At 68.6% G+C, this 46,201-nt stretch carries 47 protein-coding genes (1 of these 47 only partly in view); 25 read left to right on the top strand and 22 right to left on the bottom strand.

From position 1 onward, the window contains the following. Window positions 1-391 precede the first annotated feature (391 nt). Both ACE3T2_RS14940 and ACE3T2_RS14935 read left to right on the top strand, forming a co-directional pair. Entirely contained in the window at window positions 392-862 is a 471-nt protein-coding gene (locus ACE3T2_RS14940) for a hypothetical protein (RefSeq protein WP_374658731.1), read from the top strand. A 40-nt stretch (window positions 863-902) separates the two neighbouring features. Beyond that, window positions 903-1,709 carry an acyl-CoA thioesterase gene (locus ACE3T2_RS14935; RefSeq protein WP_374658729.1) on the top strand — a complete coding sequence of 269 codons (807 nt, stop codon included), beginning with the start codon at window positions 903-905 and terminating at the stop codon, window positions 1,707-1,709. Here the strand turns inward: ACE3T2_RS14935 and ACE3T2_RS14930 are convergent. Next, the gene (locus ACE3T2_RS14930; protein WP_374658727.1) at window positions 1,706-2,176 is read right to left on the bottom strand and encodes a hypothetical protein; all 471 of its coding nucleotides are present in this window, start codon (window positions 2,174-2,176) and stop codon (window positions 1,706-1,708) included. The genes ACE3T2_RS14935 and ACE3T2_RS14930 overlap by 4 nt on opposite strands. Window positions 2,177-2,269: 93 nt before the next feature. Here ACE3T2_RS14930 and ACE3T2_RS14925 point away from each other — a divergent pair, with 93 nt between their 5' ends. Then, entirely contained in the window at window positions 2,270-4,327 is a 2,058-nt protein-coding gene (locus ACE3T2_RS14925; protein WP_374658725.1) for a carbon starvation CstA family protein, read from the top strand. 4 nt (window positions 4,328-4,331) lie between these two features. Next, window positions 4,332-4,541, top strand: a complete 210-nt coding sequence (locus ACE3T2_RS14920) for a YbdD/YjiX family protein (protein ID WP_374658723.1) — start codon at window positions 4,332-4,334, stop codon at window positions 4,539-4,541. A gap of 52 nt (window positions 4,542-4,593) precedes the next feature. Here the strand turns inward: ACE3T2_RS14920 and ACE3T2_RS14915 are convergent, their stop codons facing one another. Continuing rightward, window positions 4,594-4,869, bottom strand: a complete 276-nt coding sequence (locus tag ACE3T2_RS14915; protein WP_374658721.1) for a hypothetical protein — start codon at window positions 4,867-4,869, stop codon at window positions 4,594-4,596. Window positions 4,870-5,185: 316 nt separating this feature from the next. Here ACE3T2_RS14915 and ACE3T2_RS14910 point away from each other — a divergent pair, with 316 nt between their 5' ends. Both ACE3T2_RS14910 and ACE3T2_RS14905 read left to right on the top strand, forming a co-directional pair. Next, entirely contained in the window at window positions 5,186-5,449 is a 264-nt protein-coding gene (locus ACE3T2_RS14910) for a hypothetical protein (protein WP_374658719.1), read from the top strand. A gap of 67 nt (window positions 5,450-5,516) precedes the next feature. After that, the gene (locus tag ACE3T2_RS14905; protein ID WP_374658717.1) at window positions 5,517-6,497 is read left to right on the top strand and encodes an aldo/keto reductase; all 981 of its coding nucleotides are present in this window, start codon (window positions 5,517-5,519) and stop codon (window positions 6,495-6,497) included. Window positions 6,498-6,501: 4 nt separating this feature from the next. On the opposite strand, the gene ACE3T2_RS14900 is transcribed toward ACE3T2_RS14905, so the two are convergent. The 4 genes from ACE3T2_RS14900 to ACE3T2_RS14885 form a co-directional block, all read right to left on the bottom strand. Next, the gene (locus tag ACE3T2_RS14900) at window positions 6,502-6,711 is read right to left on the bottom strand and encodes a hypothetical protein (protein WP_374658715.1); all 210 of its coding nucleotides are present in this window, start codon (window positions 6,709-6,711) and stop codon (window positions 6,502-6,504) included. A 102-nt stretch (window positions 6,712-6,813) separates the two neighbouring features. Beyond that, window positions 6,814-7,632: an arylamine N-acetyltransferase gene (locus tag ACE3T2_RS14895; RefSeq protein WP_374658713.1), complete on the bottom strand. Its 819-nt coding sequence runs from the start codon at window positions 7,630-7,632 to the stop codon at window positions 6,814-6,816. 4 nt (window positions 7,633-7,636) lie between these two features. Further along, window positions 7,637-8,854 (bottom strand): LLM class flavin-dependent oxidoreductase, encoded by a 1,218-nt coding sequence (locus ACE3T2_RS14890; protein WP_374658711.1) that lies wholly within the window; start codon window positions 8,852-8,854, stop codon window positions 7,637-7,639. A gap of 81 nt (window positions 8,855-8,935) precedes the next feature. Then, window positions 8,936-9,955: a DNA topoisomerase IB gene (locus ACE3T2_RS14885; RefSeq protein WP_374658709.1), complete on the bottom strand. Its 1,020-nt coding sequence runs from the start codon at window positions 9,953-9,955 to the stop codon at window positions 8,936-8,938. A gap of 91 nt (window positions 9,956-10,046) precedes the next feature. On the opposite strand from ACE3T2_RS14885, the gene rlmJ reads away from it, so the two are divergent. From rlmJ to ACE3T2_RS14865, 4 genes are all read left to right on the top strand, one after another. Beyond that, entirely contained in the window at window positions 10,047-10,871 is an 825-nt protein-coding gene (gene rlmJ, locus ACE3T2_RS14880; protein ID WP_374658707.1) for a 23S rRNA (adenine(2030)-N(6))-methyltransferase RlmJ, read from the top strand. 76 nt (window positions 10,872-10,947) lie between these two features. Beyond that, window positions 10,948-11,370, top strand: coding sequence for a hypothetical protein (locus ACE3T2_RS14875; protein ID WP_374658705.1), 423 nt, complete (start codon window positions 10,948-10,950; stop codon window positions 11,368-11,370). 62 nt (window positions 11,371-11,432) lie between these two features. Next, window positions 11,433-11,996, top strand: coding sequence for a sugar transferase (locus tag ACE3T2_RS14870; RefSeq protein ID WP_374658704.1), 564 nt, complete (start codon window positions 11,433-11,435; stop codon window positions 11,994-11,996). Window positions 11,997-12,044: 48 nt separating this feature from the next. Next, window positions 12,045-14,051, top strand: a complete 2,007-nt coding sequence (locus tag ACE3T2_RS14865) for an AsmA family protein (RefSeq protein ID WP_374658703.1) — start codon at window positions 12,045-12,047, stop codon at window positions 14,049-14,051. A gap of 6 nt (window positions 14,052-14,057) precedes the next feature. Here the strand turns inward: ACE3T2_RS14865 and ACE3T2_RS14860 are convergent, their stop codons facing one another. From ACE3T2_RS14860 to ACE3T2_RS14850, 3 genes are read right to left on the bottom strand one after another with little or no spacing between them, the layout of a single operon-like run. After that, entirely contained in the window at window positions 14,058-14,390 is a 333-nt protein-coding gene (locus ACE3T2_RS14860; protein ID WP_374658702.1) for a hypothetical protein, read from the bottom strand. A gap of 52 nt (window positions 14,391-14,442) precedes the next feature. Further along, window positions 14,443-15,867 carry an amidase gene (locus ACE3T2_RS14855; RefSeq protein ID WP_374658700.1) on the bottom strand — a complete coding sequence of 475 codons (1,425 nt, stop codon included), beginning with the start codon at window positions 15,865-15,867 and terminating at the stop codon, window positions 14,443-14,445. A gap of 22 nt (window positions 15,868-15,889) precedes the next feature. Then, complete coding sequence (locus ACE3T2_RS14850) at window positions 15,890-17,167, bottom strand: aminotransferase class III-fold pyridoxal phosphate-dependent enzyme (protein ID WP_374658698.1); 1,278 nt, start codon at window positions 17,165-17,167, stop codon at window positions 15,890-15,892. Between the two features lie 75 nt (window positions 17,168-17,242). Between ACE3T2_RS14850 and ACE3T2_RS14845 the strand changes: the two genes are divergently transcribed. Beyond that, window positions 17,243-18,244, top strand: a complete 1,002-nt coding sequence (locus ACE3T2_RS14845; protein ID WP_374658696.1) for a DUF1176 domain-containing protein — start codon at window positions 17,243-17,245, stop codon at window positions 18,242-18,244. Between the two features lie 3 nt (window positions 18,245-18,247). Here ACE3T2_RS14845 and ACE3T2_RS14840 read toward each other — a convergent pair whose 3' ends face one another. After that, entirely contained in the window at window positions 18,248-18,871 is a 624-nt protein-coding gene (locus ACE3T2_RS14840) for an exopolysaccharide biosynthesis protein (RefSeq protein WP_374658694.1), read from the bottom strand. A 111-nt stretch (window positions 18,872-18,982) separates the two neighbouring features. Here ACE3T2_RS14840 and ACE3T2_RS14835 point away from each other — a divergent pair, with 111 nt between their 5' ends. The 4 genes from ACE3T2_RS14835 (at window position 18,983) to ACE3T2_RS14820 (ending at window position 22,447) form a co-directional block, all read left to right on the top strand. Further along, window positions 18,983-20,143 (top strand): MFS transporter, encoded by a 1,161-nt coding sequence (locus ACE3T2_RS14835; RefSeq protein WP_374658692.1) that lies wholly within the window; start codon window positions 18,983-18,985, stop codon window positions 20,141-20,143. Window positions 20,144-20,228: 85 nt separating this feature from the next. Beyond that, window positions 20,229-21,248: an NAD(P)-dependent alcohol dehydrogenase gene (locus tag ACE3T2_RS14830; protein WP_374658690.1), complete on the top strand. Its 1,020-nt coding sequence runs from the start codon at window positions 20,229-20,231 to the stop codon at window positions 21,246-21,248. 17 nt (window positions 21,249-21,265) lie between these two features. Next, on the top strand, window positions 21,266-21,796 hold the full coding sequence (locus tag ACE3T2_RS14825) for a VOC family protein (protein WP_374658688.1): 531 nt from the start codon (window positions 21,266-21,268) through the stop codon (window positions 21,794-21,796). 6 nt (window positions 21,797-21,802) lie between these two features. Next, window positions 21,803-22,447, top strand: coding sequence for a carboxymuconolactone decarboxylase family protein (locus ACE3T2_RS14820; RefSeq protein ID WP_374658686.1), 645 nt, complete (start codon window positions 21,803-21,805; stop codon window positions 22,445-22,447). On the opposite strand, the gene ACE3T2_RS14815 is transcribed toward ACE3T2_RS14820, so the two are convergent. The 4 genes from ACE3T2_RS14815 to cysD all read right to left on the bottom strand — a co-directional run bounded on the left by ACE3T2_RS14815 (window position 22,444) and on the right by cysD (window position 27,320). Beyond that, entirely contained in the window at window positions 22,444-22,869 is a 426-nt protein-coding gene (locus ACE3T2_RS14815) for a CBS domain-containing protein (RefSeq protein ID WP_374658684.1), read from the bottom strand. The genes ACE3T2_RS14820 and ACE3T2_RS14815 overlap by 4 nt on opposite strands. Before the next feature lie 69 nt (window positions 22,870-22,938). Beyond that, window positions 22,939-24,444 (bottom strand): DUF389 domain-containing protein, encoded by a 1,506-nt coding sequence (locus ACE3T2_RS14810; protein WP_374658682.1) that lies wholly within the window; start codon window positions 24,442-24,444, stop codon window positions 22,939-22,941. 42 nt (window positions 24,445-24,486) lie between these two features. After that, window positions 24,487-26,391, bottom strand: a complete 1,905-nt coding sequence (cysN, locus tag ACE3T2_RS14805; RefSeq protein WP_374658680.1) for a sulfate adenylyltransferase subunit CysN — start codon at window positions 26,389-26,391, stop codon at window positions 24,487-24,489. Beyond that, on the bottom strand, window positions 26,391-27,320 hold the full coding sequence (gene cysD / locus ACE3T2_RS14800) for a sulfate adenylyltransferase subunit CysD (RefSeq protein WP_374658735.1): 930 nt from the start codon (window positions 27,318-27,320) through the stop codon (window positions 26,391-26,393). The genes cysN and cysD overlap by 1 nt, the downstream gene beginning before the upstream one ends. Window positions 27,321-27,484: 164 nt before the next feature. Between cysD and ACE3T2_RS14795 the strand changes: the two genes are divergently transcribed. The 6 genes from ACE3T2_RS14795 (at window position 27,485) to ACE3T2_RS14770 (ending at window position 34,123) form a co-directional block, all read left to right on the top strand. Next, window positions 27,485-29,068 carry an AlkA N-terminal domain-containing protein gene (locus ACE3T2_RS14795; RefSeq protein ID WP_374658678.1) on the top strand — a complete coding sequence of 528 codons (1,584 nt, stop codon included), beginning with the start codon at window positions 27,485-27,487 and terminating at the stop codon, window positions 29,066-29,068. Continuing rightward, complete coding sequence (locus ACE3T2_RS14790; RefSeq protein WP_374658676.1) at window positions 29,052-29,582, top strand: methylated-DNA--[protein]-cysteine S-methyltransferase; 531 nt, start codon at window positions 29,052-29,054, stop codon at window positions 29,580-29,582. Before ACE3T2_RS14795 ends, ACE3T2_RS14790 begins: the two co-directional genes overlap by 17 nt. Before the next feature lie 129 nt (window positions 29,583-29,711). Next, complete coding sequence (locus ACE3T2_RS14785; protein WP_374658674.1) at window positions 29,712-29,969, top strand: hypothetical protein; 258 nt, start codon at window positions 29,712-29,714, stop codon at window positions 29,967-29,969. Window positions 29,970-30,123: 154 nt separating this feature from the next. Beyond that, window positions 30,124-32,685: a polar localization protein TipN gene (locus ACE3T2_RS14780; RefSeq protein ID WP_374658672.1), complete on the top strand. Its 2,562-nt coding sequence runs from the start codon at window positions 30,124-30,126 to the stop codon at window positions 32,683-32,685. Further along, window positions 32,682-33,665: an N-acetyl-D-Glu racemase DgcA gene (gene dgcA / locus ACE3T2_RS14775; protein WP_374658670.1), complete on the top strand. Its 984-nt coding sequence runs from the start codon at window positions 32,682-32,684 to the stop codon at window positions 33,663-33,665. The genes ACE3T2_RS14780 and dgcA overlap by 4 nt, the downstream gene beginning before the upstream one ends. A 38-nt stretch (window positions 33,666-33,703) precedes the next feature. Then, on the top strand, window positions 33,704-34,123 hold the full coding sequence (locus ACE3T2_RS14770) for a DUF4112 domain-containing protein (protein ID WP_374658668.1): 420 nt from the start codon (window positions 33,704-33,706) through the stop codon (window positions 34,121-34,123). Here ACE3T2_RS14770 and ACE3T2_RS14765 read toward each other — a convergent pair. From ACE3T2_RS14765 to ACE3T2_RS14755, 3 genes are read right to left on the bottom strand one after another with little or no spacing between them, the layout of a single operon-like run. Next, window positions 34,120-34,770, bottom strand: coding sequence for a glutathione S-transferase family protein (locus tag ACE3T2_RS14765; RefSeq protein WP_374658666.1), 651 nt, complete (start codon window positions 34,768-34,770; stop codon window positions 34,120-34,122). The two genes, ACE3T2_RS14770 and ACE3T2_RS14765, sit on opposite strands and share 4 nt — an antisense overlap. 31 nt (window positions 34,771-34,801) lie before the next feature. Next, the gene (locus ACE3T2_RS14760; RefSeq protein ID WP_374658664.1) at window positions 34,802-35,275 is read right to left on the bottom strand and encodes an SRPBCC family protein; all 474 of its coding nucleotides are present in this window, start codon (window positions 35,273-35,275) and stop codon (window positions 34,802-34,804) included. Next, window positions 35,272-35,601, bottom strand: a complete 330-nt coding sequence (locus tag ACE3T2_RS14755; RefSeq protein ID WP_374658662.1) for an ArsR/SmtB family transcription factor — start codon at window positions 35,599-35,601, stop codon at window positions 35,272-35,274. The genes ACE3T2_RS14760 and ACE3T2_RS14755 overlap by 4 nt, the downstream gene beginning before the upstream one ends. A gap of 91 nt (window positions 35,602-35,692) precedes the next feature. On the opposite strand from ACE3T2_RS14755, the gene ACE3T2_RS14750 reads away from it, so the two are divergent. After that, complete coding sequence (locus ACE3T2_RS14750) at window positions 35,693-36,061, top strand: VOC family protein (RefSeq protein ID WP_374658660.1); 369 nt, start codon at window positions 35,693-35,695, stop codon at window positions 36,059-36,061. Here the strand turns inward: ACE3T2_RS14750 and scpA are convergent. Both scpA and ACE3T2_RS14740 read right to left on the bottom strand, forming a co-directional pair. After that, entirely contained in the window at window positions 36,058-38,208 is a 2,151-nt protein-coding gene (gene scpA / locus ACE3T2_RS14745) for a methylmalonyl-CoA mutase (protein WP_374658658.1), read from the bottom strand. The genes ACE3T2_RS14750 and scpA overlap by 4 nt on opposite strands. Then, window positions 38,205-39,632 (bottom strand): methylmalonyl-CoA mutase family protein, encoded by a 1,428-nt coding sequence (locus ACE3T2_RS14740; protein WP_374658656.1) that lies wholly within the window; start codon window positions 39,630-39,632, stop codon window positions 38,205-38,207. The genes scpA and ACE3T2_RS14740 overlap by 4 nt, the downstream gene beginning before the upstream one ends. Before the next feature lie 126 nt (window positions 39,633-39,758). Here ACE3T2_RS14740 and ACE3T2_RS14735 point away from each other — a divergent pair, with 126 nt between their 5' ends. Next, window positions 39,759-40,766 carry an NAD(P)H-dependent flavin oxidoreductase gene (locus ACE3T2_RS14735; RefSeq protein ID WP_374658654.1) on the top strand — a complete coding sequence of 336 codons (1,008 nt, stop codon included), beginning with the start codon at window positions 39,759-39,761 and terminating at the stop codon, window positions 40,764-40,766. Window positions 40,767-40,834: 68 nt separating this feature from the next. Here the strand turns inward: ACE3T2_RS14735 and ACE3T2_RS14730 are convergent, their stop codons facing one another. Further along, entirely contained in the window at window positions 40,835-41,668 is an 834-nt protein-coding gene (locus ACE3T2_RS14730; protein ID WP_374658652.1) for a flagellin, read from the bottom strand. A 364-nt stretch (window positions 41,669-42,032) separates the two neighbouring features. Here ACE3T2_RS14730 and ACE3T2_RS14725 point away from each other — a divergent pair, with 364 nt between their 5' ends. Continuing rightward, the gene (locus ACE3T2_RS14725; protein WP_374658650.1) at window positions 42,033-43,388 is read left to right on the top strand and encodes a dicarboxylate/amino acid:cation symporter; all 1,356 of its coding nucleotides are present in this window, start codon (window positions 42,033-42,035) and stop codon (window positions 43,386-43,388) included. Window positions 43,389-43,457: 69 nt separating this feature from the next. Next, window positions 43,458-44,837: a sensor histidine kinase gene (locus ACE3T2_RS14720; protein ID WP_374658648.1), complete on the top strand. Its 1,380-nt coding sequence runs from the start codon at window positions 43,458-43,460 to the stop codon at window positions 44,835-44,837. Here ACE3T2_RS14720 and ACE3T2_RS14715 read toward each other — a convergent pair. Both ACE3T2_RS14715 and ACE3T2_RS14710 read right to left on the bottom strand, forming a co-directional pair. After that, a complete protein-coding gene (locus ACE3T2_RS14715) occupies window positions 44,834-45,259 on the bottom strand; it encodes an OsmC family protein (RefSeq protein WP_374658646.1) in 426 nt (141 codons plus the stop codon). The genes ACE3T2_RS14720 and ACE3T2_RS14715 overlap by 4 nt on opposite strands. A gap of 65 nt (window positions 45,260-45,324) precedes the next feature. Next, a protein-coding gene (locus ACE3T2_RS14710) for an MFS transporter (protein WP_374658644.1) crosses the window boundary here: on the bottom strand, window positions 45,325-46,201 show its 3' portion. The gene runs 554 nt beyond the window's last position; 877 of the gene's 1,431 nt are visible here — the last part of the coding sequence; its start codon lies beyond the right edge, outside the window; its stop codon occupies window positions 45,325-45,327.

The raw sequence follows: 46,201 nt of genomic DNA, 5'->3' as shown, positions 1-46,201 counted from the left end.
AGCTCGTCAGGCTCATAACCTGAAGGTCACAGGTTCAAATCCTGTCCCCGCACCCAAGTTTCCTACCCTCCAGCCAACAGGCCGGAGGGTTTTTTCATGACCAAAACACCGACCCAACCAGCCTAGATAGTCAGCGTCACGTAAGCGAATCCGCCAGACATCAGGTCTGGCCTCCGGCCGCAATCAGTTCGCCCTGGGTGAAGTCTCGCCGCAGACGCCGCTCTCCTCAAGGCGGCCGGCCTACGCGCTATCCTGACCGGGCTCGACGCCGCTCGGCGAAGACGCACGGCTTTTTCGCGGCGCGAGCCACTTTCCCGGCTCATTCCGGGTCCACCGGCTTAGACTTGGCGGCGCGGACGGATTCGCGGCGCCGGAAACTTCGGAGGGCTTCATGATCATCGCCGGGTGGATCCTCGCCATTCTGGGCCTGGCCCAGGTCGTCTTCGCCGGAACGATCGAGGTTTCGCAACTGACGGAAGGCAATCGCCTGATCGGACTGGCGCCCACCGTCGTCGCCAATGCGGACCTGGTGGGCCAGCGGGCGATGATCCATACCGGCGGTTGCGCGACCTTTCTGGCCGGCGTCGTCTTCATCGGCGCGGCCTATCTGAAGCCGGCCCCTCCTGGCCAGCAGTCGAAAACCTGGACCGGCATTGCGGCGATCGCGGCCCTGGTGCTGACCGTCGGCGCCGTCGCGGGCTTCGGAGCCTTCCTGTACGCGCTGCACGTCCAGAACTCGGACCAGCGGCTGGTCGACGAGATCCGCGCCCGCGAGGCGCGCAACCAGTCCACAGAAGCGCTGATGAAGGAAGCCGACCGCCGCCTGCGCAATGAGGCCGAAGCGGCCGCCGCGTCGCGCTGAAGTCCTTGCATCGCGAGCGGCGGGGCGTCATGGGAGCAGCATGACCGCGCCGCTGTTCTTCGACCTAAAGGCCACCCACAATCCGCACCGCTGGTACCTGCCGCTGACACCGGCCGTCTGCGTGGGGCCGCGGGACAATCTTTTCATGTTCGGCGGCGTCGGGATGGCCTCGGCCATCGTTGCGCTCGAGAGGACCTGCGGCCGGCCGGTGATCTGGGCGACGGCGCAGTACCTGTCCTATGCGCGGCCGCCCAGCGTGGTGGACCTGGACGTCTGGACTCCCGCCGCCGGCAAGTACAACACCCAGGCGCGGGTGATCAGCCATGTGGGCGACAAGGAGATCCTGACCGTCAACGCCGCGCTCGGCGCGCGCCCGAGCGACATCTCCCGCCAATGGCTGACCATGCCCCCGGTGGACGCGCCGGAGGCCTGCGAGCCGGCCGATCACTGGCGTGGGGGCGGCGATGACCTCCACAGCCGCATCGAGGTGCGCGTCGCCAAGGGCCGTTACGGCGGAACCGACGCTGGCGGCGGCGAGGAGGATGGGCGCCTGCTGCTCTGGATCCGGCCGCGCGACGGGATGGCGATCGACGCCGGCATGCTGGCCATCATGGCCGACTTCATTCCCGGCGCGGTCGGCAACGCCCTTGGCCTCAACGCCGGCGGCAACAGCCTGGACAACACCATCCGTTATCGGCGCATCGTGTCCACCGACTGGGTGCTGTGCGACATCCGCATCACCGGTGTGCACGGCGGCTTCGGCCATGGGGCCATGTATCTCTTCGCGCAGGACGGCGAGTTGATGGCGACGGCCAGCCAGTCGCTGATCGTGCGGGTGCGCGACTAGCCAAGCGCCTCCAGGAGCGCCACACGCGTCAGGTCCTTCGGCCGCCCGAAACGGCGGCAGATGGCGGCCTGCTCGGCGGCGTGAGGCGTATGGAGCCAGCCATCCTTCCAAGCAATCGCTTGGCGGGTAGCGGGAACCACTGGCGCCCAGCTCCCGGCCGAGAATGCCTCGAACCCTGCCATGATCTCGATCGGCAGGGCGGCGACCTGCGCCTTGGCGAACACCTTCGAGCGGAAGAGAGGGGACGGTGCGGCAGCGACCGGCGCGGCTTTCCAGGCTGCGACCAGTGTCGCCGCATCCCGCTCGGAGACGATCAGGTCCACATCGGGCGGCGCGAGGCCAGGGACGCCGACCAACGCCATGCCGGCGCTGCCGAACACCCACCACGGATCAGCGAGAGCGGAGCAGTCGCGGGCGACCAGATCGAGGACGCTCTCAAGCACGGGGTTGATCTGAGGTTCGGCCATGCGTGCCGCTCTAGAGAGGTTCACGGAAAGGCTCAATCGGTTGTAGGGCTAGGTCGGCGCCGAAGTTCGCGGCGCGCAGTGGAGGGGACGCCGATGGAATGGGTTCGCAAACACGGGCCCTGGGCCCTGCTGGCCGGGCTCGGCGCAGCCTCGCTGGGCGTCTTGGCCAGCGCGCGGGGCGAAAGCGTCAATGCCTTGTGGATCCTCACCGCGGCGGTCTGCGTCTATCTGGTCGCCTATCGCTACTACAGCCTCTACATCGCCGGCCGTGTCATGCGCCTGGACGCCGCGCGGCCGACGCCCGCGGTCACGCGCAACGATGGCCTCGATTACGTGCCGACCAATCGCTACGTGCTGTTCGGCCACCATTTTGCGGCCATCGCCGGGGCGGGTCCCCTGGTCGGGCCGGTGCTGGCCGCCCAGATGGGCTATCTGCCGGGCGTGCTCTGGATCCTGGCCGGCGTGGTGCTGGCGGGCGCCGTGCAGGACTTCCTGGTCCTGATCATCTCGATGCGGCGCGACGGTCGTTCGCTTGGCGAGCTGATCCGCGAGGAACTTGGGCCGATCCCGGGCGTCATCGCCCTATTCGGCGCCTTCATGATCATGGTGATCATCCTGGCCGTGCTGGCCCTGATCGTGGTCAAGGCGCTGACCGCCAGCCCATGGGGCACGTTTACGGTCGCGGCCACCGTCCCGATCGCGATCGTCATGGGACTCTATATGCGCTTCGTGCGGCCGGGGCGCATCGCCGAGGTTTCGATCTTCGGCTTCGTGATGTTGATCCTCGCCATCGTGGGCGGACAGAAGGTCGCGGCTTCGCCGGAGCTCGCGGGGATGTTCACCCTGACAGGGTTGCAGCTCTCTTGGATTCTCATCGGCTATGGCGCGGTCGCCGCGGTTTTGCCGGTGTGGCTGCTGCTGGCTCCGCGCGACTACCTGTCGACCTTCCTGAAGATCGGGGCGATCCTGGCTCTGGCCATCGGCATCGTCATCATGCGGCCGCAGCTGCAGATGCCGGCGATCACACAGTTCGCGGCCGGCGGCGGCCCAGTCTGGTCCGGCACGCTCTTCCCGTTCTTGTTCATCACCATCGCCTGCGGTGCGGTCTCGGGCTTCCACGCCCTGATTTCGTCAGGCACCACGCCTAAGCTGATCGCCAGCGAGGCCGACGCGCGCTTTATCGGCTATGGCGGCATGCTGATGGAAAGCTTCGTGGCGATCATGGCGATCATCGCCGCCTCGATCCTCGACCCCGGCGTCTACTTCACGATGAACAGCCCCGCGGCCGTTGTGGGAACCACCGCGGAAAGCGCGTCGGCCGCCGTCGGGGCCATGGGCCATCCGATCAGCGCCGAGCTGATCGAGCAGACGGCCCGAGATGTGGGCGAGACCACCATCATTTCCCGCGCCGGCGGCGCACCGACCCTTGCCGTCGGCATGGCGCACATCTTCTCCCACGTGCTGGGCGGCAAGGCGATGATGGCTTTCTGGTACCACTTCGCCATCCTGTTCGAGGCGCTGTTCATCCTCACCGCCGTCGACGCCGGCACGCGGGCCGGGCGCTTCATGCTGCAGGACCTGCTCGGGACCTTTATTCCGAAATTCAGGGAGACCTCGTCCTGGGGGGCGAACCTGACGGCGACGGGGCTCTGCGTCGCCGCTTGGGGCTACTTCCTGCACCAGGGCGTCACCGATCCGCTGGGCGGGGTGAACACGCTGTGGCCGCTGTTCGGCATCTCCAACCAGATGCTGGCGGCCATCGCCCTGATCCTGGCCACCGTCGTGATCTTCAAGATGAAGCGCCAGCGCTTCGCTTTCGTCACCATTCTTCCGGCTGCATGGCTGTGCGTCTGCACCCTGACCGCGGGCTTCCAGAAACTCGCCTCGGCCGATCCGGCCATCGGCTTCCTGGCCCATGCGCGCAAGTACGGCGAGGCGCTGGCCGACGGCCAGGTTCTGGCGCCTGCCAAAAGCATGGCCGACATGAGCAAGATCGTCTGGAACGACCGCATCGACGCGGCGCTCTGCGCGGTCTTCATCGCCGTGGTGCTTAGCATGATCGTCTTCGGGATCATGGCGTGCCTGAAGGCCCTGCGCGCTCCCGGCTGGACGGCGCGGGAGTTCAATCCCGACGCGGTAGCGGCGGAGTAGGGCCGTGGTGCGTACGTCGAACCCCTTCGCCGACTTCGCCCGCTGCCTCTGCGACGGGGCGCGGCTGATGGTCGGGGTGCCGAACTACGAGACCTATGTCGCGCACATGGCCGCAACCCATCCGGATCGCCCACCGATGACCCGAGCCGAGTTCTTCCGCGACCGGCAGGACGCCCGCTATGGCGGCGGCAAGGGCGGGTTCCGCTGCTGCTGACACGCGAAAGGCCGGCGTCGCCGCCGGCCTTTGCTAGTCCTGGAAGTGCGGTTTAGCGCGCGGCCAGGGTCGAGTTCGACTGGGCCTGGGCGGTGGCGAAGGTCTCGAGGCTGGCCTTGGTGGTCGCCTTCACGCAGCGGCTGTAGGCGTCCATCACCAGGGTCTCGGTGCGGGTTTCGCGGAAGCAGACGGTGCGGGCGGCCTTGGCCACTTCAGCTTCGATCTGCGCTTGGGACTTGCCGGCCAGCGGGACGCGAACAGAGCCGGCTTGGGCGGGGGCGGTGATCGCGAAGGCGGCCACGGCGGTCAGAGCAAGAGTACGGATCATAATGATTTAGTTCCCGGAAAGGGGTTGAGACCAACCGCCTCCCGGCGTTTCCCTTATATGGCGGCGGTTCAAATGATGGCGACCGCTTCGCCTGACCTTTCTCCTGCCCCCAGCGGGCAAGCGATTCAAGAAAATATTTTGCGGCGCAATATCGCGTTGCTGCGATGCAACCGAGATGGGCGCCGGCGCCTCTTTTCCGACAGAACGGGCGACTGGGCACGGCGATTGCGGTGGACAACCGCGACGGCTCCGAAATGAAACACTTGCCACGTGCGGAGCTTCACTCTTGAGTAACCTTCGTTAACGCTGAGGTCCCATGTTCCTGTCCGTTCTTGCCGCCGCCGCTGTCATCGCCAGCGCCAACACCACGCCGCCGGCCCCGATCGAGCAGGCCGTGGCCAAGGCGGTGATCGTCGATTGCCAGGTGACCGGCGCGAACCTGACCGACTGCAAGGCCGTCGACGCGGATGGCGCGGACGCCATGCAGGCCCAGAAGCTGGCTGAGCAGGTCGAGGTGCCTGAGGCGTTCGCCCTGGCCAATCCGGGCCGCGTGCTCATCAAAATGAAACTGACGCCGTAAGGGCGGTTGACCGCAGGCGCGCTCCTGACGCCTTCTCCCGGCGCAATCAGCCACGGGAGCGTCGCGCATGGACAAGCGGAAAGTCGGACAGTTCGAGGTCTCGGCCATCGGCCTCGGATGCATGAGCCTGTCGCACGCCTACGGCTCGCCGCCGCCGCGCGAGCAAGCCGAGCGGGTGCTGAAGGGCGCGCTCGACGCCGGCTACACCTTCCTCGACACCGCCGCCGTCTACGGAATCGGCCACAATGAGACCCTGATCGGGGAGGTCCTGGGCGATCGGCGCCAGGACTATGTGCTGGCCTCCAAGGCCGGCCTGACCAACGGCGACAAGCGTGAGCTGAACGGCCACCCCGATGTCCTGAAGGCGACCTGCGAGGGCAGCCTGCGCCGGCTGAAGACCGACGTCATCGACCTCTACTACCTGCATCGCTACGACAAGCGCGTGCCGATCGAGGACAGCGTCGGCGCCCTGGCCGACCTGGTGAAGGAGGGCAAGGTCCGCACCATCGGTCTGTCGGAGGTCTCGGCCCCGACCCTGCGCCGCGCGCACGCCGTGCACCCGATCACCGCCCTGCAGACCGAATACTCGCCCTGGACCCGCAATCCTGAGATCGCGGTGCTGGAGGCCTGTCGCGAGCTGGGCGTCGCCTTCGTGGCGTTCAGCCCGGTGGCCCGCGGCTTCCTGGCCGACAACCTGCACGATCCCGACGCGCTCGAAGAGGGTGACCTGCGCAAAGCCATGCCGCGCTTCCAGGGCGAGGCCTTCCAGGCGAACCTGAAGCTGCTGGACGGCTTCAAGGCCATCGCCAAACACGCCGGTTGCACGCCGGCCCAGCTTTGCCTGGCCTGGCTGCTGCAGAAGGACGAGATCATCGTGCCGATCCCTGGCACGACCAATCCCGACCACATGGTGGAGAACGCCCGTGCGGCCGAGGTGCGCCTGTCGGCCGCGACAATGGCCGCGATCGAGGAGCTGGTGAACCCGCGTACGGTCTCAGGGCATCGCTACTCGCCGGCCATGCAGGCGGCGATCGACACCGAGGGCTGAGGCGTCAGGCCGACTGCAAGGTATCTGGGGCCGAGCGCAGCGCCTGCATGGCCAGGCGCCGCGCGCGCTCGGCCACCTCGTCGGCGGGAAGGTCGTGCAAGCCGCGCGGCCGCGGCAGGCTGATCTGGACGGTGGCCCCGTCGTCGGTCAGCACCGAGACGCCGACGATGGTGGGGCTGACCGTCACCGAGGGCGGCAGGGACAGGTCGGTCATGGCTCTGCTCTCCGTTCCCCCCTTGGGGCCGCGATGTACTCGCCTCGCAAGCGAAGTCCAGCCACGCTTTTATGACTGCAAGATCCGGGAACCGATCGACGTTCAGGATGTAGCGGGCGCGGCGAACAGCTCGTCGTGCTTGGCGCATATCGCCGGCCAAAGGCGGGCGGCTTCCGGCAGGTCCAGGCCGAACTCGCGGGCCAGCACCTCCACCAGTTCGGCCTCGGACGCGATGAGGTGCGTCGTGCGGCCGTCAGGTCGGATTCTGTTCAAGGTGCGGCCGAGGAGGCCGGTGACAACGCCGTCGCCATGACGGAAGGCCAGGGCGGTCTGGGTGAAGACCGAGTCCGGAGAACTGCTCAGCCAGTCGCTGGTGGTGGAGAGCTGCGCGCGATCGGCCGGCTGGTTTTGGAAATCGAAATAGGCCGCGCCGCCGAAGGCGTGGTTGTGAAAGCGGATCCAGCCGTCCTCGTGCAGCTCCTCGATACGGAAGTTGAAGCCGCGCCGTTGGAAGGCTCCGGGCGCCAGTGGCGCAGGCTCGATCATGCCGTCGCCGAAACCCATGTCGGCGATGTAGGGGCGATCCAGATCGACTCGCAGCAGCAGGTGGTTGCCGTGGGTGATTGGCCCGCGGTCGGCGCGCAGCACCGCTCCGGCCATCTCCGTGACCTCGAACCCGATCTCGCGCAGCATGGCGCCCAGCAGGCCGTTCATTTCGTAGCACCAGCCGCCGCGGCGTCGGCGCACGATCTTCTCGTAGGCCGCGGCGGGATCGATGCTGGGACGAACGCCCAGCATCACGTCCAGGCTTTCATAGGGGATCGCCTGGAGATGCAGGCGATGGAGATCGGTCAGGGTTTGCAGGTCGACGCGCGGGACGCCGGCGTATCCGATGCGGTCGAGATAGGCCTGCACGTCCACCGGCTCACTCCTTGGGCGGCTCGCCCGCCCCCTGGATCATCGCGACGATCTCTGGCCGGATGTTGTCCGCGCCCTTTTCCATCATATGCGAAACGATGCGCGCGCCCACCGCCGCGCGGGTCTGGCTGGTGAATTCGCCCTTGTTGGCGCCGACCCAGTCCATCGAGGCGCGGCGGTTCACGTTCAGCTGCTGGAAGTGCGGGACCACGTAGCGGGCGATCATCTCGTAGGAGCGCTTGGTGTCTTCCCACCGGGCCCAGTTGTGCGCCATGAGCAGGAAGCAGCCGAAGCCGCCGCTCTCGTCCACCAGTTGCTGAACGCGTTCGATGGCGTCATCGGGCGTACCCACCACCGCCTGGCCCAGCGCCAGATAGGCCTCGACCGGATCGCCGGCGAAGTTGTCGGGCACCATGGGCAGGTTGGCGATCTCGCGGAAGTAATAGATCCACTTCTCCAGGCCGAAACGGATCTGGTCGATGGCCTTGTCCTTGGTCTCGGCGATGTGCATCTGGCCGACCAGCCGCCAGCGGCTGCGGTCCATGGACTGTCCGTGCAGGGCGGCCTGCTCCTCCGCGATGGCCCAGTTGGCGGCCAGGGAGTTGAAGCCGGCGCTGGTAGTCGCGCCTAGCGACAGCAGGCCCGCGCCATGTTTTCCCGCGGCCCGCGCCCCGGTCGGCGACACCTGGCTCGCCACCGCGATCTCGACCGAGGGGCGCGAATAGGGCGTCATCTGCAGGCGCGCATTGACCAGGCTGAACCAGTCGCTCTCGTGGGTGACCTCCTCGCCACGCATCAGCGGGACCAGCACCTCCAGAGCCTCGTCCATCCGGTCGCGCTGCTTGGCGACCGGAATGCCCATCATGAACGCGTCCGAGACCAGAGCTCCCGGACCGACCCCGAACATCACCCGTCCGCGGGTCATGTGGTCGAGCTGGTTGATCCGGTCGGCCAGCATCATCGGATGGTGATAGGGCAGGGAGGCGACCCCCGTGCCCAGCCGGATGTGCTTTGTGCGCTCGGCCGCGGCGGCGATGAACACCTCGGGGCTGGCGATCAGTTCGTAGGCGGCCGAGTGATGCTCGCCGATCCAGGCCTCCTCGTAGCCGAGTTGGTCCATCCACTGCACAAGCTCCAGGTCCCGTTGGATGGCGAGGGTGGGATTCTCCTCGATCGGATGAAACGGCGCGATGAACGCGCCGAAGCGCAGCTTGGGTCCGAGCATCTCACCTCCCACGGCGTTAGGTGGGCAGGCTAACGCCTGTTTTTCGGCCAGCGCCAGACTGACCCCCCGTCAAGGCAGGGCTCATCGCACCCCCTCCTGGGCGGCCTCCAGGAAGCGCAGGACCGACAGTTCGAACCCGCGCGCCGAGTGGGACGGCTTCAGCGGCAAGGCGCCCCGCTCATAGGCTTCCAGCACCAACGGGTGGATGTAGGAGCCGCGGCAGACGGCGGCGGTGTTGCCTAGCAGCCCCGCCACCGCCTTGACGGTGGTGACGACACGCCGCTTCGCCTCGGCGGCCTCCACCGCGCCGGGCGGCTCGACCAGGGCGCGGGCGGCCGCCAGGGTGCCGGCCCAGGTGCGGATGTCTTTAGCCGAGAACTGATCGCCGATGGCCGCGCGGATATAGGTGTTCACGTCGGCGGACTCGACCGGATGGCGCGCCCCGTCGGGGTCGACATATTGGAACAGCCGCTGGCCGGGAATGTCCTGGCATGCCTTCACGATCCGGGCGAGGCGGCGGTCGCGAAAGCCGGTGCAATGCACCTTTCCCGACTTTCCCCGGAACTCGAAGACCGCGCCGGTCGCGGTAATGGCGGCGTGACGGTCGCGCAGGGTGGTCAGGCCGAAGCTCTTGTTGGCCTTGGCGTATTCGTCGTTACCGACGCGGATGAGGGTGAGTTCCATCAGCCGCACGACCGCCGCCAGCACCTTCTCGCGCGGCAAGCCCTTGCGTCGCAGATCCGCCTCGACCCTGTGGCGCAGCCTGGGCAACGCCCGCCCGAAGGCGATGATGCGCTCGAACTTCGCCTGGTCCTGCGCCTGCCGCCAGTCGTCGTGATAGCGGTACTGCTTGCGCCCGCGCGCGTCTCGGCCGGTCGCCTGGATGTGGCCGCGGGGCGAGGGGCAGATCCAAACCTCGGTCCAGGCCGGCGGCAGGACCAGGGCGCGGATACGCTCCAATGTCGCGGCGTCGCGGACAGGGCGCCCTTCGGCGTCGCGATAGCCGACGCCGCACGCGCTCACGATCCTGGAAATGCCGGGATCACCGTCGTTCACATAGGAGAGGCCGGAGGCCAGCGGCGCCTCCACGTCCTTGGGCATGACGAGCCTTTTGGAGTTCATCGCGATACGTGGCAGGAAGCGCGTCGTCTCAACGGGGCGCATGCGTCCCGGTTCCGTCCGAGGACTCGCCGTGAACTATCGCCACGCCTTTCACGCCGGCAATTTCGCCGATCTGGTCAAGCACGCCGCCCTGCTGGAGCTGTTGGCGCGCCTGCAGACGTCGAACGAGCCGCTGCAGGTGTTCGACACCCACGCAGGCCGCGGTCTGTACGATCTGACGGGCGACGAAGCCCAGCGATCGGGCGAGGCTGAGGCCGGCGTCGGCGCGTTGATGGCCGCCGGCGACCTGCCCGACGCCCTGGCGTCGCTGCGCGCGGCGGTCTCGCAACTGAACGGCGGGGGCGAGGCGAGCCTCTATCCCGGCTCGCCGCTGCTGGTCGCCGGGCGGCTGCGGCGGGGCGACGGCTATCTCGGCTGCGAACTGCGGCCCCAGGAGCACTCGGCCCTCTCGGAGGCCCTGGCCGGGTGGCCCGCTGCGCGCACGGCCTGCGCCGACGGCTATGTCGAGGTTCCCAAGCGCCCGGTGGGCGGCGGGCGGACTTTGGTGCTGATCGACCCGCCGTTCGAGAAGAGCGACGACTACGACCGTTGTGTCGGCGCGCTGGACGCCATCACCCGTAAGACGCCGGCCGCGGTGGTGATGATCTGGATGCCTCTCAAGGACCTAGAGACCTTCGACGCCTTCCTGCGCGACGCTGAGGACGCCTATGGTCGTCCGCTGTTGGTCGCCGAGGCGCGCATGCGCCCGCTGACCGACCCGATGAAGATGAACGGCTGCGCCCTGGTGCTGGCCAACGCTCCGGACGGCTTCGACGCCGTCTTGAAAGACATCTGCGGTTGGACCGTCTCGCGGCTGGGTGACGGCGGTCAGGCTCGGGTCTGGACTGCCGCCTAACTGTCATTTTGCGCCTGCGAAATCTCGGGCTAGAGTTTGTTGCATCGCACAAACTCTAGCTGTTTGGAGGCGTTTCATGGCTCTCACCGTGTTCGAGGAGGGGCGTGCGCCCCTCGATCCGCAGAAGGCGCTCTACGTCCCGCTGGGCGTAGCTTCGCCCCTGTGGCTGCTGTTCGGCGGAGCGGCTTCGGCCGGGCTCGCCTATTGGTGGATGACCCGCTGGGCTGACCGGACCCATCTGGAAGCCGTATTGGCCGCGCCCGCCACGGCGCCTTTACCCGAAATCACCGTCGAGCCGGCCGTCCAGGCGGTTGAGGAGGCCGCCGAGACGACCGCGGCCGTCGCCGAGCAGATTTCGGAAGCGGTGGTGGAAAGCGTCGTGGAAGCCGCCGACGTCGCCCCCGTCGTCGTCGAAGCCGCCGCCGAAACGGCCGTCGAGGCCGATCCGGCGCCCAAGACCCGCGCCCGCGTGCGCCCGAGCGAGCCTCCGTCCGCCTGATCTTGGCGCGCGCCGCCTGACCGCGCTATGGCTTGCGCCGTCGCGAAGGCGTGGGAGCAGGCGTGGTCAAGCGAGGCTTCGACATTTTGGCGGCCCTGGTCGGGCTGCTCGTGCTGTCGCCGCTGCTGGCGGCGCTGGCCATTGCCGTGCGCCTCGACAGTCCCGGCCCGGCGCTGCACTGGTCCAGCCGCGTCGGCCGGTTCAACGCGCTCTTCAAGATGCCGAAGTTCCGCACCATGCGGATCGGCGCGCCGAATGTCGCCACCCATCTGCTGCCCGACCCCGATGCCTGGATTACGCCGCTAGGCCGCTTCTTGCGCCGCAGCAGCCTGGACGAGTTGCCCCAGCTCTGGAGCGTCTTGGTCGGCCATATGAGCCTGGTCGGGCCGAGACCGGCTCTGTTCAACCAGGACGACCTCGTGGCCCTGCGCTCCGCGGCGGGCGTGGACACCCTGCGGCCTGGCGTCACCGGCTGGGCCCAGATCAACGGGCGCGACGACCTTCCCGTGCCCGAGAAGGCGACGCTGGACGCCGAATACCTTGCGCGGCAGGGGTTGATACTGGATTTGAAAATCATCCTCACCACCGCGGCCACGGCCTTTTTCGGCCGTGGAGTGAGGCATTGAGTCCAACCTACCGGCTGCTCGCGCGTTGTGCCCTACCGGAGCCGACGCGTGGAACAAGCGATCACACCAACGCCATGGCTGACGCGCCATAGGAAGGCCCTCCTCTGGAGCGGCGCGGCGCTCGCCGTCGTTGGCGGAGCGGCCTTTGCCCTGGCCTTCCTTGACTGGAACATGCTGCGCGGGCCGATCGGCAGCTTCGCCTCGGCGCGGACCGGGCGCGAGGTGGTGATCGGCGGCGACCTCGACGTCAAGCTGTTCAGCCGGACCCCGAGCGCTTCGGTTCAAGGCCTGCAGATCGGCAATCCGACCTGGGCCGGCAAGGGGCGCATGGCCGAAATCCCGCGCCTCGACGTCGCGATCGAGGCCTGGCCCCTGCTGCGCGGGAAGGTGGTCATGCGTCGGCTGGCGCTGGAACGGCCCGCGTTCAATCTCCTCCGCGACGGCGAGGGCAGAGCGAACTGGTCGCTGTCGCGCAAGACGTCGGCCAGCCAGCCGCTGCGCCTGCCGCCGATCCGCGACTTCACCATCAGGGGCGGCCACTTGAAGTTCGCCGACGCCAAGCGGCGGCTGACCCTCGACGCCACGCTCGACGCCGCGGAGCAGGCCGGCGCGGCCGACCGCGGCTTCAGCCTGGTCGGCAAGGGTGCGATCAATGCCGCACCCTTCCTGCTTGAGGTCCGCGGCGGGCCGTTGCTGAACATCCGCCCCGAACGGCCCTATCCGTTCGACGCCGACATCCGCGCCGGATCCACGCGCGTCCTGGCCAAGGGCGCGATCCGCAAACCGTTCGACCTCGGCGAGCTGGAGGCGCGCGTGACCGCCAGCGGTGAGGACCTGGCCGACCTGTACCATCTCACTGGCGTACCGTTCCCAAACTCCCCGCCCTACCGGCTGTCGGCGCAGTTGACGCGGCAGCAGAAGCTCTGGCGGGCGACCGGCATCGGCGGCCGCGTCGGCGACAGCGACATGGCCGGTGAACTGTCGGTGGACGCCGGTGGTTCGCGGCCGTTCCTACGGGGCGACCTGCGCTCGCGCAGTCTGGACTTCGACGATCTGGCGGCCGTGTTCGGCGGCGCGCCGTCGCGCCGGCCGGGCGAGACGGTGTCAGCGGGGCAGAAAGCCACGGGCCTCCAACTCGCCGCTCAGCGCCGGTTGCTGCCAGACGCCAAGCTCGACCTGCGTCGGATCCGGGCCATCGACGCCGATGTGAAGTACAGCGCCGCCGGCATCCGCGACGCCATGCTGCCGCTGAGGTCCGGATCGGTACGCGTACGGCTCGACAAGGGCCTGCTGACCGCAGACCCGCTGCGCTTCGATCTGCCGCAAGGCGCCATCACCGGCCAGGTCCAGCTGAACGGCCGCAAGGCAACGCCCGTCACCAGCCTTGACCTGCGACTCTCCAAGGCGCGGCTCGAGCAGCTTGTTCCGATCCGCGCCGGGGGCGCGACGCCCCTGACGGGCGGTCTGGTCGGCCGCGTTAAACTGACGGGCTCCGGCGCCTCCGTGCGGGAAGCCGCCGCGCATGCCGACGGGCAGGCGCTGGTGGTCGTGCCGGGCGGCGAAATCCGGGCAGCCTTCGCCGAGCTGCTGGGCGTCAATGTCGTGAAGGGGCTGGGCCTGCTGCTTGCCAAGGATCAGAGCAAGACCGACCTGCGCTGCGCTGTGGCGCATTTCCAGGCCAAGGGCGGCGTGCTGACCGCCAACCGGATCATCTTCGACACGACCCCCGTGCTGGGCGTCGGCCAAGGAACGATCGACCTGCGCACCGAGCAGCTGGACTTCCGGATATCGGGTCGTCCGAAGCATCCGCAGTTGATCCGGGTGATGGCGCCGGTGACCGTGCGCGGGCCGATCGTTCAGCCGAGGGTAGGCGTAGAGACATCCAACGTCGTGGCTCAGGGCGGGATCGCCGCGGCTCTCGGCGCGCTGGTCTCGCCGCTGGCGGCGGTGCTGCCCTTCGTGGACCTGGGCGGGGCGGACGACGCGGCCTGCGGCGCCTTGATCGTCCAGGCCGGCCGTCAGGGCGCGCCGGTCAAGGGACCCGCGCGCCGCTAGAGCGTCTCAACCGCCGTTGGCGGCGTCGCGCAGGCAGCTCAGCCAGGCGTCTTCACGCGCCTTCTCCGCCGCGCGCAGCTTGTCCTCGGCCTCACGCACCCCGGCGTCGTGCTTGCGCCATTCCATCACCGCGCCTTCGCGGGCGGCGCGGGCGGCCTCCATGGTCGGGAAGCGGGCCAGCACCGCGCGCACGCTGTAGTTCACGGGCGGGCCGACGGTCTCGCGGTCGGGATAGAAGCCGGTGATCGAGTCCGCCGTCTCGCTCTCGATGTGGAAGACGTCGGCCCAGCCCGCGTGGTGGCGCATCAGGGCCCAGGGCCGTTCGATCCGGTCGCTCATGAAAAACTCCTAGAATCCTGGGCCCAAGCTAACGCGGGTCGCGTGACGCTTTCTAGCCCCACAGACGCGGCCGACGGTCCTTCCACGGCGCTTCTTTTTCCAGCTGGGCGGCCAGGCGCAGCAGCGTGGCCTCGTCGGCGAACCGGGCGGTGAACATCATCCCGATCGGCAGGCCGTCCGCATCGATCTCCAGCGGCAGCGACAGCGAGGGCTGGCCGGAGAAGTTGAAAGGCGGGGTGTAGGGGAAGGCGACGCTCTGCCGCTTGTTCAGCTCCTGTGGGTCGAGGGCGACCGGGTCGATGTGGCCGACCTTCGGCACCGGCGTGCCCAGCACCGGGCAGAGATAGATATCGACATCCTCGAAGAAGAGCAGGGTCTTGCGGTTGAGGTCGCGCAGGTCCTGCCAGCCGCGGAAGGCTTGCTCGCCGGTCACCTTGCGCCCGCTCTTCAGCGCCGCCCAGGTCAGCGGCTCCAACTCATGCTCCTGCGGCTCGCGGCCGAGCTTGGCGGCGAGCCGTCCGATATTGGCTGCGAAGTTCGCGCCCGAGACCGGACCGCGAGCGGTGTAAAGCGCGCGGTAGTCGATGCCGAGGCCCTTTTCGAACACGTCGTGGCCCAGCCGCTTCAGCAGGTCGGCCGTGCGCTCCAGCGCCGCCTGGATCTGCGGGTCGATCGGCCGGCCCGACGGCGTCTCCGAAGACCAGGCGATGCGCAGGCGGCCCGGGCTGCGCTGGATCTCCTCCATGTAGGGCCGGTCCTTGTGCGGCGCCTCGAAGGGCGCGCCCGGCTCCGGGCGGCCGGTGACGTCCAGCATGGCGGCGCTGTCGCGCACGGTGCGCGTCACCACATGGTCGACCGAAAAGCCCATGGCGTAGTTGTCGCCGTCCGGCAGGTTCGGGTTGCGGTCGCGCGTGACCTTCAGCCCCACCAGCCCGCAGCAGGCCGCCGGAATGCGGATCGAGCCGAGGCCGTCGCTGGCGTGGGCGAGGGGGACCATGCCGCTCGCCACCGCTGAGGCCGCCCCGCCGGACGAGCCGCCCGAGACGTGGTCCGGGTTCCACGGATTGCGGCAGGCGCCCAGATAGCCGCCCTCGGTCACGCCCGTGATGCCGTATTCGGGGGTGTTGGTCTTGCCCAGCAGCACCACGCCGCTTTCGCGATAGCGACGGGTCAGGCCGCAGTCCTCGTCGTCCACGAAGCCGGCGGCGAAGCGGCTGCCATAGGTGCGCGGCCAGCCGGCGACCGGCACGCCGAGGTCCTTGATCAGGAACGGCACGCCCTTGAAGGGGCCGTCGGCCAGCGGCCCCTGGGCCACCCGTCGCGCCTCGTCATAGGCCTTGTAGACCACCGCGTTCAGGGCCGGGTTGTGGCGCTCGATCCGCTGTATGGCCGCATCGACCAGGTCGAGCGGCGTGACCTCGCCCTTGGCCACCAGCTCGGCCAAGCCCAGGCCGTCATAGTCGGAGAACGCGTCCATAATCCTACCCTTTTGAAATTTATTATCTTTGTCCGCCGGCCAGGAAGGCCAGCTTGTCGACCGGCGCCAGGCCGGGACCCTCGCGCTTCAGGGCTGCGAAGGCGTCCTCGGCGGCGTTGAGCACGCCGTCGATGTCGGCGTCGGTCATGGCTGCGCAGAGGAACATGTTGTGCCAGGGATGCAGGTAGGCGCCCCGGTCCAGCATTTGGGAGACGAAGAAGAACCCCTTGCGAAGGTCCGGGTCGTCGTCGAACAGGTAGAGCGGCATCTGGCCCGGTCCGCTGCAGCGCAGGCCCAGGCCATGGGCCGCCGCCCGCTCGGTCAGGCCAGCCGACAGCCGCTCGCCCATGCCGGCGATCCGCTCCAGATAGTCGGTGGTGCGCACCAGCCTCAAAGTCTCCAGCGCCGCGGCCATCGGCGCGGCCTGGAACCAGAACGAGCCGGTGACATAGATCGAAGCGGCCGCCTTGCGCGCCTTTTCCGAGCCCAGCAACGCAGAGATCGGATGGCCGTTGGCGATGCACTTGCCCCAGGTCGATAGGTCCGGCTCGACGCCGATCGCGCTCCACGAGCAGTCGCGCGCGACCCGCAGGCCGGCCCGCACGTCGTCGACGATCAGCAGCGCGCCCGTCGCATCGGCCAACTCGCGCGCCTTGCGCGCGTAGGCGAGATCCGGCCGGGCCTGATCGATGAAGGCGTCGTGCTTGAACGGCGCGGCGAAGATGGCGGCGAGGTCGTCGCCGGCCTTGGCGACCGCCTCTTCCAGGCTGGCGACGTCGTTGTAGTCGCAGAAGATCTGATGGGCGTGGTCGGCGTCGATGGTGCCGGTCGGCCGCGGCGTGCACCAGGGGGCTGCGCCGTGATAGGCGCCCTTGGCTCGTACGATGGTCTTGCGGCGGGTGTGGGCGCGGGCGGTCATCAGCGCCATGGTCGTCGCGTCCGTGCCGTTCTTGCAGAACATCGCCCAGGCCGCATGGCCGACCATCTCGGTCATTTCCTCGGCCAGCCGCACCATCAGGGCCGTGGGGCCGGTGAGGGTGTCGCCGACGCCCAGCTGACGCACATAGGCCGCATCGATCTCGGGATGAGCGTAGCCGAAAAGGTTCGGGCCGTAGGCGCACATCAGGTCGAGATAGCGGTTCCCGTCCGCGTCCCAGATGTGCGCGCCGTCGCCGCGCTTGAAGAACTGCGGATAGTCGTCCGGCAGCAGGCCGACCGCCTGGTGGCCGTACATGCCGCCCGGGATCACCGCTGCGGCGCGGTCGCGCAAGGCGCGGTCTTGGCTGTTCGCACGCGTCATGGGAGTTCTCCGTCGACGGGGGCCTGACTTCCGAACCTTACGCGGCCTTCGGGCGTCGGCAACTGGAGAGAACGGATGAAGCCGGTGGTGTTGGGTCTGTCGCTGGCCGCAGCCGCGCCGGCGGCGCTGGCCAACGAAACCTTCAAGGATTGGTGGGCGACCTGCGACAACACCCGCCAGTGCGCAGCCTTCGGTTTCGGCGGCGAGGCCTTCGAGATAGCCGGCTACTTGAAGATCACGCGCGGCGCCGAACCAGGGGCCACGCCCGAAGCCAGGATCGTCATGGAGGGCAAGGCCGGCGCCTGGGCCCTGTCGGTCGACGGGCGGTCGCTGGCGACCGTGAGGGCCCGCGACGAGGACGGCGAGCGCGCCGCAGCCGAGTTGACCGCGGCCCAGGCCAGCGCCCTGATCGCCGCAGCCGCCAATGGCAAGGCCATCCAGGTTTCCGCGGGCGGCAAGCCGCTGGGCGCGATCTCGCTGGCCGGCAGTTCGGCTGCGCTGCGCTGGATGGACGATCGCCAGAAACGCGCCGGAACCGTGACGGCCCTGGTGGCCAAGGGGCACGCGCCTGCGTCCAGCATGCCGCCCCCGCAGCCGACGCCGGTGGTTCAGACCGCGCCGCCGGTGTCGCAGGACGGCTTGAGCGCCAAGACGCCGCGGGCGGTCAGCGCGCTGATGAAGGACTGTGACGACGACATCGCCACCTTGGAGGTCGAGCCGCTCGTGGCGCGCCTGTCGCCTGGTCTGACGCTCTGGGCGCCGCTCTGCACCCGCGGCGCCTACAACATGATCCACAGCTTCTTCTTGATGGACGCCAAGGGCGTCGCCCGGCCGCTGGCGATCCGCCATCCGGGATCGGACGATGCGGTGACCGAGCTGATGAACGTCAGCTACGACGCCAAGACCCGCACGCTCTACAATTTCGAGAAGGGCAGGGGCCTGGGCGATTGCGGAGCGTCCAACGCCTGGGTCTGGGACGGCAAGGCGTTCGTCCCAACCGCTCAGGACCTGATGGGAGAATGCCGGGGCGTGCCGCCGGACGACTGGCCGGTCACCTATCGCGCGCAGGTCAGATAGGGCTCAGAACATCCCCACCAGGGCCGAGAAGAAGGCCAGCATCGCGGCGATCATCGGTTTGACCAGCAGGACCAGCACCAGGATCGAGGCCACGGCGGCGATCCAGCCGATCACCGCGGCCAGCCCGTCGCGCTCGGCTCCGCCGATGGCGAAGGCGGCGATGGCGAAGGACGGCAGCATGTTCCCGAACGGGATGGGCAGGAACACGATCAGTGCCAGGATGAAGCACAGCGCCCCGACCAGCCGGTCGCCCAGCGGGTTGTACATGAAGGTCAGGCGCGGGCGCAGCCGCCGCTCGAGCCGCGCAAGGTGCGGCTTCAGCTTGGTGACCAGGGCGCGGAAGTCCGAGGTCGAGATCGTCCGCGCCAGCAGCGCCTTGGGCAGCCACAGGGTCTTGCGTCCCATGGTCCATTGGGCGGTGATGAAGATCAGCGGCGCGCCCAGCAGGGCCGAGACGCCCGGCGGCATCGGCAGGACCAGCGGGGCGGCGAACACGAACATCAGCGCGCCGAACGCCCGGTCGCCGAAGGTCTCAAGCAGGTCGGCCACCGACACCGCCTCGGCCTCGCGATCGGCGATCTGTTCGAGCAGTTCAGTGACGCTGGCGGCTTTTCGGTGTTCGGACATTTCAAGCTTGGCGCTAACACGTCGCGGCGCCGCAACGAAAGGCAAAGCCGTGGCGAAAAGGCGGCGCGTCACACGATTGTTGGCGGCGACTCGCTCTAGTCAGGCCGTGTGATGTCCCAGCCGATGCGCCTCGGTCTCGTCTATGCGGCCCTGTTCATCGGCACGGGCGCCAGTTCCCCCTACATCCCGGTCTGGTTCGCCCACCGCGGCCTCAGCGGCGCGGAAATCGGGCTGATCCTCTCGGCGCCCATGCTGGCGCGGGCCGTCACCGCCCCGGCCATCGCCATGTGGGCCGACAGCTTCCGCCTGCGCCGTACTCCCCTGATCCTGATGGCGCTGGCGGCGGCGCTCGCCTACGGCCTGCTGGCCGCGCCCTTCGGCCTGGCTTGGTGGTTCGGGGTCTGGTTCGTGGCCTCGACCCTGATCTCGACCATGGCGCCGCTGACCGACGTGGTGGTGTTCCGCCGGGCTGGGCAGGACGGGTTCAATTACGGCTTCCCGCGCGGGATCGGCTCGGTGGCCTACATCATCGCCAATGTCGCGGTCGGCGCGCTGCTGGCGCGGTATTCGCCCGAGCTGGTGCTGGTCTGGATCACCGGCGCGGCCATCCTGGCGGCCGGGGCGGCCCGTGGCCTGTTGCCGCCCGACACCGTACGCGAAGGCGGCGGCTCGAGCCGGCTTTCCGAACGGCTGGCTGGTCTGGGCGACCTGGTCCGCGACCGCCATTTCATGCTGGCGGTGGTGTCGGTCGGGCTGATCCAGTCGGCCCACGCCTTCTACTACTCGTTCTCAGCGCTCACCTGGAAGCAGCAGGGCCTGCCCGAGAGCATGACCGGCGTGCTCTGGGGGCTGGGCGTCGGAGTCGAGGTCGCCTTCATGTGGTTCATGGAGCCATGGCGCCGCCGCATCGGTCCGCGCAATCTGCTCATGCTGGGCGGCCTGGCCGCTCTGGTCCGCTGGAGCGTGCTGGCCTTCTCGCCTCCGCTCTGGGCGGTCCTGCCGCTCCAGGTGCTGCACACCTTCACCTTCTCGGCGACGTTCCTGGCCTCGCTGCAATTGGTCGAACGGCTCTCGACGCCGGCCAATGCGTCGGCCGCCCAGACCCTAAATTCCGCGCTCTCGGGCGGCTTCCTCATGGGGATCGCCACCATCGGTTCTGGCTGGCTCTACGATCACGTCGGGGCCAAGGGCTACCTGGCCATGGCCGCGATGTCCGCGCTCGGCATTCTCGGCGCCCTGCGACTTTACGGGGTCAAGCGGCTCGACGCCTGATCGGCGCGGCCTTCCGCGACGACAGTCTTGCGGCGCCCCGCGAAGGGGCGACTATGGCCGCAACGAGATAGACCGGGAGAGACGCATGCGGGCCTTGGAAGTCGCCGCGCCGTGGGGCCTGGACGCCCTGAAGGTGGTCGAGACGCCCGATCCTGCGCCGGGCCACGGCGAGGTGCTGGTCCGCATGAAGGCGGTGTCGCTGAACTACCGCGACCTCCTGATGGTGAACGGCATGTACAGCCGCGGATCGGCGAGCGCAGGCGGCGCCATCACGCCCTTTTCCGACGGCTGCGGCGTGGTCGAGGCGGTGGGGCCGGGCGTGACGCGGGTGGCGGTCGGCGACCGGGTCGCGACCCTGTTCTTCCAGAACTGGATATCGGGCCGCCCGACCCTTGAGAAGCTCTCCTCGGCGCTTGGCTTCCCCATCCCCGGCGCCGGGCGCGAACTGGCGGTGTTCAGGCAGGATGGCGTCTCCAAGGTTCCTGAGTTCCTCACCGACCAGCAGGTCGCCACCTTGCCTTGCGCCGCCCTGACTGCCTGGCGCGGCCTCTTCGAGGACGCGCGCCTGGAGCCCGGCGACACGGTGGTGCTCCAAGGGACCGGCGGGGTCTCGATCTTCGGCCTGCAGTTCGCCCATGCCGCCGGCTATCGGACGGTGATCACGTCGTCGTCGGACGACAAGCTGGCGCGGGCCCAGGCGCTGGGCGCGAACCATCTGGTCAACTACCGCACCACCGAAGACTGGGCCGGGGCGGTTCGAGCCGCAACACACGGAGTAGGCGCCGACTTCGTCATGGAGGTGGGTGGCGCTGGCACCATGCAGCAGAGCCTGCGGGCGGTGCGGATCGGCGGGCACATCGCCGTCATCGGCGTGGTCGCCGGCGGGACGGAGGGGGTGCATCCCGGCGTCCTCATCGGCAACAGCGCACGCCTGCAGGGGCTCAGCGTCGGCTCGCGCGACATGTTCGAGGCCATGTGCCGCGCCATCGACCTGCATCGCATCGAGCCGGTGGTCGACAAGGTGTTTCCCTGGACCGACGCTGTCGCGGCCTTCCGCGCCATGCAGGGCGGCGAGCATTTCGGAAAGATCGTTCTCCAGTTCTAGCCACCAAGGAGCAGGCGATGCGTACGACGGGTATCAACCATCTGGCCCTGGTCTGCCGCGACATGGAGGAGACGGTGAAATTCTACACCGAGATCCTCGGCATGCCGCTCTACAAGACCGTGGCGCTGCCGGACGGCGGCCAGCACTTCTTCTTCGACTGCGGCGGAGGCGACAGCGTCGCCTTCTTCTGGTGGCCGGACGCCCCGCCCGCCGCGCCGGGGATCGCCTCGGTGAAGTCCTTTCCGCAGGAGCCGAAGTCGGCCATCGGCTCGATGAATCACGTCGCCTTCAATGTGCCAGAGGAGAAGCTGGACGAGTACCGCCAGCGGCTGGTCGACGCCGGGGTGAAGGTGCTGCCGAACATGGTGGTCAATCACGACGACAGTCCGATGGGCGTCAGCGCCGAGAACCATCCGGGCGTGTTCTTCCGTTCGGTCTACTTCACCGACCCGAACGGGATCATGCTGGAGCTGGCGGCCACCACCAAGGCGTTCGGCCCGGATGATATCAAGCACCAGCCGGCGCGCGCCGTTCCGGTGGGGGCGTAGGGGACCATGCCGCGCCTACGCCAGGTTTCCCGCGCCGAAGCTCAGTCGGACGTCGTGATCCGCACCTATGACCTGCTGTTCGGCGACCGCGATCCGGTGGCCCAGCCGGGCACCTCGACTGGCACCACCGGCGACTGGTGGACCGTCTTCGCACTGGTCCCGGACATCCTGGAGCACGCGAACCGAGGTTTCGCCCTCTACCGCAATCCTGTCCGCAAGCTGGACCCGGTGCTGCGCGAGCTGGCTCAGACCCGGGCCGGCTGGGCCAAGCAGTGCCAGTTCGTCTTCTCCCAACACTGCAAGTCCCTGCGGGGCCTGGGCGTTTCTGAAGACCGCATCGCCGCGATCCCGAATTGGCAAGTCGCCGACTGCTACACGGCCAACGAGCGGGCGGTGCTCGCCTATGCGGACTGCTTGTCGCTCCAGGGCGGCAGGACGCCGGAACCGGTGATGAACGCCCTGAAGGCTTTCCTTTCCGACGAGGAAATCCTCGAATTGACCTACATCACCTGCCTCTACGACATGCATGCGGTGATGACACGGGCCCTGCGCCTGGAGTGGGACGACCGCGACGATCCGGTCGTCGAGGTCGCCGCGCCGGAGGGCTTTAGCGGGCGCGACTTCCTCGATACCGGCCGCCGCCCGACCTAAGTCGGGGACGCGGGCTCAGCGGAGATTTCCTCCAGCGTGCGGCCCACGGCCTTTGCGCCGTAGTCCATGGCCACGTCGCCCAGCGACAGGATGCCGGTCAGGCGGCCGGCCTCGTTCAGCACCACCAGGCGGCGCACCTGCTGGGCTCCCATCTTGGCGGTGGCGTCGGCCAGGTTGTCGTCCTCGCGGCAGGACTGGACGTCCTCGCTCATCACCTCGGACGCCGCGGCGTCGAACGAGCCGCCGCTAGCCACCACCCGGACCACGATGTCGCGATCGGTGACCACGCCCAGCACCTTGCCGTCCTCCGAGATCGGGATCACGCCGGTGTCGATCTCCGACATCATCCGTGCGACCTCCTTCACCGAGGTCGTGGGCTTGGCTGTGGCGACCTGCGCGGTCATGACTTCGCTGACTTTCAAGTCGAACCTCCTTGCGTGTCAGGAGGTGCTTGAACCCCGGCCGCGCGCGATCCGTTCCCTCGCCATGTGTCAGGCGGCGGGCGCGGGCTGGATCGCGACCGTGTCCGCCGGCCCGTCTTTTGAGGGTTCGGCGATGCTGACCGCCGCCACGCCGCGCGCCCGCAGGCCCAGGGCCACCGCCTCCGCGCGAGCCTTAGCCGGCTTGGCGTCGGCCGCCGTGATGCTGGCCCCGGCGGCGCCCCAGCGCTTGAGCGCCCAGGCATCGATCTCCAGCGTGCGGTTGGCCTCGGGCGTCAGCTCCGACGACCCCGGCGCGAAGGCGATGGGGCTCAAGGGCGCCAGTGGCGGGATCAGCCGCACTGTCGTCCCCGGGCTGAAGCGCTGTGCGGCCTGTTCGGTCGCCAGATAGTCGGCCAACTCGGCGCCCGGCATGGCGAAAGCGATGTCGAGCGCTCCGTCGCTCGCCTCGATCCCCAGCACCTGGCCGAGTGGGCCGAGCATGGCGCGCAGGCGCTGCTCTGGCGTTGTCGAGGTCGCCTGGACCGTGGTGCGCGCGCCCAGCGCCGCGGCGGGGGGCGCCAGGGCCGACACGCCCTCGGCGGTGACGATCTGCTCCACCTCGACCTTGGAGCCGGGGTGCAGCAGCTTGGCGATCGCCTGGGCCGCGCCGGGCACGTACTTGCGGGTGACGACCACGCACTGGACCAGGCTCGCCTTGCCCTGCAGGTCCACCTTCAGTTCGGTGATATGCGGAGCGGCGCCGGCGAAGGCCTCGTTGATCGCCGTGCGGGCCCGCGTCGTCTCGCGCGCCTCGGCGACGATGCTGCGCAGCGAGATGGCCAGCGGCACGCAGAGCAGCAGCATGACCGCCAGCAGGGCCGGCGTTTCCCAGGCGGCCCCTTCGCGCGCCCGTGGCCGAAAGCCGTAGCGCCGCGCGACCCCGAACACGGCCCCCAGGATCGAGACCACATTCGTCAGGAACAGCAGGAACGCCCCGCCGGCGATCGGCCAGGTCGCGGTCGCCAGGCCATATCCCACCACCGCCAGCGGCGGCATCAGGGCCGTGGCGATGGCGACGCCGGCGATGGCGCCCCCCTTGCGATTGATGGTCAGGTAGGCGCCGACGAAACCCGAGAGCAGGGCGACGATCAGATCCAGCAAGGTCGGCTGGGTGCGGGCGAGGATCTCCGGCGTCGCGTCCTTCAGCGGCGAGATCCAGATGATCAGCACCGAAGCCAGCACCGACAGCAGCGCTCCAATCACCAGGGTGGTCGCCGCTGAGCGGAAAGCGCGCGGGTCGAGGCGCGCTACGGCCATGCCCATGGCCATGATCGGCCCCATCAGCGGCGAGATCAGCATCGCCCCGATGATCACCGCCACCGAGGACTGCAGGAGGCCGAGCGCGGCGATGCCGCAGGCGCTGAACAGCATGAAGCCGTAGGCCGGCGTCAGCCGCCCGCCGTCATAGATCTCCGCCACGACCGACTTGCGGTCCTCGTCAGTAAGCAGGCGGGCAGGGGGCAATGTCGCTTCTCGCGCCGCCCGCGCCAGTTCTCCAAGCGCCGAATTCGCCATGGCCCCTCCGATGCATTTCGAAGGACACCATAGCCCGCTTGGTCAGATCGAATAGTCGAGCTCGCCTTCCAGCCAGGCGACGATCTTCTCGGCCGCTTCCGCCGCCGACATGGCGGTGGTGTCGATGACGATCTCGGCGTCCTCGGGCGGCTCGTAGGGGCTGTCGATGCCGGTGAAGTTCTTGAGCTCGCCCGCGCGGGCCTTCTTGTAGAGGCCTTTCACGTCGCGCTGTTCGGCGACCGACAGCGGAGTGTCCACGAAGACTTCGACGAAATCACCTTCGGCCTGCAGCTCGCGCGCCATGCGCCGCTCGGCGCGGAACGGCGAGATGAACGAGACCAGCACGATCAGGCCGGCGTCGACCATCAGCTTGGAAACCTCGGCCACCCTGCGGATGTTCTCGACCCGGTCCTCGTCGGTGAAGCCGAGGTCCTTGTTGAGGCCGTGACGGACGTTGTCGCCGTCGAGCAGGTAGGTGTGGCGTCCGTCCGCGTGCAGGCGCTTCTCGACCAGGTTGGCGATCGTCGACTTGCCCGAACCCGACAGGCCGGTCAGCCAGACCACGCGGCCGCGCTGGCTCTTGATCGCCGCCCGCGCAGCCTTGTCGACATCCAGCGCCTGCCAATGGATGTTCTGGCTGCGGCGCAGGGCGAAATGCAGCATGCCGGCGCCGACCGTGCGGTTGCTCAGCCGGTCGATCAGGATGAAGCCGCCCAGGTCGTGGTTCTCGGCATAGGCGTCGAAGGCGATGGCTGCGTCGAGCGAGAGGTTGCAGACCCCGATCTCGTTGAGCTCCAGCCGCTTGGCGGCCAGGTGCTCCAGCGTGTTGACGTTGATCTTGTACTTCGGCTCGGTCACCTGGGCCGAGACGACACGCGCCCCCAGCTTCAGCAGGTAGGGCCGGCCGGGCAGCATGGCCTCGTCGTCCATCCAGACGAGCGTCGCCTCGAACTGGTCGGCGACCGGCGGCGGCGCGGCGGCTTCGGCGATCACGTCGCCGCGCGAGATGTCGATCTCGTCCTTCAGGGTCAGGGTGACCGATTGGCCGGCCACCGCCTCGGGCAGGTCGCCGCGGAAGGTGACGATGCGCTCGACCGTGCTTTCGCGGCCCGACGGCAGGGCCTTGATCTTGTCGCCCGGCCGGATCGTTCCCGAGGAGATCAGGCCCGAGAAGCCGCGGAAGTCCAGGTTCGGGCGGTTCACCCACTGGACCGGCATGCGGAACGGCTTTTCCCGCTGGTCGTCCTCGACTGGCAGGCTCTCCAGCAGCGGCATCAGGGCTGGGCCCTCGTACCAGGGCGCGGCGTCGCTGGCGGTGGTGATGTTGTCGCCCTTCAGGGCCGACATCGGAATGGCGGTGTAGTCCTTGATGCCGATCTGGGCGGCGAACTCGGCGTATTCCTGGAGGATCGCGTCGTAAACCTGCCGATCCCAGCCCACCAGGTCCATCTTGTTGACGGCCAGCACGACGTGCCGGATGCCGAGCAGGCTGACCAGGTACGAGTGCCTCCGCGTCTGGGTCAGCACGCCCTTGCGCGCATCGATCAGGATGACGGCCGCGTCGGCGGTCGACGCGCCGGTGACCATGTTGCGCGTGTACTGCTCGTGCCCAGGCGTATCGGCGACGATGAACTTGCGCTTGTCGGTCGAGAAGAAGCGATAGGCGACGTCGATGGTGATGCCTTGCTCCCGCTCGGCCGCCAGGCCGTCGACCAGCAGGGCGAAGTCGATGTCGCCGCCCTGCGTCCCGACCTTCTTGGAATCGGCTTCGAGGGCCGCCAGCTGGTCCTCGAAGATCATCTTGGAATCGTAGAGCAGGCGGCCGATCAGGGTCGACTTGCCGTCGTCCACCGACCCGCAGGTCAGGAACCGCAGCAGGCTCTTGCGCTCGTGCGCGGCCAGGTAGGCCTCGATATCCTCGGCGATGAGGGCGGACTGGTGGGCCATCAGAAATAGCCCTCCTGCTTCTTCTTCTCCATCGAGGCGGCCTGGTCGTGGTCGATCATCCGGCCTTGGCGCTCCGAGGTCGTGGTCAGCAGCATTTCCTGAATGATTTCAGGCAAGGTGGCGGCGGTGCTCTCGACCGCGCCGGTCAGCGGATAGCAGCCAAGGGTGCGGAAACGCACCGACTTCTGCATTGGAACCTCGCCGGGCCGCAGCGGCATGCGCTCGTCGTCGACCATGATCAACGTGCCGTCGCGCTCCACCACCGGGCGGACGTCCGAGAAGTACAGCGGCACGATCGGGATCTGTTCGAGGTGGATGTACTGCCAGATGTCCAGCTCGGTCCAATTGGAGATCGGGAAGACGCGGATGCTCTCGCCCGGGTTCTTGCGGGTGTTGTAGAGCCGCCAGAGTTCTGGGCGCTGGTTCTTTGGGTCCCAGCGGTGCTGGGCCGAGCGGAACGAGAAGATGCGCTCCTTGGCGCGGCTCTTCTCTTCGTCGCGGCGTGCACCGCCGAAGGCCGCGTCGAAGCCGTATTTGTCGAGCGCCTGCTTCAGGCCCTCGGTCTTCCAGATGTCGGTGTGCAGCGCGCTGCCGTGGTCGAACGGATTGATGTTCCGCGCCACCGCCTCGGGGTTCTTGTGGACGAGCAGTTCGAAGCCGAGCTCCTTGGCCATGCGCTCGCGCATCTCGTACATCGCCCGGAACTTCCAGGTGGTGTCGACGTGCAGCAGCGGGAACGGCGGCTTGGACGGATAGAAAGCCTTGGCCGCCAGATGCAGCATCACGGCCGAGTCCTTGCCGATCGAATAGAGCATGACCGGGCGCTCGGCCTCGGCCGCCACCTCGCGCATGATATGGATGCTCTCGGCTTCCAGGCGCTGCAGATGGGTCAGGGTTTGCGGAGTGATGACCGGCGCCGGCGCCTGCATCAGGGCTGTACCTTGCACGTGAACCTCGGGCCTCACCCTGGAAATCTAATGACGAAATAGCCGCCTGTCGCACGCGATGCGACATGCGGTTTGGCCCTGAGCGACGGATTACGGGACGCGGCGGCCCCTGACGATAGAGTTTTCCTGACAGGGCGACGAGGAAAATGGCGCCGACCGGAAGCCGCCAGTGCTCCGACGGCTATGTCCGAAAACCGCGAGACAGCGGCGGCGGCAAGGTCGATGATCGACGCATGGATATGGACGACGACGCCTGTTACCGCGCCTTCCAGATGCGCGACGCCCGCTTCGACGGACGCATCTTCTGCGGCGTGAAGAGCACTGGGATCTATTGCCGGCCGATCTGTCCGGCCAGGACGCCCAAGCGCGAGAACATGACCTTCCACCGCTCGGCGGCGGCGGCTCAGGAGGCCGGCTTCCGGCCCTGCCTGCGTTGCCGGCCGGAGACCTCGCCCGACCTCGGCTCCTGGCGCGGGACCTCCAATACGGTCTCGCGGGCCCTGGCGCTGATCGAGGCCGGCGCCCTAGACGCCGGCGACGTCGATGGCCTGGCCGAGCGGCTGGGGGTGGGCGAGCGTCAGCTGCGCCGCCTTTTCCGGCAGCATGTCGGCGCCTCGCCCATTGCAGTCGCCCAGACGCGCCGCGTGCTGCTCGCCAAGCAACTCATCCACGAGACGCGGATGCCGATGGCCGAGGTGGCGCTGGCCGCCGGCTTCGGCAGCGTGCGTCGCTTCAACGAGACCTTCCAGCAGCTGTTCGACCGCCCGCCGGCCAAGCTGCGCCGGCTGGGCGGCGCTGAGATCGCGGCGGGCGAGGGCGGGGCGGTCAGCATCCAGCTTCCCTATCGGCCGCCCTACGACTGGCAGGCGATGATCGCGTTCCTGACCGCGCGCGCCATCCCGGGCGTCGAGAGCGTCCAGGCGGGTCGCTACGCTCGCACGCTGGTGGTTGGCGAGGCGCGCGGCGTGGTGATGATCGAGCCGGGCGAAGGGGCGACCCTGCGCGCCACCCTGCGGTTCCCGAAAGTCCAGGCCTGGCCGGCCGTTCTGGCGCGCGTGCGCCGCGTATTCGACCTGGCCGCCGACCCCGCCGCCATAGCCGCCCATCTCTCGGAGGATCCGGACCTGGCGCCGATGGTCGCGGCTCGCCCGGGCCTGCGCGCTCCGGGCGCCTGGGACGGGTTCGAACTGGCCGTGCGGGCCGTGCTCGGCCAGCAGATCACCGTGCATGCGGCGCGGATGCTGGCCGGCAAGATCGCCGCCGCCCATGGCGCGCCTTTGGAGGACGAGGCGGCCAACGCCCTCGGCCTCACCCGCTTCTTCCCGACCCCTTCGCAACTGGCCCTGGCCGACGTCGAGACCCTGGCGATGCCCCGAGCGCGGGGGCGGGCCCTGGTCGGCCTGGCGGCGACCGCCGCCGCTGATCCGGACCTCTTCGGACCGCGCAAGAGCCTGGACGAGGCGGTCGCGGCCCTGCGCGCCCTGCCGGGCGTCGGCGAATGGACCGCCCAGTACATCGCCATGCGCGCGCTGCGCGAGCCGGACGCCTTCCCCAGCGCCGACATCGGCCTGATGCGGGCGCTGGAGACGCCGGACGGCCGTCGTCCCACCGCCGCCGAACTGCTGGCCCGGGCAGAGCGCTGGCGGCCCTGGCGGGCCTATGCGGCCTCTCACCTTTGGGCCGCCGATCCCAAGAACCCCTCGGACGCCAAGCATGCCAAAGCCGCCTGAAGCCCTGACGCTCGAGCGCGTCCCCACCCCGGTCGGCGAGGGCATCCTGGTCACCGACGCGCAAGGCTTCCTGCGCGCCTTCGATTGGACGAGCCATGAGGCGCGGCTGCGCACCCTCCTGCGCCGGCAGAACCCCCCGACCGATCTGGTCGACGGCGCAGCGCCGGCGGCGATCCGTGAGGCGGTGAGCGCCTATTTCGCCGGCGACCTTGGGGCGCTGTTGCAGATCCCCTGGCGCACCGGCGGCACCGACTTTCAGCGCAGCGTCTGGAGCGAGCTCTGCGCCATCCCCGTCGGCGAGACAGTGACCTACAAGCAGCTGGCCGAGCGGATCGGGCGGCCCAGCGCCGTGCGGGCGGTCGGGCTGGCCAACGGCGCCAATCCGGTCGGGGTGGTGGTGCCTTGCCATCGCGTCATAGGCTCGGACGGCGGCCTGACCGGCTACGGCGGGGGACTGGAGCGCAAGCACTGGCTGCTGACCCATGAGGGCGCGAGTTTCCGCCCGGCGGCCTGACGTCCCGCGCCGCGCCCGATGCTCGAGGTTACATGACTGAAATTTCATGTTACCGCGCATCGCAGAGTGGTCGCGCTTATCGTATAACGACGCTCGCTGGAATCGTATCGGACGCACGGGAGAGTTCCGATGCAAACCTTGACCGAAATCGTCGCCGCCGTGGTCGTCTCGTCCTCGGCCGCCGCGTATTCGCATTTCGGCGTCACCCTGGATACGCAGCAGGCTGAGAAGCCCGCTCCCGCCGAGCGCACCATCGCGCGCACCACGACGCGCCGCGTTGCGCCCAATGCGGCGACTGCGCCGCGGGTGGTGGTGAAGGCGGGCAAGTCCGCGACCATGGTCAAGGAACTGTGCCCCGAAGAACGAGCCCGGATGGTCAAGGCCTGACCATCTGTCGCGGCTCGCGCACAGATTCCCGCTCATCAGTGCTTTGCGTGGCGGACGTTCGTCGGTAATCCTTCGATCTTAGGCGCAATGGCGGGTTGCGCGCGCGACGGCGCGTTTGCGCCCGCAGGGGTGGGAAGGCCGCTTACGACGGGCCATGAAGATCAAGAAGCGGCACCAACCTGTTGATTTCCAATCGCTTGACGGCGAGCCCGCGCAAGCTGAGGCCGAGCCGGCCTTCGCTTTCGCCCCGCCGCCCGTAGGCGAACTTGCGGTAGAGCCTCAAGCCGCAGCATCGCTCAAACCCGTCGCCGGCCAGGGCGAGGTCGCGGCTGCCGCCGAGGCGCATGCGCCCGTAACCCGGCTCGCGCGGGCCGAGCCCTCCGGGTGGCCGATCTATCTCGTCGCCCTGATCGTGTCGGTGCTGTGGGCTTGCGCGCCGATCGCCTTCGCCTGGGGCTATCGCCGCTCGATCGCGCCGTTCGACTTCGAGCCCTTCGCCATCATCGTCTTCGCCATGCTGGCGATCGGCCCGGCGGCCCTGGTCTGGCTGGTCGCCTACATGGTTCGCCAGGCCCAGAAGCTGAGCGCCGAAACCCGCCGCGCCAAGGCGCTGGCCGATGAGTTGGTGACCCCGGCCATGGCCGCCGGCGCCCAAGCGGTCGACATGGTCCAGGCCGTCCGCGACGAGATCGCCCGGGCGAGCGCGGCGGCCCAGGAGGCGACCGAGACGATGGTCGTGCTGCGCCAGGCCCTGGCCGGCGACAGCGAGGAGCTGGCGAGCGCGGCGGCCAAAGCGGCGCGCACGGCTCAAAGCCTGTCGGAAACCCTCGGCAAGGAACGCAGCGAGCTGAGCGGCCTGGCTCAGACCCTGGACGCCCAGTCGGCGGCGGTGGCCGACGCTATCGCCCGCCAGGCCAAGATGGTGGGCGAGGCGTCCGACCTTGCCGAGGCGCAGCTGCGCGAGGCCGAGGCCTCGCTGGCGGCTCGCGCCGCCGACCTGGCCGCCGCCGCCGGCGAGACCAGCGACGTCGCCCGCGCCGCCGCCGAGGACCTGACGCGCCACATCGCCCGCCTGGAGACGGCCGGCCTCGGAGTGACCGAGCAGATCGGCGCTGTGGAGAAGGGCCTGACCGAGCAGCGCGCCGGCCTTGTCAGCGTCTCCCACGCCCTGCGCGCCGAGCAGGAAACTTTCGCGGCCCACGCCGAGACCCATGCGGCCCAGCTGTCGGAGTTCATCAGCCAGGCGCGGCTGTCGGCCGCCGAGATGGGCGACCGGGCCGTGAAGGGCGGCGAGGCGCTGCGCCAACTGATGGGCGAGGCCGTCGAGCAGTTCCGCGAGCTGGCCGAGACGGCCAAGGCCGAGCGCGACGAGTTCGGCCAGTCCACGCTGCAATCGGTCGAGGCCGTGGCTCAGGCGGCGGCGGCCGAACGCCAGCGCCTGGAGGAGCAGACCAAGGCCGCGATCGCCGCGATGACAGCCGCCGCCGAGGAGACCAGGCAGGTCGCGGCCAAGCATGCCGAGACCGCGCGCGACCAGGTCGATCAGCTGTCGGAAGCCGCCTTCACCGCCGGCCAGCAGGCGAACAAGGTGTTCGAGGCGCGGCTGTCCGAAGCCCGCGCGTTGATCGAGCAGTCGGCCCAAATGGTCGAACAGGCGGGCGCGGCGACCATCCGCAAGCTGGACGAGGGCGCGCGCGCGGCGCGGAGCACGCTCGACGAACTGTCGACCATGCTCAGCGAAATCGAGGAACGCACCGCCAAGCTCCCGGTGGCCGCCCGCGGCCAGGCCGAGGAGGTCCGCCTCGCCGTGGCCGAAAGCATCGATGAGCTGATGGATCACGCGCGACGCACCGCCGACGAGACGCAGGCGATCGACGAGGCCTTCCAGGAGCGGGTGCGCCGCAACTACGACATGCTGAGTGAGGCCGTGCGCCTGATGGGCTCGGTGGCCACCACCGCCAATGTCGCGCCGCCGGCCTCGCTGTTGCGCGAGCGGCCGGCCCGCGCTTCGCTACGCGCGGCCATCGACAAAAGCGCCAAGGCCGAGGCGGAGGTCGTGGTCGAGGCGCCCGAGCCCCAGCCGCAAGCCGCGCCCGCCGTCACTGAGGCTGCCGAGCCGGAACCGCCCGCCTCGGACGACGAACTGGAGCTGAGCGAGCCGATCCCGCCGCCGCCGGCCGCCGAGCCGTCGGCCCGCCCGCGTCTGCGCCTGACGCCCACGGCGACCGACGCCGAGTTCGGCGCGGTGTTCGAACAGGCCGCCGGCCGCCACGACGAGCCGGCCGGCGATGGCGGCTGGACCTGGAAGGACCTGCTGTCGTCGCTCGAGGAACCCGAAGGCGGCGAGCCTGCGCCCCAGCCCTCGCTGGAGGAGACGCTGTCAGCGGAGATCGGGGCGATGGGTATCGACCCGACCGCTCTACTTCCGCGCAGCCGCATCCAGGAACTGGCCGCGGCGCTGCAGGAGCGCAATCCTGAACACGCCCGCCAGATCGTGCGCAAGGTGGCCCCGGCCGCGACCCGTCGCCTGGCTCGCAAGCTGTTCACCGACGAGGGCCTCAAGCGCCAGGTGCTGAGCTACCTGCACCGCTACCAGGGGCTGGTTGAAGACGCGGCCGAACGCGATCCGGACGGCTTCCTGATCGAGACGCTGCTAAGTTCGGAAGCCGGTCGGACTTATCTGCTGTTCGACGCGGCGGCCGGCGACCTGGCTTGAGCCGCCGACTTAGCGTCCGCGAGGAGCGTTGGCCGCTCGCCGCGGCCTTCGTCATTGCGCGCGGCGCCAAGACCGAAGCCCATGTACTGGTGGTCGAGATCGCCGACGGCGAGGCGGTCGGGCGCGGGGAGGCGGTTCCCTACGCGCGCTACGGCGAAAGCATGGAAGGGGCCGTGGCCCGCGTCGAGGCGTTGCGCGGGCAGATCGAACGCGGACTGTCGCGTCAGGAGCTCCAGGTCAGGATGGAGCCGGGCGCGGCCCGCAACGCCGTCGACTGTGCGCTCTGGGATCTGGAGGCCAAGCAGACCAGGCGGCCGGCCTGGCGAGCGGCGGGACGCGAGCGGCTCGACCCGGTGAAGACCTGCTACACCATCAGCCTCGATGCGCCGCAGGCCATGGCCGACGCGGCCGCGGCGGCGAAGCGGCGGCCCTTTCTCAAGCTCAAGATCGGCGGCGGCGACGATCTGGACCGCGTCATCGCCGTACGGGCGGCTGCGCCGAAGACTCGCCTGATCGTCGACGCCAACGAGAGCCTGTCGTTCGACGACCTCCGGCGGCTGGCGCCCGAGTTCGCGCGCCTCGACGTCAAGCTGATCGAACAGCCGCTGAGAGCCGGGGAGGATGCGGCGCTGGAGGGCTGGGCCAGCCCCGTCCTGCTCTGCGCCGACGAGAGCCTGCACACCCGCGCCGAACTGGCGGAATGCGCGCGGCGATACGGCGCCGTCAATGTGAAGCTGGACAAGGCCGGCGGCCTGACGGAGGCGCTGGCTCTGGCGGCCGAGGCGCGCCGCCTGGGGCTCGACCTCATGGCTGGTTGCATGGTGGCGACCTCGCTGTCGATGGCCCCGGCGGTGATCCTGGCGCAGGGCGCGGCGGTGGTGGACCTGGACGGCGCGCTGTTGCTGGCCCGCGACCGCGAGCCTGGCCTCCGTTATGATGGCTCCTTGATCTATCCGCCGGAGCCCGAACTGTGGGGGTGACGGGCGGAGCCTTCCTGCGGCGACGGCGTTGAGGCGGCATGACTGACGACCGGGAAAAAGCCCACACGGCCTGGCGGGCGGCCGAGCGCATCAAGCGCCTGTCTGACCGCCTGATCGGCGTCGGACCCATCGGGGTAGGGTTGGACGGCGTCCTGGCCTGGGTGCCGGTGGCGGGCACGGTCTACAGCGTCGGGGCGGGCGCTCTGTTGATCTATCATGGCCTGACCGCGCGGGCTTCGTTGCCGACCTTGGCGCGGATGACCGCCTACTTGGTGCTCGACTCCGCCGCCTCGGTGCCGCCGGTGATCGGCTGGGCCGTCGACACCTTGTTTCCCGGCCACCTGATGGCGGCCGGCGCGCTGCAAAAGGACATCGAGGCCCGCCACGGTCCCTCTGAACTGCCGCACAGCTGGTACAACAGGCCAAGAGGCCGCAAGGTCGCCAAGGCGAAAGTCTAGGCGGCGGGCTGCAGCATCGGCGGCGGCGGCGTCGCCTTCATGCTCGGCCGCTCGCTCATCCGTCCCAGCGAGGCCGCGAGCGGCGTCCCGTCAAGCAGAGTGCGGGCCTCCGGCGTCTGGGCGAAGTAGGCCAGGTGGGGCGCCACCATAAGGTCGGCTATGCTCAGCGTGTCGCCGGCGAGGAAGGCGTGGTCGCCGAGCAGGCGGTTGAGCTCGACCAGGCACGCGGCCGCCTTGGGCAGGGCCTGGGCGATCGCCGCCTCATCCGGCTCGAGGCCGAGCAGGATCGGCCCCACGATCCGCTGGAAGACGACGCCTACGCCCAGGTCCGGAAACAGGTACCAGTCATTGATGCCGACGATCTGGTCCATGCGGGCCGCGGCCCGCGGATCGGCCGGCTGCAAGCGTACGCCCGAAACCACCGCGTCAATGTAGCGGATGATCGCCTGGGTCTCGTAGAGCCGGAAGTCGCCGTGCTCGAGCACGGGGATCTTGCCGAACGGGTGCGCCGCAAGGTGTTCGGGCGTGCGCAGAGACCCCGGCGCCAGAAGGCGGACCTGGTATGGGGCCGACTTTTCCTCCAGCGCCATCAGCACGCTGCGCGCGAACGGGCTGCCGGGGACCAGATGGACGAGGAACTCAGACATGACGGACGCTTCCTTCTTGTCTTTCGGAAAGTTAGGCCTCGGCGGCCTCGCCGAACAGTTGGAGCACTCGGCCCCAGCCGTTGGGGGAGCCAACGGCGTCGATGACGCGCTGAGCCGCCTCGCCATAGCGCTCCAGCATGCGGTGCTCCAGGTCGACGCGGGTGCGGTCCGGCGCTTCGGCGGTGAAACGCACCTCCACCTCGGTCATGAAGTCCGGGTTGAACCTGTACTGCGCGTCCAGTTGCCAGGCGAGCACCAGCCGCGTCGGCGGCTCCCAGATCAGAACCTTGCCCCAGTCGCATTGCGAGCCGTCCTCGCCGATCTCGTACCAGCGGCCGCCGGCATGCGGCTCCAGCACGTTTTCCTTGTAGGGCGCGGCGCCGACATGATGCGAGGGTGGCCACCACCGGCCTATGTCGGCCGTGAAGACCCGGAAGGCGTGCTCGGCCGAGGTCCTGACGCTCACCGAGCGCCGAACGGGGGCAGGTGTGATCTGGGCGCTCATTCGGGGGCCTCCTGTGGCGGGTTGACCTGCCGTTCGACCTCGGCCGCATAGGCGTCGAGCGCTACGGTCCAGAACTGGTCGAGCCAGGCGCGCAGGGCGCCCAGGCCGTGGGGGTCGATCTGGTAAACGCGCCGGGTTCCATCCGGCCGGTCGCTCACGAGACCCGCCTCCTTCAGCACCTTCAGATGCTGCGATACGGCCGGGCGGCTGACAGGCAGACCGCGGGCCAACTCACCCACTGGCGCAGGGCCGGCGGCCAGGCGCTCGAACACCTGCCGACGCGTCGGGTCGGCGAGGGCGGTGAAAGCACCTGCGTGGTAAGTCATGACTTACGGTAAGTATGAACTTACGAGCGAGTCAAGGGCTGACCTGCCTGGCGCGGCTGATAGTCTCTCGCGTGAAATCACGGAGGAACCGATGTTCAAGTACGTGAAGTTCTCGGGCCTGCCGGTCAGCGACCAGGATCGCGCCGTGGCCTTCTACCGCGACGTCCTTGGCCTGACTCTGGACACCGACCAGCAGTATGGCGGCGACTGGCGCTGGATCGAGTTCGCGGTCCCGGGCTCGCCGACCCGCATTCTGTTCGAGAAGCGCGCGAACCAAGCGCCCGGCGAACAGCCGGCCCTGGTGCTGGTGGTCGAGGACGTCGATGCGGCCTTCGCGGCGCTGACCGCCAAGGGCGTGGTGTTCGACCAGGAACCGACCGCCGCCTCCTGGGCGCCCAAGGAACGCTACGCGCTGCTGTGGGACAGCGAGCGCAACCTGGTCATGCTCCGGTCGGGCTAGGCCTTTTCCAGCTGGGCGTATCCCATCTGCTCGTTCAGGCGGTCCATGACCTCGATCGCCGCCTCCGGCACCACCGTTCCGGGGGTGAAGATGGCGGCCACGCCTGCGTCGCGCAGGGCCTGGAAGTCTTCGGGCGGTATGACCCCGCCAACGACCACCAGAATGTCGGGGCGGCCCAGCCTGGCCAGCTCGTCCTTCAGTTCCGGGACCAGGGTCAGGTGGCCGGCGGCCAGGGAACTGGCGCCCACCACGTGCGCGCCCTCGGCCACCGCCTGGGCGGCGGCCTCGGCCGGAGTCTGGAACAGGTTGCCGATGTCGACGTCGAAGCCGAGGTCGGCGAAGCCCGACGCGATCACCTTCTGGCCGCGATCGTGGCCGTCCTGGCCCATCTTGGCGATCATGACGCGCGGCTTGCGTCCGTCGGCCTGGCGGAAGGCCTCGGTCATGGCCTTGGCGCGGTCTGCCTGGGGCGTGGCGCCGGCCTCGCGCAGATATACTCCGGTGACGGCGGAGGCCTCGGCGGCGTGGCGGCCGAACACCTTTTCCAGCGCCAGGCTGATCTCGCCCACGGTCGCCTTGGCCCTGGCGGCGTTGACTGAAAGCTCCAGGAGGTTGCCGGTCCCGGCTGCGCCTTGGGTCAGGGCGCTCAGCGCCGCCTCGACCGCGACCGGGTCGCGCTCGGCGCGCAGGCGGGCAAGCTTTTCCAGCTGGCGCTCGCGCACCGCCGAGTTGTCGACCTTCAGGACCGGGATCTCATCGGCCGTAGCCGGCTTGTAGCGGTTGACGCCGACGACGCTCTGGCGGCCGGAATCGATGCGCGCCTGGGTGCGGGCGCTGGCTTCCTCGATGCGGCGCTTGGGCAGGCCGTCCTCGATCGCCTTGGCCATGCCGCCCAGGGCCTCGACCTCGGCGATGTGCGTAAGCGCGCGGGCGGCGAGGTCGGCGGTCAAGCGCTCGACATAATAGGACCCGCCCCAGGGATCGATCACCCGGGTCTGGCCGCTTTCGAGCTGGAGGAAGAGCTGGGTATTGCGGGCGATGCGGGCCGAGAAGTCGGTCGGCAGGGCCAGGGCCTCGTCCAGCGAGTTGGTGTGCAGGCTCTGGGTCTGGCCGCCGGTCGCGGCGATCGCCTCGATCAGGGTGCGCGGCACGTTGTTGTAGACGTCGTGGGCGGCGAGGCTCCAACCGCTGGTCTGGGTGTGGGCGCGCAAGCTGAGCGAGCGAGAGTCCTTCGGGTCGAACTCGTCCTTCATCAGCTTGGCCCAGAGCAGGCGGCCCGCGCGCTGCTTGGCGATTTCCATGAACGCGTTCATGCCGGCGTTCCAGAAGAACGACAGGCGCGGAGCGAACTGGTCCACGCTCATGCCCGCGGCGACGCCGGCGCGGACATACTCGACGCCGTCGGCCAGGGTGTAGGCCAGTTCCAGGTCGAGTGTCGCGCCCGCCTCCTGGATGTGATAGCCGCTGATCGAGATCGAATTGAACTTCGGCATTTCGCACGAAGTATATGAAAAGATGTCAGAAATTATCCGCATCGAGGGTGCTGGCGGATAGATGTAGGTGTTCCGGACCAGGAACTCCTTGAGGATGTCGTTCTGGATCGTGCCCGACAGCTTCTCGTGCGGCACGCCCTGTTCCTCGGCCGCCACGATGTAGAGAGCCAGGATCGGCAGCACCGCGCCGTTCATGGTCATCGACACGCTCATCTTGTCGAGCGGGATGCCGTCGAACAGCGTACGCATGTCGAGGATGGAGTCGATGGCGACCCCGGCCATGCCGACGTCGCCCTTCACCCGTGGGTGGTCGCTGTCGTAGCCGCGGTGGGTGGCCAGGTCGAAGGCGACCGACAGGCCCATCTGACCGGCCGCCAGGTTGCGGCGGTAGAAGGCGTTGGAATCCTCGGCCGTGGAGAAGCCCGCATACTGACGGATGGTCCACGGATTGGTCAGGTACATGGTCGGATAGGGACCGCGCACGAAAGGCGCCAGACCCGGATAGCCGGTGTTCAGCCCCTCGATGTCGGCCGGGCCGTAGGACGGCTTTACGGCGACGCCTTCCGGGGTCTCCCACGCGTCGCCGCTTGCAAGCGCTCTGCGCGCGCCTTCACCGTCGAAGGGCAGGGTGGAGAAATCGGGGAACTGGCTCATCGGGCGGTCTCATGCGGCGCGGCGAGACGGATGGAACTGAGCGGCGGGCAGCGCCCGTCGGGTCCCGGCAGGCGTACGGACGGCGGTTCGGCGCGGCGGGGCGCGGGCTGCTCGACCTCGACCGGCGCGTCCTGAGTGGGCGGGAAGGCGGTGACGCCGACGATCTTTGACGGGCCGGCCGCTTCGCGCGCGGCCTTCGCCTGCTCGACGCCCGCCGCGATCAGGCCCGTGGTCAGAGCCGCGACGATGCCGCCGGCGGCCTCGATGGCCTGGAACTGCGCCCATGCGGCGCGGGCCATTTCGTCGGTCAGAGCCTCGACATAGCCCGAGCCCGCGGCGGGATCTGCGACGCGGCCGAGGTGGGCTTCCTCCATCAGCACGAACTGGGTGTTGCGGCTCTGGCGACGGGCGAATTCGGTCGGCAGGCCGATAGCGTCGGTGAAGGCGCCCAGCACCACCGAGTCGGCGCCGCCGACCGCGGCGCCGAAGGCCGCCGAGGTCAGACGCAGCATGTTGGTCCAGGGGTCTTGCACAGTCAGCATTCGCTGGGAACTGCGCGCCTCGATCCGCGCAGGGACCTCGATCCCGCAAGCCGAGGTCAGGCGCGCCCAGAGGACGCGTGCGGCGCGCAGCTTGGCGAGCGTCGCGAAATAATCGGCGTCGGCGGCTAGCCCAAGTTGGACGCCAGCGAAGGCCTCGCGCATCGGCAGGCCGGCGCGGACCAGGGCCTTTGCATAGGCGAGCGCGCTGGCCAGGGCGAAGGCCAGCTCTCCAGCCTCGCCGCCGCCGGCCTCGTGGACCACGCGGCCGCTGGCGAGGAAGAGCGTGGCCTTGGGGTAGGTCTCGCTCAGGCGCGCCCCGACCGTCGCGGCCGAGACGATGTGGCTCTCGATCGGCCCCGGGCTTTCGCCGGCCGTCGCAAACGCGCCGAGCGGGTCCAGATGAAACTGTAGCAGGGCCGAGGGCGAACTCTTGGCCGCCGCGCTCAGCCAGTCGGCGGCCTTTGGGCCGAGGAAGCCGGCGTCCAGCGCCACAACGGCAAGTTCAAGGAAGACGCCATCCAAAACCTGCCCAAGATCGGTCGCCGAGCCGATGGCGACGCCCGCTTCGCCGGACGGATCGAGGGTCACCAGGATCGATGCCGCACCGCCGTCCAGGTCGGCCAGCAGGTCGGCGCGGGCGCGCGCCGGGTCCGGATGGCGGACCGCCGCGCGCACATCCCAAGGACGCTCGGCGTCGTGCGGGCGCGGGGTGAAGGCTGCGGCTTGCCCGGCCTCATAGAGCGGCGCGATCGGCAGCCCCTCGACGGTGGTGCGCCTAAGGCTGTCGAAGGGCGCATCCTTCAGGGTCTTCTCGACGAGGGCCCGCCAGTCGGCGGCGGTCGCGGCGGGGGGAGGGCCGAAGGCGTTGGTAATGTCGGTCATCGCTCCGTCATTGGGACCTGTCCGCCCAGGGCGTCAAGTTCACGCCGGGTCACGGCTTGCACGACCCGGAGCTTTGTGTGTACGCTGTAAAAATTAGATCGACGCCATTCATAAGGACGAGCTTCCATGGCCTTGCCTCCCGTTCTCGCCGAGCGCCTGCGTATTCCCGTCATCGGTTCGCCGTTGTTCATCATTTCGGGGCCCGAGTTGGTCATCGCCCAGTGCAAGGCAGGGATCGTCGGGTCGTTCCCGGCGCTGAACGCGCGACCGGCCAGCCAGCTCGACGAATGGCTGGCCCAGATCACCGAGGAACTGGCTGACTGGGATCGCAAGAATCCGGACCGCCCGTCCGCGCCGTTCGCAATGAACCAGATCGTCCACAAGACTAACGACCGGCTCGAACACGACGTCGAAATGGCCGTGAAGTACAAGGTGCCGGTGACGATCACCTCGCTGGGCGCTCGCGAGGACGTCAACGCGGCCATCCATTCGTATGGCGGCGTGGTCCTGCACGACGTGATCAACGACAAGTTCGCCCGCAAGGCCATCGAGAAAGGGGCCGACGGCCTCATCCCGGTCGCCGCAGGCGCTGGCGGCCATGCCGGACACCTGTCGCCCTTCGCTCTGGTGCAGGAGCTACGCGAGTGGTTCGACGGCCCCATCGCGCTTTCCGGTTCGATCGCCAATGGCGCGGCGATCCTCGGCGCTCAGGCCATGGGCGCGGATCTGGCCTATATCGGCTCGGCCTTCATCGCCACGCAGGAAGCCAATGCGATGCAGGGCTATAAGGACATGATCGTCGCCTCGTCGGGCGAGGACATTGTCTATTCGAACCTGTTCACCGGCGTGCACGGCAACTATCTGCGCCCGTCGATCGAGGCGGCGGGGCTGGATCCGGACAATCTGCCGGTCTCTGATCCCTCGAAGATGAACTTCGGTTCGGGCGGGAACACCAAGGCCAAGGCCTGGAAGGACATCTGGGGCTGCGGCCAGGGCATCGGCGCGGTGAAGCACGTGCCGACCGCGGGCGAACTGGTCGACCGGCTCGCGGCGGAATACGAGACGGCGAAGGCCGAGCTTGCCCGTAAGACGGCCCTGACCCGTGGCAGCGCCCTGGCTATGGCCGCCGAGTAGCGCAAACGAAAACGGCGGGAAGGTTTCCCTTCCCGCCGTCAGCGATGAACTCGAAGAGTTCTTCAGGCCTATCGGAACAGTCCGAGCAGCGAGCTCGACGACTGGTTGGCGATGCTGAGGGCCTGGACGCCAAGCTGTTGCTTGGTTTGCAGGGCCTGCAGCTTCGCGCTTTCCTTGGCCAGGTCGGCGTCCACCAGGTTGCCGACGCCGGAGTCCAGGGTGTCCTGGAGCTTCATGACGTTGGTCATGTGGGTGTCGAGCGCCTTGGCGCCAGTGCCGAGCTTGGACAGGGCCGAGGAGACGTCCTGGATGGCGTCTTCCACCGCCTTCACGTCCGCCGAGCCGACGGCGCCCGTGAGGGTGGTCAGGGTGGCGGCGATCTTGGTGTTCGACTTCGACAGCACGACGTGGTCGATGTCGATGGTCGCGGTGGCGTCGGCATTGGCGATCGCCTTGATGCTCGAGCTGTTGGTGCCCAGCGACGAGATCAGGTTGACGCCGTCGAAGGTGGCGTTGTTGGCGATCGTGTTGATCTGATCGCGCAGCGACTTGTACTCGTCGCTCAAGGCCGCCTTGGAGGCGGTCGAGAGACCGGCTTCCGTGGCCGCCAGGACCTTTTCCTTCATCTGGACGAGGATGTCCGAGATGGCGGTGCCGGCCGACATGGCGACGTCAGCAACCGACTGGCCGCGTTGCAGCGACGAGACGACTGAATTGAGCGAGGCCGATTCCGCGCGCTGGTTCTGGGCGATGGCCCAGATAGCGCCGTTGTCCTTGGCGGTTGCGATCTTCAGGCCGGTGTTCACCCGGTTCTGAACGACGCCAAGGTCCTTGTTGGTCGAGTTGAGGTTTTGGAGCGCGATCATCGCGCCCTTGTTCGTGTTGACCGAATTCAGCGACATACACGTGGTTCCTTTTCTCAGGGACCGGCGTCATTTTGACTGCCGGAGGCGTTTTGCCTGTGAAGGTCCTGAGCAAGTCGCAGGCCAAAGGCGGCGCTTAAGGTTTAGCTGTTGATTACCATGCGAATTTTTCGAGAATCGTTGTTCTGCAAAGAGTCGCAAGTGGGCTGCTGGGCTGGGCCATGGTAAATTCTTGCCGAGCGCCCGCGGCAATAATTGCGCGGTGAGGCCGGCAAGAACTGCCTCGTCGGCCGGGCCTGGGGCCATTCCGCCTTCAGCTTTTCTAGGGGTAAAATCAGCTCAAACCGCTGGCGCGCGGGGCATGCGACGACCATGCTCGCGCCAATTCCAGTAGGAGCGTTTCATGGCGCAGGCGCGCAAGCGGGGCGGCTTATTCGCCTCTTTCGGTTTCCAGGTGATGGCGGGCATGGCTCTTGGGCTCGGCCTGGGCCTGCTGGCGCGCAATCTCGGCGTGGAGGACGGTCAGGCCGGCCACGGGCTCTCAGAAGCCCTCAGCCTGGCCGGCTCGACCTTTGTGCAGCTATTGAAAGTGCTGGTCCCGCCCCTGGTCTTCACAGCCATCGTCGCGAGCATCGCCAACCTGCGCCAACTACAGAACGCCGCCGCGCTGGTGTGGCGCACGCTGCTTTGGTTCGCGGTGACCGCTTTGATCGCGGTGAGCATCGGCATCGTACTGGGCTTGGTCCTGCAGCCGGGCGTCAACACCACCGTCGCGGCCGCGGCGGCCGAAACACCGCATACGAGCGGCTCCTGGCTGGACTTCCTGAAGGGGCTGATCCCTTCGAACATGCTCGGCTTAGCCGCTACGACCAAGCTGGTGGGCGGCGAGGCGACGACGTCGCTGTCATTCAACGTGCTGCAGATCGTGGTCATTTCGCTGGTCACCGGCGTCGCGGCTCTGAAAGCCGGCGCCGCGGCCGAGCCGTTCCTGGCGTTCAACGCCTCGGCCCTGGCGATCGTGCGCAAGATCCTCTGGTGGGTGATCCGCCTGACGCCCATCGGCACCATCGGTCTGTTCGGCAATGCCGTGGCCCACTACGGATGGGACGCTCTGGCCCAACTCGGCGCCTTCGCCCTGGCGATCTATATCGGCCTCGCCCTGGTCATGCTGGTCGTCTATCCGAGCCTGCTGCTCGCTCACGGTCTGAACCCGGTGAAGTTTTTCGCCGGCGTGTGGCCGGCGATCCAGCTAGGCTTCGTATCGAGATCGTCGATCGGCACCCTGCCGGTAACCCAAACCGTGACGGAATCGGCGCTCGGCGTGCCGCGCGCTTACGCCGCTTTCGCCGTGCCGCTGGGGTCGACGACCAAGATGGATGGGTGCGCGGCGATCTATCCGGCCGTGGCGGCGATCTTCGTGGCTCAGTTCTACAACGTGCCGCTGCAACTGACAGACTACTTGCTTATCGTCTTCGTCTCGGTGATCGGCTCGGCGGCGACGGCGGGCCTGACCGGTGCGGTGGTCATGCTGACCTTGACCCTGTCGACCCTCGGCCTGCCGCTCGAGGGCGTAGGATTGCTGCTGGCGATCGACCCGATCCTCGACATGGGGCGCACGGCGACCAACGTCACCGGACAGGCGCTAGTGCCGACCTTGGTCGCCAAGCAGCAGGGCATCCTCGACCTGACGGTCTACAACGCCGCATCAGGGGACCTGGAGGCCGAGGTCGAGGCCGACGCGGAGCGCACCGCCGCCTGAGGCGACGCGTCCTCTGTCCAGGCCGAAGCGGTCGGCCTAATATCGAGATCCATCCAGGGTGGAGGGTCCATGGCCGATGAAGAGCAGAAGCACCGCCGGCTAAGCGCCGGCGGCGGGGCGGCTCTGCTGAAGGCGATGTTCGACGTCTCGTCGGTGATGGCCGGCGTGGTCGAGCTGCTCGGCGACGACTATCGCTTCCTGATGGCCAACCGCGCGACCACAGACGTCTATGGCCAGCCGCCAGGCGGCCTGGATGGGCGTTCCGGCCAAGAAACCGGACTGCCCTCCCACGAGGTTCAGGGGCGGATGAAATTCCTCCAGGGCGTCCTGGAAGGGGGGCGCACGGAGACGTCGGAATACTGGTTCCGCTTTCCGGGCGGTCGCGAGGGCTGGTTCCTCGGCGCTTTCTCGCCGTTGCAGGGTGAGGCGTCGCAGGTGTCGTTCCTGATCATCGACGTCACCGAGAGCCGCAGCGCGCACATGGAGGCCGAGCGCCAGGGCGCGCGGCTGGGGCTGGCGCTGCGGGCGACCGACCTTGGACTCTGGGACTATGACATCAAGGCCGATCGGGTGGATTGGGACGCGCGCATGCGCCTGATGTTCGGGGTTCCGCTCGAAGGCGACATCGATTTCCAGACCTACGCCAACTCGATCCATCCGGACGACCTGCCGATCGTGCAGGCCGCCTACGGAGCGGCGATCGCCGGGGAAAACGAGGGCCACTATGTGGTCGAGCACCGCATCGCCTCGGCCGGGGCGAACGGGTCGGCGACCTGGGTGCGCGGCGCGGCCCGCGTGCTGTTCGACGCTGACGGACGCGCGACCCACGTGATCGGCACGGCGCAGGACATCTCCACCCAGGTCGCTGCCCGCGAGCGCCAGGACCTGCTGCTGGCCGAGCTGAACCACCGGGTGAAGAACAACCTGGCCGCGGTCCAGGCGATCGCGGCGCAGACCATGCGCGGGGCGGGCGACGACCCGTCGGCGTTCAAGGCCGCCTTCGACAGCCGCATCCAGTCGCTGGCCCGCGGACATGACCTGTTGACCCGCAACGCCTGGGAGGTCGCCGACCTCAAGGACGTGATCGCGGTGGCGCTGGAGCCTTTCTCGATCGAGCGGTTCGAGGTGAGCGGCGGCGGCGTGGCCGCGCCGCTGTCGCCGGAGATGGCCGTGAACCTGGTGATGGTGCTGAACGAACTGGCCACCAACGCGGCCAAGTACGGCGCGCTGTCGCAAGAAGGCACCGTCGCCATCGCCTGGGGCGTCGACGAGGGGCGTCTGACCCTGGTGTGGCGCGAACGAGGCGGCCCGCCAGTGGTGCGGCCCGCCCGGTCGGGTTTCGGCACCCGTCTGACTCTGTCGGCGCTGGCGGCCTATGGCGGCGTGGTCAAGCTCGACTTTCCGGCCGAAGGCGTGGAGTGCCGGATGACGGCGCCGCTCGCGACCTAGGTCTCCAGCGTCGCGTCCAGGGTGATCTGGGCGTTCAGCAGCTTGGATACCGGGCAGTTCTTTTCCGCCGCCTGGGCGAGCTCGTCGAATTTCGCCTGGTCAAGGGCGGGGACCTTCGCTCGCAGGGTGAGGGCAGAGCGGTCGATCTTGAAGCCTTCGCCGTCGGGTGACAGCGAGATCGCCGCCTCGGTCGCCAGCTCGTCGGCCGCGAGGCCCGCGCGCTGGATGAGAAAGGCGAGCTGCATGGTGAAGCAGCCGGCGTGAGCGGCGGCGATCAGTTCCTCGGGGTTCGTGCCAGGCTCGCTCTCGAACCGGGTCTTGAAACTGTAGGGCGTGCTGGAAAGCACGCCGGAGTCAGTGGTCAGGTCCCCGTCGCCGTCGCGACCGGTTCCACGCCAGAGGGCGCGCGCCTTGCGGATCATGAGGATAGGTCTCCTGCTGCAGATTCCCCGGGAACCTTATCCAACGCTTGTGACGATGGTTTGGATCATCGCACCGCGCGCCCGTTGAGCGCATCGCCGGCGTTTCGAGGCAGGGGAACGAAGAAGGCGAGCGAGATCAGCGTCATCAGGCCGATCACGACGAAGGCCGGCGTGACCGCCCCGGCGGTGAGATGGTCGTCGCCACGCGCGACCATGAAGGCGTGGATCAGGCCGGCGGCGAGGCCGATGCCGACCGACTGCACCAACTGCTGGACCATGGACGAGGTGGTCGAGGCGCGGCTCATTCGGTCCTGCTCGATATCGGCGAAGGCCAGGCCGTTGAGACTGGTGAAGTGCAGCGAGCGGAAGAAGCCGCCGATCGCCAGCACGGTCATGATCAGCCAGTGCGGCGTCGTGGGTTTGAAAAGGCCGTAGGCGACGAAGCTGATCGCCACGATGAAGGCGTTGGCGATCAGGACCGTGCGGAAGCCGAACCGGCGCAGGATCGGCGGGGCGGTGGTTTTCATGACCAGGGCGCCGGCGGCCGAGATGAAGGTCATCAGGCCGGCCTGCAGCGCGGACAGTCCAAAGCCCACCTGCAGCAGCATGGCGAGCATGAAGGGGCTGGCGCCCATGGCGATGCGCATGAAGGCGCCGCCGATCACCGAGGCCGAGAAGGTCTGCAGGCGGAAGACCGAAAGGTCGAGCACAGCATGCGGATTGCCGCGAGCGTGACGCCAGTAGAGGACGAGGGCGAAGGCTCCACCAAGGAAGAGGCCGGCGACGGCCGCGGGCGGCAACATCGAGCGGCCGACGTTCTCGAAGCCGAAGATCAGCGCCGCCAAGCCCACGCCGGTGAGGACTACGCCCTTCAGGTCGATCGGCGACACTTGCTGTTCGCGCACGTTGGGCACGTAGCGGAGGACCAGGGCGACGCCGACC

This window comes from Phenylobacterium sp., assembly GCF_041919955.1.
GTDB lineage: Bacteria > Pseudomonadota > Alphaproteobacteria > Caulobacterales > Caulobacteraceae > Phenylobacterium.
Note: the sequence above shows the minus strand (reverse complement) of the source record. Positions and strands in the feature narration are given on the sequence as shown.

What these genes read in the sequence shown, in the direction of transcription:
- cysN (WP_374658680.1), bottom strand. Translation starts at nt 26,391, where the DNA reads ATGGCCCACCAGTCCGCCCTCATCGCCGAGGATATCGAGGCCTACCTG.
- ACE3T2_RS14915 (WP_374658721.1), bottom strand. Translation starts at nt 4,869, where the DNA reads ATGATCCGTACTCTTGCTCTGACCGCCGTGGCCGCCTTCGCGATCACC.
- ACE3T2_RS14820 (WP_374658686.1), top strand. Translation starts at nt 21,803, where the DNA reads ATGCCGCGCCTACGCCAGGTTTCCCGCGCCGAAGCTCAGTCGGACGTC.
- ACE3T2_RS14720 (WP_374658648.1), top strand. Translation starts at nt 43,458, where the DNA reads ATGGCCGATGAAGAGCAGAAGCACCGCCGGCTAAGCGCCGGCGGCGGG.
- ACE3T2_RS14840 (WP_374658694.1), bottom strand. Translation starts at nt 18,871, where the DNA reads ATGTCCGAACACCGAAAAGCCGCCAGCGTCACTGAACTGCTCGAACAG.
- ACE3T2_RS14795 (WP_374658678.1), top strand. Translation starts at nt 27,485, where the DNA reads ATGGCGCCGACCGGAAGCCGCCAGTGCTCCGACGGCTATGTCCGAAAA.
- scpA (WP_374658658.1), bottom strand. Translation starts at nt 38,208, where the DNA reads ATGAGCCAGTTCCCCGATTTCTCCACCCTGCCCTTCGACGGTGAAGGC.
- ACE3T2_RS14905 (WP_374658717.1), top strand. Translation starts at nt 5,517, where the DNA reads ATGGACAAGCGGAAAGTCGGACAGTTCGAGGTCTCGGCCATCGGCCTC.
- ACE3T2_RS14925 (WP_374658725.1), top strand. Translation starts at nt 2,270, where the DNA reads ATGGAATGGGTTCGCAAACACGGGCCCTGGGCCCTGCTGGCCGGGCTC.
- ACE3T2_RS14845 (WP_374658696.1), top strand. Translation starts at nt 17,243, where the DNA reads ATGAAGCCGGTGGTGTTGGGTCTGTCGCTGGCCGCAGCCGCGCCGGCG.
- ACE3T2_RS14930 (WP_374658727.1), bottom strand. Translation starts at nt 2,176, where the DNA reads ATGGCCGAACCTCAGATCAACCCCGTGCTTGAGAGCGTCCTCGATCTG.
- ACE3T2_RS14760 (WP_374658664.1), bottom strand. Translation starts at nt 35,275, where the DNA reads ATGAGCGCCCAGATCACACCTGCCCCCGTTCGGCGCTCGGTGAGCGTC.
- ACE3T2_RS14730 (WP_374658652.1), bottom strand. Translation starts at nt 41,668, where the DNA reads ATGTCGCTGAATTCGGTCAACACGAACAAGGGCGCGATGATCGCGCTC.
- ACE3T2_RS14725 (WP_374658650.1), top strand. Translation starts at nt 42,033, where the DNA reads ATGGCGCAGGCGCGCAAGCGGGGCGGCTTATTCGCCTCTTTCGGTTTC.
- ACE3T2_RS14860 (WP_374658702.1), bottom strand. Translation starts at nt 14,390, where the DNA reads ATGAGCGACCGGATCGAACGGCCCTGGGCCCTGATGCGCCACCACGCG.
- ACE3T2_RS14835 (WP_374658692.1), top strand. Translation starts at nt 18,983, where the DNA reads ATGTCCCAGCCGATGCGCCTCGGTCTCGTCTATGCGGCCCTGTTCATC.
- ACE3T2_RS14750 (WP_374658660.1), top strand. Translation starts at nt 35,693, where the DNA reads ATGTTCAAGTACGTGAAGTTCTCGGGCCTGCCGGTCAGCGACCAGGAT.
- ACE3T2_RS14755 (WP_374658662.1), bottom strand. Translation starts at nt 35,601, where the DNA reads ATGACTTACCACGCAGGTGCTTTCACCGCCCTCGCCGACCCGACGCGT.
- ACE3T2_RS14785 (WP_374658674.1), top strand. Translation starts at nt 29,712, where the DNA reads ATGCAAACCTTGACCGAAATCGTCGCCGCCGTGGTCGTCTCGTCCTCG.
- ACE3T2_RS14740 (WP_374658656.1), bottom strand. Translation starts at nt 39,632, where the DNA reads ATGACCGACATTACCAACGCCTTCGGCCCTCCCCCCGCCGCGACCGCC.
- ACE3T2_RS14790 (WP_374658676.1), top strand. Translation starts at nt 29,052, where the DNA reads ATGCCAAAGCCGCCTGAAGCCCTGACGCTCGAGCGCGTCCCCACCCCG.
- ACE3T2_RS14885 (WP_374658709.1), bottom strand. Translation starts at nt 9,955, where the DNA reads ATGCCCAAGGACGTGGAGGCGCCGCTGGCCTCCGGCCTCTCCTATGTG.
- ACE3T2_RS14780 (WP_374658672.1), top strand. Translation starts at nt 30,124, where the DNA reads ATGAAGATCAAGAAGCGGCACCAACCTGTTGATTTCCAATCGCTTGAC.
- ACE3T2_RS14900 (WP_374658715.1), bottom strand. Translation starts at nt 6,711, where the DNA reads ATGACCGACCTGTCCCTGCCGCCCTCGGTGACGGTCAGCCCCACCATC.
- ACE3T2_RS14765 (WP_374658666.1), bottom strand. Translation starts at nt 34,770, where the DNA reads ATGTCTGAGTTCCTCGTCCATCTGGTCCCCGGCAGCCCGTTCGCGCGC.
- cysD (WP_374658735.1), bottom strand. Translation starts at nt 27,320, where the DNA reads ATGCAGGCGCCGGCGCCGGTCATCACTCCGCAAACCCTGACCCATCTG.
- ACE3T2_RS14715 (WP_374658646.1), bottom strand. Translation starts at nt 45,259, where the DNA reads ATGATCCGCAAGGCGCGCGCCCTCTGGCGTGGAACCGGTCGCGACGGC.
- ACE3T2_RS14875 (WP_374658705.1), top strand. Translation starts at nt 10,948, where the DNA reads ATGGCTCTCACCGTGTTCGAGGAGGGGCGTGCGCCCCTCGATCCGCAG.
- ACE3T2_RS14855 (WP_374658700.1), bottom strand. Translation starts at nt 15,867, where the DNA reads ATGGACGCGTTCTCCGACTATGACGGCCTGGGCTTGGCCGAGCTGGTG.
- ACE3T2_RS14850 (WP_374658698.1), bottom strand. Translation starts at nt 17,167, where the DNA reads ATGACGCGTGCGAACAGCCAAGACCGCGCCTTGCGCGACCGCGCCGCA.
- ACE3T2_RS14830 (WP_374658690.1), top strand. Translation starts at nt 20,229, where the DNA reads ATGCGGGCCTTGGAAGTCGCCGCGCCGTGGGGCCTGGACGCCCTGAAG.
- ACE3T2_RS14935 (WP_374658729.1), top strand. Translation starts at nt 903, where the DNA reads ATGACCGCGCCGCTGTTCTTCGACCTAAAGGCCACCCACAATCCGCAC.
- ACE3T2_RS14910 (WP_374658719.1), top strand. Translation starts at nt 5,186, where the DNA reads ATGTTCCTGTCCGTTCTTGCCGCCGCCGCTGTCATCGCCAGCGCCAAC.
- ACE3T2_RS14770 (WP_374658668.1), top strand. Translation starts at nt 33,704, where the DNA reads ATGACTGACGACCGGGAAAAAGCCCACACGGCCTGGCGGGCGGCCGAG.
- ACE3T2_RS14825 (WP_374658688.1), top strand. Translation starts at nt 21,266, where the DNA reads ATGCGTACGACGGGTATCAACCATCTGGCCCTGGTCTGCCGCGACATG.
- ACE3T2_RS14735 (WP_374658654.1), top strand. Translation starts at nt 39,759, where the DNA reads ATGGCCTTGCCTCCCGTTCTCGCCGAGCGCCTGCGTATTCCCGTCATC.
- ACE3T2_RS14810 (WP_374658682.1), bottom strand. Translation starts at nt 24,444, where the DNA reads ATGGCGAATTCGGCGCTTGGAGAACTGGCGCGGGCGGCGCGAGAAGCG.
- ACE3T2_RS14890 (WP_374658711.1), bottom strand. Translation starts at nt 8,854, where the DNA reads ATGCTCGGACCCAAGCTGCGCTTCGGCGCGTTCATCGCGCCGTTTCAT.
- ACE3T2_RS14940 (WP_374658731.1), top strand. Translation starts at nt 392, where the DNA reads ATGATCATCGCCGGGTGGATCCTCGCCATTCTGGGCCTGGCCCAGGTC.